52 protein-coding genes (1 of these 52 running past the window's edge) are annotated in these 57,671 nt (G+C 31.9%); 19 read left to right on the top strand and 33 right to left on the bottom strand.

From position 1 onward, the window contains the following. Window positions 1–958 carry the 5' portion of a S41 family peptidase gene (locus tag B8T70_RS10645; protein WP_086894832.1) on the bottom strand. The gene continues 491 nt to the left of window position 1, outside the view, so the window shows 958 of its 1,449 coding nt (coding positions 1–958); the start codon lies at window positions 956–958; its stop codon lies beyond the left edge, outside the window. A 195-nt stretch (window positions 959–1,153) separates the two neighbouring features. Here B8T70_RS10645 and B8T70_RS10640 point away from each other — a divergent pair, with 195 nt between their 5' ends. From B8T70_RS10640 to B8T70_RS10630, 3 genes are all read left to right on the top strand, one after another. Further along, complete coding sequence (locus tag B8T70_RS10640) at window positions 1,154–1,357, top strand: hypothetical protein (protein WP_123912100.1); 204 nt, start codon at window positions 1,154–1,156, stop codon at window positions 1,355–1,357. A gap of 168 nt (window positions 1,358–1,525) precedes the next feature. Next, complete coding sequence (locus tag B8T70_RS10635) at window positions 1,526–3,061, top strand: YifB family Mg chelatase-like AAA ATPase (protein ID WP_086894830.1); 1,536 nt, start codon at window positions 1,526–1,528, stop codon at window positions 3,059–3,061. 48 nt (window positions 3,062–3,109) lie between these two features. Continuing rightward, window positions 3,110–3,619 carry a hypothetical protein gene (locus B8T70_RS10630; protein ID WP_123912099.1) on the top strand — a complete coding sequence of 170 codons (510 nt, stop codon included), beginning with the start codon at window positions 3,110–3,112 and terminating at the stop codon, window positions 3,617–3,619. 62 nt (window positions 3,620–3,681) lie between these two features. Here B8T70_RS10630 and B8T70_RS10625 read toward each other — a convergent pair whose 3' ends face one another. The 3 genes from B8T70_RS10625 to B8T70_RS10615 all read right to left on the bottom strand — a co-directional run bounded on the left by B8T70_RS10625 (window position 3,682) and on the right by B8T70_RS10615 (window position 8,489). Continuing rightward, window positions 3,682–4,914 (bottom strand): RsmB/NOP family class I SAM-dependent RNA methyltransferase, encoded by a 1,233-nt coding sequence (locus B8T70_RS10625; RefSeq protein WP_039113916.1) that lies wholly within the window; start codon window positions 4,912–4,914, stop codon window positions 3,682–3,684. Window positions 4,915–5,055: 141 nt separating this feature from the next. Beyond that, entirely contained in the window at window positions 5,056–7,014 is a 1,959-nt protein-coding gene (locus B8T70_RS10620; RefSeq protein WP_086894828.1) for a KUP/HAK/KT family potassium transporter, read from the bottom strand. Between the two features lie 137 nt (window positions 7,015–7,151). Then, entirely contained in the window at window positions 7,152–8,489 is a 1,338-nt protein-coding gene (locus B8T70_RS10615) for a hypothetical protein (protein ID WP_086894827.1), read from the bottom strand. A 117-nt stretch (window positions 8,490–8,606) separates the two neighbouring features. Here B8T70_RS10615 and B8T70_RS10610 point away from each other — a divergent pair, with 117 nt between their 5' ends. Then, window positions 8,607–9,662, top strand: a complete 1,056-nt coding sequence (locus tag B8T70_RS10610; RefSeq protein WP_123912098.1) for an oxidoreductase — start codon at window positions 8,607–8,609, stop codon at window positions 9,660–9,662. 65 nt (window positions 9,663–9,727) lie between these two features. Here B8T70_RS10610 and B8T70_RS10605 read toward each other — a convergent pair whose 3' ends face one another. The 4 genes from B8T70_RS10605 to B8T70_RS10590 form a co-directional block, all read right to left on the bottom strand. Continuing rightward, window positions 9,728–10,186 carry a hypothetical protein gene (locus B8T70_RS10605; RefSeq protein WP_039113993.1) on the bottom strand — a complete coding sequence of 153 codons (459 nt, stop codon included), beginning with the start codon at window positions 10,184–10,186 and terminating at the stop codon, window positions 9,728–9,730. 27 nt (window positions 10,187–10,213) lie between these two features. Further along, on the bottom strand, window positions 10,214–10,627 hold the full coding sequence (locus tag B8T70_RS10600; RefSeq protein WP_039113920.1) for a hypothetical protein: 414 nt from the start codon (window positions 10,625–10,627) through the stop codon (window positions 10,214–10,216). A 33-nt stretch (window positions 10,628–10,660) separates the two neighbouring features. Next, window positions 10,661–11,203: an RNA polymerase sigma factor gene (locus tag B8T70_RS10595; protein WP_086894826.1), complete on the bottom strand. Its 543-nt coding sequence runs from the start codon at window positions 11,201–11,203 to the stop codon at window positions 10,661–10,663. A 64-nt stretch (window positions 11,204–11,267) separates the two neighbouring features. Beyond that, on the bottom strand, window positions 11,268–12,395 hold the full coding sequence (locus B8T70_RS10590) for a transcriptional regulator (RefSeq protein WP_086894825.1): 1,128 nt from the start codon (window positions 12,393–12,395) through the stop codon (window positions 11,268–11,270). A gap of 276 nt (window positions 12,396–12,671) precedes the next feature. Between B8T70_RS10590 and B8T70_RS10585 the strand changes: the two genes are divergently transcribed. Further along, window positions 12,672–14,708: a dihydrofolate reductase gene (locus B8T70_RS10585; protein ID WP_086894824.1), complete on the top strand. Its 2,037-nt coding sequence runs from the start codon at window positions 12,672–12,674 to the stop codon at window positions 14,706–14,708. A 63-nt stretch (window positions 14,709–14,771) separates the two neighbouring features. Here the strand turns inward: B8T70_RS10585 and B8T70_RS24210 are convergent, their stop codons facing one another. After that, entirely contained in the window at window positions 14,772–14,960 is a 189-nt protein-coding gene (locus tag B8T70_RS24210) for a hypothetical protein (RefSeq protein WP_035624553.1), read from the bottom strand. A gap of 82 nt (window positions 14,961–15,042) precedes the next feature. Between B8T70_RS24210 and B8T70_RS10575 the strand changes: the two genes are divergently transcribed. Beyond that, window positions 15,043–15,426 carry a nucleoside triphosphate pyrophosphohydrolase family protein gene (locus B8T70_RS10575; RefSeq protein WP_039113924.1) on the top strand — a complete coding sequence of 128 codons (384 nt, stop codon included), beginning with the start codon at window positions 15,043–15,045 and terminating at the stop codon, window positions 15,424–15,426. A gap of 94 nt (window positions 15,427–15,520) precedes the next feature. Here B8T70_RS10575 and B8T70_RS10570 read toward each other — a convergent pair whose 3' ends face one another. Continuing rightward, entirely contained in the window at window positions 15,521–16,591 is a 1,071-nt protein-coding gene (locus tag B8T70_RS10570) for a branched-chain amino acid aminotransferase (RefSeq protein ID WP_039113926.1), read from the bottom strand. A 305-nt stretch (window positions 16,592–16,896) separates the two neighbouring features. On the opposite strand from B8T70_RS10570, the gene mnmD reads away from it, so the two are divergent. Continuing rightward, a complete protein-coding gene (gene mnmD, locus B8T70_RS10565) occupies window positions 16,897–17,562 on the top strand; it encodes a tRNA (5-methylaminomethyl-2-thiouridine)(34)-methyltransferase MnmD (protein WP_086894823.1) in 666 nt (221 codons plus the stop codon). A gap of 167 nt (window positions 17,563–17,729) precedes the next feature. Then, window positions 17,730–17,927 carry a hypothetical protein gene (locus B8T70_RS10560; protein ID WP_039113928.1) on the top strand — a complete coding sequence of 66 codons (198 nt, stop codon included), beginning with the start codon at window positions 17,730–17,732 and terminating at the stop codon, window positions 17,925–17,927. Window positions 17,928–17,960: 33 nt separating this feature from the next. On the opposite strand, the gene B8T70_RS10555 is transcribed toward B8T70_RS10560, so the two are convergent. Continuing rightward, window positions 17,961–18,902: a LysR substrate-binding domain-containing protein gene (locus B8T70_RS10555; RefSeq protein WP_039113929.1), complete on the bottom strand. Its 942-nt coding sequence runs from the start codon at window positions 18,900–18,902 to the stop codon at window positions 17,961–17,963. Window positions 18,903–19,013: 111 nt separating this feature from the next. On the opposite strand from B8T70_RS10555, the gene B8T70_RS10550 reads away from it, so the two are divergent. The 4 genes from B8T70_RS10550 to can all read left to right on the top strand — a co-directional run bounded on the left by B8T70_RS10550 (window position 19,014) and on the right by can (window position 22,396). After that, window positions 19,014–19,499 (top strand): Dps family protein, encoded by a 486-nt coding sequence (locus tag B8T70_RS10550; protein ID WP_039113930.1) that lies wholly within the window; start codon window positions 19,014–19,016, stop codon window positions 19,497–19,499. A gap of 125 nt (window positions 19,500–19,624) precedes the next feature. Continuing rightward, on the top strand, window positions 19,625–19,909 hold the full coding sequence (locus tag B8T70_RS10545) for a hypothetical protein (protein WP_039113931.1): 285 nt from the start codon (window positions 19,625–19,627) through the stop codon (window positions 19,907–19,909). Between the two features lie 80 nt (window positions 19,910–19,989). Further along, window positions 19,990–21,636, top strand: a complete 1,647-nt coding sequence (locus B8T70_RS10540; RefSeq protein ID WP_039113932.1) for a SulP family inorganic anion transporter — start codon at window positions 19,990–19,992, stop codon at window positions 21,634–21,636. Between the two features lie 121 nt (window positions 21,637–21,757). Next, window positions 21,758–22,396: a carbonate dehydratase gene (gene can / locus B8T70_RS10535; RefSeq protein WP_039113994.1), complete on the top strand. Its 639-nt coding sequence runs from the start codon at window positions 21,758–21,760 to the stop codon at window positions 22,394–22,396. Between the two features lie 33 nt (window positions 22,397–22,429). Here can and B8T70_RS10530 read toward each other — a convergent pair whose 3' ends face one another. Together B8T70_RS10530 and B8T70_RS10525 are read right to left on the bottom strand one after the other, a co-directional pair. After that, entirely contained in the window at window positions 22,430–23,632 is a 1,203-nt protein-coding gene (locus B8T70_RS10530; RefSeq protein ID WP_086894822.1) for an LETM1-related biofilm-associated protein, read from the bottom strand. 110 nt (window positions 23,633–23,742) lie between these two features. Further along, window positions 23,743–24,270, bottom strand: a complete 528-nt coding sequence (locus B8T70_RS10525; protein ID WP_086894821.1) for a superoxide dismutase family protein — start codon at window positions 24,268–24,270, stop codon at window positions 23,743–23,745. A 218-nt stretch (window positions 24,271–24,488) separates the two neighbouring features. On the opposite strand from B8T70_RS10525, the gene B8T70_RS10520 reads away from it, so the two are divergent. Together B8T70_RS10520 and B8T70_RS10515 are read left to right on the top strand one after the other, a co-directional pair. Next, a complete protein-coding gene (locus B8T70_RS10520; RefSeq protein ID WP_039113936.1) occupies window positions 24,489–24,929 on the top strand; it encodes an META domain-containing protein in 441 nt (146 codons plus the stop codon). A gap of 115 nt (window positions 24,930–25,044) precedes the next feature. Continuing rightward, window positions 25,045–25,527, top strand: a complete 483-nt coding sequence (locus B8T70_RS10515) for a hypothetical protein (protein WP_086894820.1) — start codon at window positions 25,045–25,047, stop codon at window positions 25,525–25,527. A 76-nt stretch (window positions 25,528–25,603) separates the two neighbouring features. On the opposite strand, the gene B8T70_RS10510 is transcribed toward B8T70_RS10515, so the two are convergent. Further along, window positions 25,604–26,698, bottom strand: a complete 1,095-nt coding sequence (locus B8T70_RS10510; RefSeq protein ID WP_086894819.1) for a glycoside hydrolase family 18 protein — start codon at window positions 26,696–26,698, stop codon at window positions 25,604–25,606. Window positions 26,699–26,969: 271 nt separating this feature from the next. Between B8T70_RS10510 and B8T70_RS10505 the strand changes: the two genes are divergently transcribed. Beyond that, window positions 26,970–28,982 carry a BCCT family transporter gene (locus tag B8T70_RS10505; protein ID WP_086894818.1) on the top strand — a complete coding sequence of 671 codons (2,013 nt, stop codon included), beginning with the start codon at window positions 26,970–26,972 and terminating at the stop codon, window positions 28,980–28,982. 235 nt (window positions 28,983–29,217) lie between these two features. Here the strand turns inward: B8T70_RS10505 and B8T70_RS10500 are convergent, their stop codons facing one another. From B8T70_RS10500 to B8T70_RS10475, 6 genes are all read right to left on the bottom strand, one after another. After that, on the bottom strand, window positions 29,218–31,008 hold the full coding sequence (locus B8T70_RS10500) for an acyl-CoA dehydrogenase family protein (protein WP_086894817.1): 1,791 nt from the start codon (window positions 31,006–31,008) through the stop codon (window positions 29,218–29,220). A 44-nt stretch (window positions 31,009–31,052) separates the two neighbouring features. Further along, complete coding sequence (locus B8T70_RS10495; protein WP_039113942.1) at window positions 31,053–31,418, bottom strand: four helix bundle protein; 366 nt, start codon at window positions 31,416–31,418, stop codon at window positions 31,053–31,055. A 130-nt stretch (window positions 31,419–31,548) separates the two neighbouring features. Then, window positions 31,549–32,730 carry an acetyl-CoA C-acyltransferase gene (locus B8T70_RS10490; protein ID WP_039118976.1) on the bottom strand — a complete coding sequence of 394 codons (1,182 nt, stop codon included), beginning with the start codon at window positions 32,728–32,730 and terminating at the stop codon, window positions 31,549–31,551. A gap of 102 nt (window positions 32,731–32,832) precedes the next feature. Further along, on the bottom strand, window positions 32,833–35,223 hold the full coding sequence (locus B8T70_RS10485) for a 3-hydroxyacyl-CoA dehydrogenase/enoyl-CoA hydratase family protein (RefSeq protein WP_086894816.1): 2,391 nt from the start codon (window positions 35,221–35,223) through the stop codon (window positions 32,833–32,835). Continuing rightward, window positions 35,207–35,674: a MarR family winged helix-turn-helix transcriptional regulator gene (locus B8T70_RS10480; RefSeq protein WP_039113946.1), complete on the bottom strand. Its 468-nt coding sequence runs from the start codon at window positions 35,672–35,674 to the stop codon at window positions 35,207–35,209. Before B8T70_RS10480 ends, B8T70_RS10485 begins: the two co-directional genes overlap by 17 nt. A gap of 334 nt (window positions 35,675–36,008) precedes the next feature. After that, entirely contained in the window at window positions 36,009–37,022 is a 1,014-nt protein-coding gene (locus tag B8T70_RS10475; protein WP_086894815.1) for a YafY family protein, read from the bottom strand. 525 nt (window positions 37,023–37,547) lie between these two features. On the opposite strand from B8T70_RS10475, the gene B8T70_RS10470 reads away from it, so the two are divergent. Together B8T70_RS10470 and B8T70_RS10465 are read left to right on the top strand one after the other, a co-directional pair. Beyond that, window positions 37,548–41,948 (top strand): PKD domain-containing protein, encoded by a 4,401-nt coding sequence (locus B8T70_RS10470; RefSeq protein WP_086894814.1) that lies wholly within the window; start codon window positions 37,548–37,550, stop codon window positions 41,946–41,948. A 15-nt stretch (window positions 41,949–41,963) separates the two neighbouring features. Then, complete coding sequence (locus B8T70_RS10465; RefSeq protein WP_039113949.1) at window positions 41,964–42,968, top strand: PorP/SprF family type IX secretion system membrane protein; 1,005 nt, start codon at window positions 41,964–41,966, stop codon at window positions 42,966–42,968. A gap of 134 nt (window positions 42,969–43,102) precedes the next feature. Here the strand turns inward: B8T70_RS10465 and B8T70_RS10460 are convergent, their stop codons facing one another. Next, window positions 43,103–43,717: a hypothetical protein gene (locus tag B8T70_RS10460; protein WP_086894813.1), complete on the bottom strand. Its 615-nt coding sequence runs from the start codon at window positions 43,715–43,717 to the stop codon at window positions 43,103–43,105. Between the two features lie 99 nt (window positions 43,718–43,816). Between B8T70_RS10460 and B8T70_RS10455 the strand changes: the two genes are divergently transcribed. Further along, complete coding sequence (locus tag B8T70_RS10455; protein WP_086894812.1) at window positions 43,817–44,587, top strand: hypothetical protein; 771 nt, start codon at window positions 43,817–43,819, stop codon at window positions 44,585–44,587. A 109-nt stretch (window positions 44,588–44,696) separates the two neighbouring features. Further along, window positions 44,697–45,077: a hypothetical protein gene (locus tag B8T70_RS10450; protein WP_086894811.1), complete on the top strand. Its 381-nt coding sequence runs from the start codon at window positions 44,697–44,699 to the stop codon at window positions 45,075–45,077. A 631-nt stretch (window positions 45,078–45,708) separates the two neighbouring features. Here the strand turns inward: B8T70_RS10450 and B8T70_RS10445 are convergent. From B8T70_RS10445 to B8T70_RS23600, 12 genes are all read right to left on the bottom strand, one after another. Next, window positions 45,709–46,215 (bottom strand): hypothetical protein, encoded by a 507-nt coding sequence (locus B8T70_RS10445; protein ID WP_086894810.1) that lies wholly within the window; start codon window positions 46,213–46,215, stop codon window positions 45,709–45,711. A gap of 2 nt (window positions 46,216–46,217) precedes the next feature. After that, on the bottom strand, window positions 46,218–47,177 hold the full coding sequence (locus B8T70_RS10440) for a hypothetical protein (RefSeq protein ID WP_086894809.1): 960 nt from the start codon (window positions 47,175–47,177) through the stop codon (window positions 46,218–46,220). Beyond that, window positions 47,161–47,685, bottom strand: coding sequence for a hypothetical protein (locus tag B8T70_RS10435; protein WP_086894808.1), 525 nt, complete (start codon window positions 47,683–47,685; stop codon window positions 47,161–47,163). Before B8T70_RS10435 ends, B8T70_RS10440 begins: the two co-directional genes overlap by 17 nt. Beyond that, a complete protein-coding gene (locus tag B8T70_RS10430; RefSeq protein WP_086894807.1) occupies window positions 47,678–48,865 on the bottom strand; it encodes a hypothetical protein in 1,188 nt (395 codons plus the stop codon). Before B8T70_RS10430 ends, B8T70_RS10435 begins: the two co-directional genes overlap by 8 nt. Continuing rightward, window positions 48,865–50,769, bottom strand: coding sequence for a type II secretion system protein GspD (locus B8T70_RS10425; protein ID WP_086894806.1), 1,905 nt, complete (start codon window positions 50,767–50,769; stop codon window positions 48,865–48,867). The genes B8T70_RS10430 and B8T70_RS10425 overlap by 1 nt, the downstream gene beginning before the upstream one ends. A 5-nt stretch (window positions 50,770–50,774) precedes the next feature. Further along, window positions 50,775–52,181: a GspE/PulE family protein gene (locus tag B8T70_RS10420; protein WP_086894805.1), complete on the bottom strand. Its 1,407-nt coding sequence runs from the start codon at window positions 52,179–52,181 to the stop codon at window positions 50,775–50,777. A gap of 483 nt (window positions 52,182–52,664) precedes the next feature. Further along, on the bottom strand, window positions 52,665–53,099 hold the full coding sequence (locus B8T70_RS10405; RefSeq protein ID WP_086894802.1) for a type IV pilin protein: 435 nt from the start codon (window positions 53,097–53,099) through the stop codon (window positions 52,665–52,667). Between the two features lie 73 nt (window positions 53,100–53,172). Further along, window positions 53,173–54,294 (bottom strand): type II secretion system F family protein, encoded by a 1,122-nt coding sequence (locus tag B8T70_RS10400; protein WP_086894801.1) that lies wholly within the window; start codon window positions 54,292–54,294, stop codon window positions 53,173–53,175. Beyond that, the gene (locus B8T70_RS10395) at window positions 54,291–54,791 is read right to left on the bottom strand and encodes a type II secretion system protein J (protein WP_086894800.1); all 501 of its coding nucleotides are present in this window, start codon (window positions 54,789–54,791) and stop codon (window positions 54,291–54,293) included. The genes B8T70_RS10400 and B8T70_RS10395 overlap by 4 nt, the downstream gene beginning before the upstream one ends. Further along, the gene (locus tag B8T70_RS10390; RefSeq protein ID WP_242667451.1) at window positions 54,772–55,113 is read right to left on the bottom strand and encodes a hypothetical protein; all 342 of its coding nucleotides are present in this window, start codon (window positions 55,111–55,113) and stop codon (window positions 54,772–54,774) included. The genes B8T70_RS10395 and B8T70_RS10390 overlap by 20 nt, the downstream gene beginning before the upstream one ends. Next, window positions 55,091–56,302 carry a hypothetical protein gene (locus B8T70_RS10385; RefSeq protein ID WP_086894799.1) on the bottom strand — a complete coding sequence of 404 codons (1,212 nt, stop codon included), beginning with the start codon at window positions 56,300–56,302 and terminating at the stop codon, window positions 55,091–55,093. The genes B8T70_RS10390 and B8T70_RS10385 overlap by 23 nt, the downstream gene beginning before the upstream one ends. After that, window positions 56,302–57,132 (bottom strand): toxin-antitoxin system YwqK family antitoxin, encoded by an 831-nt coding sequence (locus B8T70_RS23600; protein WP_123912096.1) that lies wholly within the window; start codon window positions 57,130–57,132, stop codon window positions 56,302–56,304. The genes B8T70_RS10385 and B8T70_RS23600 overlap by 1 nt, the downstream gene beginning before the upstream one ends. Window positions 57,133–57,671 lie beyond the last annotated feature (539 nt).

The following is a 57,671-nucleotide window of genomic DNA, read 5'->3' as shown; positions in this document are numbered from 1 at the left end:
CAAATGGAGTATTTGTAAGGTAAGAATATAATAAAGAACCATAAGTATCTCTTCCTCCACCGTTTCCTCTTAAATCGATTATTAGGTTGTCTATTTTTTTATCTTTTATTTCTTTGAATGTTTGCTCTAAAAACGGAATGTAATTTTCTTTTGTCTGGTCGAATATTTCTCCATTAAAAGTTTTGATGGTGAGTAAAGCAATAGCATCTTTTTTATAATCGATTGATAAATATTTATCTGGATCAGGTTTCTGATTTTGACATTCGGTATTTTTATATAGTTCAGAACTGAGATTAATCGTTTTGATTTTGTTATCCTTAGATTTATATTCAATTTTAAAATCGGCTTGTTCGCCATAAACTAATCGGTAGTAAAACCAGAAATTATTATTTAGTATCACATATTTTTTGGTTTCGATTTTACCATCAGATACAATATATTGAAAAAGTTTTTCCTTGATTTCGTTTATTTGAATACCGTTTATGCTTAAAATTTCAGTTTCGGGTATTAGACTTCCTTTTTTGCTACAAACAACATAAGCATTATCGTTTATAAACCTGATTTGTAGCGGAAAGACTTTTGCGTTTTCATCAAAATATTGTTTCAACTCTGGCGATGCTCCTGCATAAAAGTGACCATCTTGCAAATAACTCAATACGAGTTTTATCTCTGCCAAAAAATCAATTTGAGTGGTATTTTTATTTATAGATAAAAAATAATTATCAAATAATCGATCTATATTTTTTTTGCTGTTAAAGCGATATAATGAAGGATATGATTTTTGTAATTGAGTCCTGAAAATTACAAAATCTTGTTTTAAAAGCGGACATTCAATGACTTTTGGTGTATTATGAGAAGCTTTTTCAATTGTTTGAGCAGAACATATATTTATGGAAGCAAGCAGTAGTAAAAGTATTTTATATAACCGATTCATCTTTTGTCTTTTTATAGTAGTCATACTAAAGTTGTTTATGTTACAAAGAAGTCGCTATTATAATTTTTGTAGGGTTTGATTTTTACAAGTTAAAGTTTTTTATCAACGGATTATTCAACAAATTATACTGTTAAAAAAAATTAAGTTGAATGCTACAAGAATAATTTCATTTTACATTTACGTAACCATAAATAAAAAATCAAGATGAATATAGTAAAAATGGAAGATTTAAGCATCGCAGATTTAAAAGCTGCTTATGATTTTAATGCGATGGAAAGAAAAGCTTTGAGGAAATTACTTAAAGCTAGTAGCCGTACGGTAGATTATAATAGTAATGCAGGTTACCAAGAGTTAATGGTAATTCAAGAAAACCTTTATGATGCATTAGAAAATAGGATTAATTCTATTGAGATGATATGGTAGAATTAGAATTCATAGAATTAAAATCTAAATAGCTTTTTCAAAAAGCTCAAATTATTTTGAATTAATTCATCTATTTATGCAATTAAATAAAAAGTAATTTTTTTACTACAAAATAACGCTTTTTCAATTTATATTTAAATACTTTTACTTTCATAAATAAAAGCAGATATGTTAGTTAAAGTATACGGAAGTGCAGTTTTTGGTGTAGAAGCTACAACTATTACTGTTGAGGTAAATATGGATGCAGGAATTGGGTATCATTTGGTTGGTTTGCCTGATAGCGCCATCAAAGAAAGTTGTTTCAGGATTGCAGCTGCGTTAAAAAATAACGGCTATAAAATGCCTGGAAAAAAAATAACTATAAATATGGCACCAGCCGATTTGCGTAAAGAAGGTTCGGCATACGACCTAACTTTGGCAATTGGCATTTTAGTGGCTTCAGATCAAATAAAAGCTCCCGAACTAGATAAGTATATTATTATGGGAGAACTTTCGCTTGACGGAAGCTTACAACCCATTCGTGGCGCTTTGCCTATTGCTATAAAAGCAAAGGAAGAAGGATATAAAGGATTTTTTCTGCCAAAGCAAAATGTAAAAGAAGCTGCAATTGTAGCAGGTCTAGATGTATATGGAGTTGAGAATGTACAGGAAGTAATCGATTTTCTAGAAGGTAAAGGAAGTTTAGAAACTACTGTTATAGATACTAGAGCAGAGTTTTATAAAACGTTAGATTTCCCTGAATTTGATTTCTCGGATGTAAGAGGGCAGGAGAGTATCAAGCGTTGTATGGAAATTGCTGCTGCAGGTGGACACAATATAATTCTGGTTGGACCTCCGGGAGCAGGAAAAACAATGCTTGCCAAACGATTACCAAGTATTTTGCCACCAATGACATTAAAAGAAGCATTAGAAACGACCAAAATTCATAGTGTTGCAGGAAAATTAAAAGAAGTAGGCTTAATGAATCAAAGGCCTTTTAGAAGTCCGCATCACACTATTTCGAATGTAGCATTAGTAGGAGGAGGGAGTTATCCGCAACCAGGAGAAATTTCGATGGCGCATAATGGGGTTTTATTTCTAGATGAATTACCTGAGTTTAAAAGAGATGTTCTCGAAGTAATGCGCCAACCTCTGGAAGATAGAGAAGTAACAATTTCGAGAGCAAAGTTTACCGTAACCTATCCGTCTTCTTTTATGCTTGTGGCGAGTATGAACCCGAGCCCAAGCGGATTCTTTAATGATCCAGATGCTCCACAAAAATCTTCCCCACATGAAATGCAACGATACTTAAGCAAGATTTCAGGGCCTTTATTAGACAGAATAGATATTCATATAGAAGTTACGCCAGTTCCTTTTGAAAAATTAGCGGATGATAATAAAGCCGAAAGTAGTGTGCATATTCGCGAACGTGTTACGGCTGGACGCGAAATTCAAGCTAAAAGATTTGAAACATTCGAGAATATAAATTATAATGCTCAAATGAATACGAAACAAATCCGTGAGTTTTGTGCGCTTGACGAACAATCAAAGTTATTATTAAAAACCGCAATGGAACGACTTAATCTTTCAGCTAGAGCTTATGATAGAATTTTGAAAGTAGCAAGAACTATAGCCGACTTAGAAGCAGCTCCAGATATTATTTCTTCTCATATTGCCGAAGCAATTCAGTATCGTAGTTTAGATCGTGATGGTTGGTTGGGGTAAGAGAAATAATAGTATATTTAAATAATTAATTCTCGACTTATTATAATTATGAAAGTACTATTTGTTTTTTTCTCACTATTTATGTTTATAGGAGTGCATTCACAAACGAATGAACCTGCCTTTTTTTTGGATGGAAATTTTGTGCACAAAAACGCCCTTGCAAATTTTGATGTAAACGAAATTAAAGATATTAATGTGATAAAAGATACAATCACGATTGAAGCAGTTAATTATACAGGAAGAATAATGATTACTTCAAAAAATCCAAAAGAGGTTAATTTGATGTCTCTGAATGATATTAAAAATAAATTCACGAAAAGTAAAAGTAAAAAGTTTCTGTTTGTATTAAATGGAGAAGTTATTCTTAAAGACGTAGGAACTTATAAAATTGACGAAAAATATATATTTAAAACAGATGTTGTTAGTTCTGATACAATTGAAAATTTGAAAGGCATAGATTTGGATATTATTAGTATTCTAACAAAAATCAAAGAGAATACTGAACCTAAAATGCTTATTAGAGGAAGTAATATTTTGGATTCTCTAAAACCAGAATAAAAAAAAGGTTTAACATTGAATTCAATGTTAAACCTTTTTTAATATATAAGTATAATGTAGTTTTATGAAGCTACAACTGGAGCATCTTTACGCTCTAATAATGCCATGTAAAAACCATCAAATCCAGATTCTGAAGCCAATATTTTTTGGTCTTTTACAAAAGTAAACTGTTTACCGATTTCTGTTTTTAAGAATTTCTCTACTTGCTCTTGATTTTCAGATGGTAATATAGAACACGTAGCGTAAACTAGTTTTCCTCCTGGTTTTACAATCTTAGAGTAGTTCTCTAAAACTTCGGCTTGAACTTTACGAATGTTATCGATAAATTCAGGCTTTAATTTCCATTTAGCATCAGGGTTTCTTTTTAAAACACCTAAACCACTACATGGAGCATCGATTAAAACTCTATCGGCTTTTTCGTGTAATTTCTTAATTACCTTAGTCGTGTCGATAATACGGTATTCGATATTAAAAGCACCATTACGTTTCGCTCTTAATTTTAATTGCTTTAATTTACTTTCGTATAAATCCATTGCAATTAATTGTCCTTTGTTTTCCATCAAAGAAGCAATATGCAATGTTTTTCCTCCAGCACCAGCACAAGTATCAACTACACGCATTCCTGGTTTTACATCAAGAAATGCAGCAACAAGTTGCGAGTTTGCATCTTGAACCTCAAAGAAACCTTGCTTAAACGCATCTGTTAAGAATACATTTGCTCTTTCTTTTAAGACCAAAGCATCTGGCTGGTTTTTTAAGAATTCAGTTTCAATATTCAAGTCCATTAAGATTGCTCTTAACTGTTCTTTGGTAGTTTTTAGCGTATTTACTCTAAGTATAACTTTAGCTGGTTGGTTTTGAGCAGCAATTTCTGTTGCCCAAAGTTTTTCGCCTAATTCTTTAACTCCTAATTCATCCATCCAGTCTGGAATAGATTCTTTAATAGCTCTAGTTTTAGAAAGCTCGTCAAAACGACCTTTTATTTTTCTTTCAGGAACTCCTTCCAGCTGGCGCCAATCAGGGATTGGGTAACCTCTTAAAACTGCCCATACTGAGAACATTCTCCAAAGGTTATCTCTGTCAAACGGTTCTTTAACTTCAGCAATTTCACTGTATAATCTTTTCCAACGAACTATTTCGTATATCGTTTCTGCGACAAATTTCCTGTCAGAACTTCCCCAACGTTTGTCTTTTTTTAATGCTCTTGCAACCACTTTATCAGCATATTCACCTTCATTGAATATGGCGTTTAAAGAATCGATGGTCGTATAAACTAAATTTCTGTGTAATCTCATTTTAAATAATTGAGCTGCAAAGGTACTATTAATTGGTTGAAAGTTAAATTTTTAATTTTGAATGTTCTTTTTATATTTTTCGACCAAAAAAAAACACTCTTTTAAGAATTAAAAGAGTGTTTTGTAAATGTTTATCAAGGTTTAATGAACTCTTGTTAAACCTATGTTTTCTGGAGCATGAAGCACCATTGGGAATTTTTCTATTTTCACAGAACTGCTGTCTAAACCAAAAGCGCGTTCTTCGGATAAACTTAGTTTTTTGATAAAGAAATAAGAATTCATGATAATATTTTCATGCCATCTTAAGTCATTATCGTTAGAAAGGAATTTCTCAGATAACACAAATTTGAAATCTCCAATAATATTATTTTTATTCAATGATTCGTATCGGCTCGTAATATCAACTTCCCCTTTTTTTACCATATCACGAATAACTTCTCTAAACATTAAGTTGATCTTGGTAGGTTCTCTAAATCCTAAATTAAAATCGACTCTATAAATATCGTCTTTTGCAATTTCGGTTACTTTATATTGCGTTTTATAAGGCTCAGTTAAAATATTTACGTGTACAAACCAATAGATATCGGCTCTTTTCGGGCGCTTTTGCAAAATGGAATAAATTACTTTTTCCTCCAATTCATCTACACGGCTAGCATTGGTCATATAAACCAAATGTGTTGCATATTTAGGAATAGATAAATCTTCGCTCAATTCCATCAATACCTTTTTATAATCTTCAATCTTGATAACCTTAGTATAGTTTTTATTAATTTTCTTAGCCAGGAACCAAATTGTCATAATAGAGATAAGAGCTGCTGCAATGATTAATGTTACATAACCACCTTCAGCAAACTTAGTTACATTGGCAATTAAAAAACTAATCTCGATTGCTAGATATATAGTGATTAACGGAACCATGAAATATAATTTTACTCGTTTCATAATCAAGTAGAAATTAAGTAAAATAGTGGTCATAATCATACACAAAATAATTGCAAGACCATAAGCATGTTCCATTTTTCCTGACTCTTCAAAGTGCAATACGATACCTACACAACCAAAGAACAATAACCAGTTTATAGACGGGATGTATAATTGACCTTTTACTTCAGTAGGGTATTTTATTTTTACTTTTGGCCAGAAATTTAATCGCATGGCTTCATTTATCAATGTAAATGAACCACTAATAAGTGCTTGCGAAGCAATTACTGCTGCAAGTGTTGCGATAACAATACCAATTGGTTGGAACCAACTTGCCATGATTAAATAAAAAGGATTTCCGTTACCTCCTAATTCTTGCAACGTTTTTCCTTCATGATGAATAAGAAATGCTGCTTGCCCAAAATAGTTTAAAACCAATGCAGATTTAACAAATATCCAGCTTATACGAATGTTTTTTCTTCCGCAGTGTCCCATGTCCGAGTACAAAGCTTCGGCTCCGGTTGTACATAAAAATACAAAACCTAATACGAAGAAACCATCAGGATGTATGGATAACAAATGATAAGCATAATAAGGGTTTATCGCTTTAAAAACTTCTGGATGGTGTACAATTTGTATAACACCCAAAGTACCTAGCATGGTAAACCAGATAAGCATCATTGGAGCAAAAAACTTACCTACTAGTTTTGTACCAAATTGCTGAATCGTAAATAAAACGAATAAGATTGCAATAACAATAGGAACAGTATTGATACTAGGATAATAGGTTTTAATACCTTCAATTGCCGAAGAAACGGATATTGGTGGTGTAATAATACCATCTGCGAGTAAGGCACTTCCCCCTATAATGGCGGGAACAATCAACCATTTAATCTTTGTTTTTTTAACCAGTGCGTATAAGGCAAAAATTCCTCCTTCGCCATGATTATCGGCACTGAGTGTAATAAGCACATATTTGATGGTTGTTTGGAGCGTTAATGTCCAGAAAACACATGAAATACCACCCAAAACAATATCAGCTTCGATTATATGTTTGCCAAGAATGGCTTTCATTACATATAAAGGAGAGGTTCCTATATCACCATAAATAATACCTAATGTGATTAACAAACCTCCTAACGTTAACTTACTATGTAAGTTCTTGTGTGATGCGCTCATTTAATTTTTTAATTTTATAAAAGTCGCGTCAAATTTACTGTTTTAAAACAAATTAACATCAAATTATGAAGAATAAAGATAAAAAAAACACGATCGTTAAATCGTGTTTTTATTTTTGTCTGATAAGTGTATAAAGATTAACCTCTTCTATTGCTGCTTCTTTCAGTAGAACCACTTTGTCTTGGGCTTGAATCGCCTCTAGAAACGGAACCTGATCTATCATTTCCTGAACTTTGAGGACTTGATTGCCTAGCTGAACTAGTTCTGCTTTCAGAATTCCCTCTTGATGATTCCGTTCTTTGAGAGGAGTAATCTCTTGTAGCACTTCCTCTATTTTGAGTATAATCTCTTGAAGATTCTGTTCTTTGCGTAGGCGTAACCGTAGTAGAACTTGGTCTGTTTTGAGTATAATCTCTCGTAGTTTGTGTTCTAGGGGTAGGCGTTACTGCAGTAGAACTTGTTCTGTTTTGAGAATAATCTCTTGTAGTCTCTGTTCTTGGAGTAGTGGTATTTCCTCTATTGTAATCTCTAGTAGTATTTGTTCTATCTACAGTTGTTCCTGTTGAGTTTGTTCTGTTTTGAGAATAATCACGACTTGGTCTTGCTGTAGTACTGTTGTCTCTAGATGTACTTGTTCTGTTTTGAGAATAATCTCTATTAGGTGTTGCAGTTCTATCAGTAGTTCTGTTAGTATTAGAATAGGTGTTTCCTCTTCTGTTTGTTTCTCTACTAGCAACACGTCTTTGATCTAGCTCGTATCTGTTGCTTACATTACTATTACGTTGAGCAAACCCATTGTTAGGATTACGTCTTTCGTATCCGTAAGTACGATTAGAGTTATATATTACAACAGCTGTATTACTTCTTCTAGAACTTACATAGTTGTAATGATTGTTTACATTAATGCAAATATTAACATTGTTTCTATATCTATAAACTGGGTAAGGTCTCCATGCAGTATAATAAGTTGGATAGTAGTTCCATGTCCAGCTTGAATAATAAGGACGATAGTTAGTTACCCAAAATGATGTATATATTACAGGAGCAATAGTATAAACTGGCTCATAGATGTAATTTGGACCGTAAATAAAATCGTTTCCAACAACTTGTATGTGAACTTTGTTAAAAGAATCTCTCTCTAAATCAATTGTTGCAACATCTTGGTAAACATCACGATCTAGTACAGCTTGTATGATAACTACGTGAGTTCTGTTTTCTACACTTTCGATTACACGCAAATAATCAACTTGATTATCATCGTTTAAATCTAGATTTGATATTTGATATTTTGGTTCATTTAATCTTCTTTCAAAATCCTGAAGATTTGCAGATTCCCCAAAAATAGAAGCTACGGCTCTTAAATCTAAATTATCACTAATATCAGAATTTTTAGCATATACTGTAGCTCCAGCTTGAGCTTGCATTGTAGCAAACCCTAAAGATAGTAGGCTTATTAAAAGTATTTTCGTTTTCATGACGTATCGTATTAATATTGTTATTTTGAATTATCCAATTACTGTGCCATAAAAAATATATTGCGTTTTGATTTTATGTAAATAATTGTATTTTAGCATAAAATAATTTAAAATACCATGAAAAAATTAGCACTCTTTTTAAGTTTTTTTAGTTTCGCTATGTATTGTCAAACAGTAGATTACAGAATAAATAGCAAAGGTTTTCAGTCTATTGAAATCGATACACTGTTTAAAGATAAAATAAGTATTAGAGCGCTGGTAATTGATAAAAATAAGATATGGTTTGGAGCTGATAATTCGCGATTTGGATATTACGATTTAAAGGATAAAGAAAAATATGTAGAGCATATTTATAAGGATACCTTAAAGTTAGAGTTTAGAAGTATTGCTGAAACTTCAAAAAATATTTATTTATTAAGTGTAGCAAATCCAGCTTTGCTTTATCAGGTTTCTAAAGCAACCAAAAAAACAAAATTGGTTTATAAAGAAATTAATGATAAAGTATTTTATGATAGTATACAATTCTGGAATGATAGCGAGGGAATTGCGGTAGGTGATCCTACCGAAGATAGTTTTTCGATATTAATAACTCGTGATGGAGGTAATACGTGGGTAAAATTACTTTCGGATCAATTGCCTACAATGGGCAAAGGAGAGGCAGCATTTGCAGCAAGCAATACTAATATTGTTATAAAAGGTAAAGATGCCTGGTTGGTTTCTGGCGGGAAAAGGGCAAGGGTTTTTCATTCATCTGATAAAGGGAAAACATGGAAAGTTTATGATACGCCTATTGTACAAGGAAAAACAATGACTGGAATTTTTACGGCTGACTTTTATGATTCTAAAAACGGAATTATTGCTGGTGGTGATTACGAATTTCCAGAACAAAATTCAGATAATAAAGCAATTACTACAGATGGTGGGAAAACTTGGAATTTAATAGCTCAGAATTCAGGTTTTGGTTATGCATCTTGTGTGCAATATGTACCTAAAAGCGGAGGGAAAGAAATAGTTGTAGTTGGGACTTTAGGATTGCATTATTCAGCTGATGGTGGCGCTACATGGAAACAATTATCGACAGATTCAAGCTTTTTTACGATTCGTTTCATGAATTCAACAACTGCAATTGCTGCAGGTCATAATAAAATGGTTCAGATTCGCTTTAAAAAATAAAAGAGCCCTAGATAATAAAGTAATTATTATAAGGGCTCTCGGCTGTTGTTATTTTTAAACAGGATTTAGTTTTTACCTGCTTTGTCTCGATATTGGTGTAATAGTTTGCGATTAAAATCATCTTCGGATTTTCGAAGGATTATGATTTTTTTCGCAGGCAGTATTTTCTTTAAACTTGCAATATATTTTTTGCGCAAAAGGTATAATTCTTCATCGGTACTTTCCATTTGAGAAAGAAGAGCTGCAGCTTCCTTTTCAGACATATTCTTTAGCGTTTCTTCACTTAATTTTCTGGTATATGATTTCATCTTCTGATGTCTTAATTCATATTGTTTATCATCATAAGTGTTATAGATAGGCCAGAATTTTTCTGATTCAGCCGAAGTTAATTCTAATTCGGTTGTTAGGAAAGAAACTTTATATGCTTTTATTTTCTCCCTTTTTTCGTCCATTTTCTCGCTTTGAGCGTAAAAAGGAAATGTAATCAGAAATAGTAATATCGGAAGTATGTTTTTGATTTTCATCTGCATCATTTTTATGTAATTGTTCTTTTATTCTAAAATAAGATGTTCGATATTAGGATTCGAAGCCAGAACATCTTCTATAGCATCATCACCTAAAGCAATATTTTTATCTAAATTGTTAATGTCGTTTGTATCTAACTCATGAATTAAATCGTACTGATTTAAATTTGATTGATAAGATAAGTACGTTTCTAGAGTAGCTTCATCAAGTTCCTTAGATTTTGTTGTGTACTTATATACTATAGGAACCGTTAATGCAATTACAAGTACGGCAGCTACAGCCATGAATGTTTTTCTATTTCTTGCAAATAAAGAAATTGTTTTAGGTTCATTTTGTGGCAACTTCTCCTGTAAACTTGCAGAGAAATTTTCAAAATAATCTTCTGGAGTTTTAAATCCAGTTTCAATTTTCGGTTCGTTATCTAATTTAAATGCTTTCATGATGTATGTAAGACTTTATTAGTTGTAAAAGGTTTAATTGGATGTAACATGAGCTTCGATTTTTTTTACGGCATGATGATACGATGCTTTTAATGCACCAACTGAAGTGCCTAATATCTCGGCTATTTCTTCATATTTTAATTCTTCAAAATATTTCATTTTAAAAACCAGTTGTTGTTTCTCCGGGAGCGTAACAATAGCTTTTTGTAGTTTTAACTGAATTTCGTTTCCGTCAAAAAAAGCATCGGCTTCAAGATTCTCAATGGTTTTATTTTGTAAAGCTTCAGAGGTTATTCCGCTTAGTTTTGCTTTCTGACTTAAAAAAGTCAAAGCTTCATTGGTTGCAATGCGATATATCCATGAAAATAGTTTGCTATCTCCTTTAAATTTATTGAGATATCGAAATACTTTCACAAATGTATTTTGCAAAACATCGTGTGCGTCATCATGATTCAAAACAATGTTTCGAACATGATTGTACAACGGTTTTTGGTAAGTAGATACAAGTTTTTGAAACGCAATATTTTGCGTCTTCGGGTTTAATAACTCTTGTATAAATACCTTTTCGTCTGTCAACTTTACTTTTTATATAAGTTAGAATAGCATTATCCGAAAAGGTTTAATCTGCATTTCAGATTTTTTAAAATTCTGATTCCTCTTCTTTTGCAGGAGGAGGGGTATGTACAGGAGTATGTGTTGGAGTTACTTCTGCTTTCGGAGTACGAATAACAGTTCTCTCTACAGGAACTACCTTTGGTTTTATAGGATAATAAAGCTCTGTTACCCACTTAGATGGATTTGCAATTTCAGCTTTACTTATCGTATAAATTTCAAGATGTGACCAAGTAAGATCAGGGAATATTTTTTGGCTATTAATATAAGCTGTCGATTTTTCTATCGCTTGTTTAGTATGTGAGTAGTCCCCTTTTAAAGTTGTTTTTACAGCTTCAAATGGTTCTAGTTTACCAGTTAAGATGTCACTTCCTGAGCTTGTAAAGATTTCTTTTTTGATAGGTACACAAATAGATATTTTTGCTAATCCGCTTGTGGTGTCATAAGTATGGTATATTACAAAAGGTTTTCCGTTGGTCTCTATGCCGTTGGCTTCACAAAAAGAAGTTAACTGAGGGACAACAACTCGAACATTTTTGGCGATTTTCCCTATTTCGCTAGTAAACGATTGGTTGATATAAAATGTCTCTAATTTTTTCACAACACCATCTACTTTTACGTCAAATGTGTTAGTTTCATAAACTAATATCTTATCTAAGTTAGCCAAACTTTTCTCGTACATAGTACCGATAACTTTGTCGGCTCCGCCATTAAGCGCCGAATATATTTTGAAAAGAAAACTCATTGTTCCTTTAGATTTCCAGGTAACTTTTGTTCCTCCAAGAGTATCTTTAAAAACCCATGAAACATCAGTCAGGGTTCCGTCAAAATTCATTTTCTGAGTAATATTTTGTGCATCAGTTACAGCAGTAGTTCTCACATCTCCATTGCCATCGTTTCCTGTCCAGGAAAAAGAAGCGTTTACACCAGATGTTTTTGCAGGGAAAACAACATGAATACTAGGGTCTTCAGTAACCCAAGAACTAAAATCTTCCCAGTTTCTATAATCGTTTACAAAGTTGAACAAAGAAACACGTTGTGTCTTTATAACCTTGCTTCTCTCTACCGTAAAATCACCTTTTTGAGTGGCAACAAATACAGTTAATGAGACAAAACTTAATAGTAATAAAAGGAATATATATTTTAAAATTCTCATAGTATCTCGGTTGTTTTCTGATGTAAAGTTATAAATTTTATTAATATCCGACAGGAGATAATAAAAAGTCAAAACTAGGCCTTTTTTGTTAATTTTTCCACTTTTCGTGTAGTTTTATAAAAAAAGTTTTGCAAGAAAAATGGTAAGAGCAAGATAAAGAAATTTGGCTTTTAAAAATAGCCCTGAGGTAATATTAACGTTGTTTTTTATGTTTTTTTTAAAGAAAACGTATCTTTGGTAGATAATAATTTTTTTATAAACTAAATATCATTAATAATGAAATTACTTAAAGCTGCAGGATTTTTTATGACTGTTGGAGTTTCAGTTATTTGCAACGCTCAGGTTGCTAACACAGCTGTATCGAAAACAAATAATGAGAAGCCTTTTGATTTTACAGTAGAGCAATTTGCTGACATTAAAGTATTGCGCTATCAAATACCTGGTTGGGAGAATTTAACGCTCAAAGAACAAGAATTAGTATATTATCTTACACAGGCAGGAACTGCTGGTCGTGATATAATGTGGGACCAGAACTACAAGAATAATTTAAAAATCAGAAAAGCTCTTGAGCAGATTTATGTAAGTTATAAAGGAGATAAAAAAAGCACAGATTGGAAAAATTTCGAAATTTACCTTAAACGTGTTTGGTTCTCTAATGGTATTCATCATCATTATTCTAATGAAAAAATTAAACCTGATTTCTCAAAAGAATATTTTGCAGGTTTGCTAAAAGCTACAAAAACTAAATTATCTCCAGAGATTACTGCTATTTTATTTAATAATGAAGATAGTAAAAAAGTAAACCTTGATGAGTCTAAAGGATTGTTAGCAGGTTCTGCAATCAATTTTTATGACAAAGGGATTACATTACAAGAGGCAGAAGATTTTTATAAAAAACAAACAAGCCCAGATCCTAAGAAACCTGTTTCTTATGGTTTAAATTCTAAGTTGGTTAAAAATGCCAAAGGACAATTAGATGAAAAAGTTTGGAAAAGCGGTGGAATGTATGGAGCTGCGATTGATAAAATTATCTTTTGGTTAGAAAAAGCCAAAACGGTTGCCGAAAATAAAAAACAAGGTGATGCAATAGGATTATTAATTGAGTATTATAGAACAGGAAGTTTAAAAACCTGGGATGATTATAATATTGCCTGGTTGCATGCTACCGAAGGAAATATTGATTACATAAGTGGTTTTATCGAAGTATACAATGATCCATTAGGATACAGAGGTTCTTATGAAGGTGTTGTGCAAATTAAAGATTTTGATATGTCGGCCAAAATGGAAGTAGTATCAAAAAGTGCACAATGGTTTGAAGATAATTCTCCGTTAATGCCAGAACACAAAAAGAAAAATGTTGTTGGGGTTTCATACAAAACTGTTATTGTAGCAGGTGAGTCTGGAGATGCTTCACCAAGCACACCAATCGGTGTGAATCTTCCTAATGCTGACTGGATTCGTGCAGAACACGGTTCTAAATCAGTTTCATTAGGTAATATTATAGATGCATATTCTAAATCGTCTGGAAGTGGTAAATTAAAAGAATTTGCTAATGACGAAGAAGAAATTGCTTTGGCAAAACAATATGGTGAAATAGGAGATAAATTACATACTGCTTTACACGAAGTAGTAGGTCATGCTTCAGGACAAATAAATGAAGGTGTTGGTACTCCAAAAGAAACTTTAAAAAGCTATGCTTCAACTCTGGAAGAAGGTAGAGCTGATTTAGTTGGTTTATACTATTTATACAATCCTAAATTACAAGAACTTGGATTGGTTGATGATTGGAAAAAAGTGGGAATGGAATCATACGATAGTTATATCCGTAACGGATTAATGACACAATTGGTTCGTTTAGATTTAGGAGCTAATATCGAAGAAGCTCACATGAGAAACCGTCAGTGGGTGAGTGCTTGGGTTTTTGAAAAAGGAAAGAAAGATAATGTAATCGAGAAAATTACTCGTAACGGTAAAACGTATTTTAATATTACTGATTATGATAAATTACATGATTTATTCGGACAGTTATTACGTGAAGTACAACGTATAAAATCTGAAGGAGATTACAATGCTGGAAAAGCTTTGGTAGAAAATTATGGTGTAAAAGTAGATCAGAAATTACATGCTGAGGTTTTAGAGCGTAACAAGCAATTTCCATCTGCGCCTTACAGCGGATTTGTAAATCCTATTCTTGAGCCAAAAGTAGATGCTAAAGGAAAAATTATTTCGATAGAAGTAAAACAACCTAAAACATTTGCAGAACAAATGCTGGATTATTCTAAAAACTTTGGTTTTTTACCTTTAGAAAACTAATAAGTAATAGATACTAATAATGAAAATGCCCGCTAGTTTAGCGGGCATTTTTTATGAAATAAATTATCGTTTGAAGAATATTTTTATCAGAAATAAAATGATTATAAAAGCTATAAAAACTAGCAAAACCTTATAATTTCCTTTGTAGAATATTTTGTGAAGTCCTACATCTTTTCTGTAGGCAAATATCATTGCGATAACAAAAGCGATAAAAAAACACAATGCAAATATTAATTGTCCCTGACTAAACATATGTTTAAATTTTTTGTGGCAAATTTAGGCAATAGTTTAAGAATAGTTGTTAATTTGGTATATCATTTAATCAAATATAATTATGCAAAAACAAATTGATGCAGTGAAAGAATTTCATACTGCTTTTAAAATTGGACATAGCGAATCGCCAATTGCCGATTTGGGAGAAATAAAAAATGTACTTCGTTACAACTTGATGAAAGAAGAAAATGAAGAATATCTTGAAGCAGTAAAAAATAATGATTTAGTAGAGATTGCTGATGCGCTGGGAGATATGATGTATATTTTATGCGGGACAATTATCGAGCACGGTTTGCAGGATAAAATTGAAGCAGTTTTTGATGAAATCCAGCAAAGTAATATGAGTAAACTTGGGGAAGATGGACAACCGATTTATCGTGAAGATGGAAAAGTGATGAAAGGTCCAAATTATTTTAAACCAGATTTCTCTAAGATTTTAAAATAGTTTTTAGTCTCAGTTTACAGGTGTTTAACAAAAAAAGATATAAAAAAGACGATTTTCGTTAAGAAAATCGCCTTTAATTATATAATGTAAGGAATTATTTTACTTGAACAGTCCAGCCAAAAGTATCTTCAGCTAGTTTGTTTTGTATACCAGTTAATTTTTCTTTTAAAAGAGAAGCGTAAGAATCATCTGCTTTAGGTAATTCGAAATATTCATCTTTGTATGAGAATCCTTTAATAACGCTTATTACTGCAGCAGTACCAGCACCAAAAATTTCTTTTAATGATCCGTCTTTAGCAGCTTCAACTAATTCAGAAGCTAATACAGAACGAACTTCAATTTTTAAGCCTTCTTTTTCTGCAATTGCTAATAAACTTTTACGAGTAATTCCGTCTAGAATTCTTTCACTTGTTGGTGCAGTTAATAAAGTATCGTTTATTCTGAAAAATACGTTCATTGTACCTGCTTCTTCAAGTTTGGTATGTGTTGCATCATCAGTCCAGATTACTTGTTGGAATCCGTCTTTATTTGCCAAATTTGTTGGGTAAAACTGTGCTCCGTAGTTACCAGCAGCTTTTGCAGCTCCGATACCACCATTTGCAGCTCTACTATAGTGCTCAGCAATAATAACTTTTACTTCTCCAGCATAGTATGATTTTGCAGGTGAAAGTAAAATCATGAATTTATATTCATCAGAAGGATTTGCAACAACTCCAGCGCCAGTTGCAATCATAAAAGGACGGATATACATACTGCTTCCGTTTCCTCTTTTAACCCATTCTGCGTCTAATTTTAATAATTCATTTAATCCATCTAGAAAAATAGCTTCAGGTATTTCTGGCATTGCCATTCTTACTGCAGAAGCATTAAAACGTTTGTGGTTTTCTTCAGGTCTAAAAAGCCAAATAGCGTCTTTATCATCTTTGTAAGCTTTCATTCCTTCAAAAATAGCTTGTCCGTAATGGAAGACTTTTGAAGATGGATCCATTAAAATTGGAGCGTAAGGCTTAATGACCGGTGTTTGCCATTCTCCATTTTTAAAATCACATTCGAATAAATGGTCTGTAAATACAGCACCAAAGCTTAAGTTATCAAAGTCTACATCGTTTATTTTTGACGAAGTTGCTTTGATGATTTCAATTTTGTTTGTTTGAGTTGTACTCATGATAAAGTATGGTTTTTATGAACTAAAATTCATTGTTTTAAGACTGTAATCTAAAACCCTGAATAGATGTGAAATAAATTTTAACAATTGCAAAATTAAGTAAAAATATATAATTTGGATGCTAAAAAGATATTAATTATAGGGTTTAGCTGTGATTTATTTATTTTATAAAAAAGTTAAATAAAGAGCTTCTTTTTATATAGAATTTATGAAAAAACTATGGTTTTTTAAGGCTTTACGCATTTGTTTTGATTAAATTTGACTTCTAAATAAGACAAAAACAGCATTAATCTGATTTATAAATTGTGAAAAGAGAAATAATTCAAACCCTAGATGGTTCAACTACAATTCGTTTGGAAGAATGGGATGAGTGTTATCATTCTAAACATGGAGCAATCCAGGAAGCTAAACATGTATTTATGCAAAATGGGTTTTCTTTATTTGAAGATAAGCCTATTTCGATATTAGAAATTGGTTTTGGAACTGGGCTGAATGCTTTTATTACTTTTTTAGAATCCAACGAAAAAAAGCAAAACATAAATTATGTTGGAGTTGAAGCTTATCCTGTTGCTGCAAATGAAGTGCTTATGATGAATTATGTTGCCGAATTGGGAGCGGATAATTATAAAGAGGTATTCAAAAAAATGCATGAAAGCAATTGGGATGAAATAATCGAACTTAGTGATGCGTTTACATTAACTAAGAGAAAACAGTTCTTTCAGGAAATTGATGATGTTGAAACTTTTGATTTAATTTATTTTGATGCTTTTGGATATCGGGTGCAACCAGAGCTTTGGAGTACCGAAATATTCAAAAGAATGCATGATTCTTTAAAACCTAATGGAGTTCTTGTAACTTATGCCGCCAGAGGAGTCGTTAAAAGGAGTATGATTGAGGTAGGATTTACTGTTGAAAAACTTGCTGGACCTCCAGGAAAAAGAGAGATGTTTAGAGCGCGTAAAGTGATGTAAATCACGCTATTTAGATTAATTTTAAATTGCTATATCTGTATTTAAAAAAACGTTTTCGTGCTAAATAAAACAAAAAAATAAGTTAAAAGCTGAGTAGTTGTATGTAAAATGCCTATTTTTACATCGAGTTAAAAAATAATGAGATAACCCCATAATCTTAATTTATTATGTCAAAAATGATGTTTGATTACACGAAATCAATACTTGAAAGAGTAAGTTTCGACCCGGTACTTTTCTTAAAAGAATTAGAGAAAGCTATCAAAACACTATTACCATACGAAATGGAACAATTGCAAGAGTGGTTATTGAATTTTACAATCGGAAAACCCGAATTAAAAGAATGTCTACTAATAGCTAAAGTATAGATAAACAAAAAAGGAACCAATTGGTTCCTTTTTTTATTTCTTTTGAATTGGACTTATTATCTGAACGTTTTGAAAAACAATAGCTCCTTTTACAACACCAGCAATTGTGTTTCGTAAGGCATCGATGATTTGAATTTTTAATTCGCTTTTTGGGTAAATTAAGCTTACCTCTCTGGCAGGTTTAGGTTCCTTAAAGTGACGAAGCTTTAATTTGTCTGTTTCTTTTAAATCTAATGTATGTAAATAAGGCAACAAAGTTGTGCCCAAGCCTTCGTCGGCTAATTTTATAAGTGTTTCAAAACTTCCGCTTTGTATCTGGAAAGCATTATTTTCTATATCACTACCATTTTTACAAAGGTTTAAAATACCATCTCTAAAACAATGTCCATCTTGCAAAAGCAAAATTTCATTAATGTTTAAATCTGATACTTCGATTTCTTCTTTCTGGAAAATAGAATGTTGTTCTGGTATATAAGCTACAAAAGGCTCAAAATATAAAACGATTTCTTTTATTTTTTCGTCTTCTAATGGTGTTACGGCAATTGCAGCATCAAGATGTCCGTTTTTTAATTTGGTAATAATTTCATCTGTATTAAGCTCCTCGATTAATAGTTTAACCTTTGGGTATTTCTTGATGAAGTTATTTAAGAACATAGGCAAAAGAGTAGGCATAACCGTTGGGATGATTCCTAGTTTGAATTCGCCACCAATAAACCCTTTTTGTTGTTCTACAATGTCTTTTATTCTATCTGCTTCGTTTACAATATTCTTTGCCTGATTTACAATTTTCTGACCAATTTCTGTTAGTTGTATTGGTTTCTTGCTTCTGTCGAATATCAAGATGCTAAGTTCTTCTTCTATCTTTTGTATTTGCATACTAAGAGTAGGCTGCGTTACAAAACATTTTTCGGCAGCAAGGGTAAAGTTTTTGTGTTCAGCTACAGCAAGAACATATTGGAGTTGAGTTATCGTCATTTTTTTAATAGTATTTTCTGATACAAAAATAATAAAATATAATTTTTTTTTATGGCTTTTTCGAAAAACTTATTTTAAATTTACAATTAATAGAATTAAAAATTAATAAGTATGAAAACTAATATTTTAGGATTACCAGTAAAAGAGTCAGAATTAATTGTAAAAGAATTGAATGTCTTACTATCAAATTTTCAGGTTTATTACCAAAACTTGCGAGGAATTCACTGGAACATTCGTGGAAAACGTTTTTTTGATTTGCATGTAAAATTTGAAGAATTATATACAGACGCTCAATTAAAAATAGATTTAATCGCCGAAAGAGTTCTCACAATAGGAGGTACACCACTACACACTTTCGAAGATTATATTAAAAATAATAAGATTGTAGTTGGAAAAAATATCTCGAATGATGAGAAAGCGGTTCATTTAATTGTAAGTTCATTAACTGATTTACTGAAGATTGAAAGAGAAATTTTAAAACAATCGGATGAAATTAGTGATGAAGGAACAAATTCTATGATGAGTGATTTTATCTCAGAACAAGAAAAAACGATTTGGATGATGAAAGCGTGGTTAGAAGAGGATTTAGAAAAATAGTATAACTATAAAAACCAGAGTAGCATTAAATAGCTAGTCTGGTTTTTTTTTGGTTAATGTTAAATTTGTTTAAAATTTTGGACTTACAGTTTTGATTTTATCAGTTTAGCTCTATTTTTGCACTAATGAAAAAAATTGCATACATATTATTAATTGTATTTATCGCTTTCTTATCGACGCCACCTATCGTGACGATGATCGAGAAAAAGAGCGATGTGTCTGCATTTTATAGCTTATCAGAAGAAGAGCATTCGCATAAAGAAATTAAGGTTTATGTATATCATCCTGTATTTCAAGGTGAGTTTGTTTTACCAATGTTTGATAAGTCAAATCCTATATTGTCAGAAAAATTATCTAAACATGATAAGATTTCTGCAAGCATTTTTGCCCCTCCACCTAACTTCGTATAGTACATCCGGTTAATTTTTTAAACGTTTGCTGTGTTTTAAGTAATGCAGTAGGCCTTTTATGAACTTTTTACTATTGTATTATGAAAAGAAAAGTAAATCTTTTTGCTAACCTTAAGTCAGATTTTGCTTCAGGTTTAGTAGTTTTTTTGGTGGCTCTCCCGTTGTGTTTAGGTATTGCAATGGCTTCAGGAGCACCATTGTTTTCTGGAATTATTTCTGGAATTATTGGAGGAATAGTTGTAGGATATTTGAGTCAGTCACACATTAGTGTATCTGGACCAGCTGCTGGTTTAACAGCAATTATCCTTACAGCAATTACCGATTTGGGAGCTTTTGATGTCTTCTTAACCGCCGTTTTTATTGCTGGATTAATCCAGTTAGGGTTAGGTTTCTTAAAAGCAGGAAGTATATCTAATTACTTTCCTACCAATGTTATTGAAGGTATGCTAGCAGGTATCGGAATTATTATTATTCTTAAACAATTGCCGCATGCATTTGGATATGATGCTGATTTTGAAGGAGATCAGGCGTTTGTTCAAAGTGATGGAAATAACTCAATTTCATCTTTGTTTGAAATCTTCAACCATATTCATATGGGTGCAGTTATTATTACACTAATCTCTTTTGTTATATTAATTGCTTGGGATAAAGTTCCTTTCTTGAAAAAACTTAAATTAATTCCTGGTGCGCTTATAGCTGTAATTTCGGGAATAATTATAAATGAAATTTTTGTTTCTACAGGAAGTTCATTGGCTATTGGTAGCGAACACTTAGTGTCATTGCCAATCCCAACTTCATTTGATGAATTTAAAGCAATTATTGTAACTCCTAATTTTGCAGGAATAACAAATCCTCAGGTTTGGGTTGTAGGTTTAACAATTGCAATCGTAGCTTCTATCGAGACATTATTGTGTATCGAAGCTGCAGACAGAATGGATGCACAAAAAAGATATACAAATACCAATGTTGAGCTTAAAGCACAAGGAATTGGAAACATTGTAAGTTCTCTTTTAGGAGGTTTACCAATGACATCTGTTGTTGTAAGATCTTCGGCAAATAATAATGCTGGAGCTAAATCAAAAATGTCTGCAATTATCCATGGTGTTTTATTATTGATAAGTGTATTGGCAATTCCGGTAATATTAAATAAAATTCCATTGGCTACTTTGGCTACTATATTAATATTAGTAGGTTATAAACTAGCTAAGCCTGCAACTTTTATTCATTTCTGGGAAAAAGGAAAATATCAATTCGTACCATTTGTTGCAACTTTAGTATTTGTTGTAGCGACAGATTTACTTAAAGGTGTTGCAATTGGAATTGTAATTAGTGTAATTTTCGTTTTAAGAGGAAACTTAAAAAGAGCTTACAGTTTCAAAAAAGAAGAATATGAAGATGGAGATGTAATCCATATCGATCTTGCTCAGGAAGTTTCTTTCTTGAATAAAGCGGCTATCAAGCTTACTTTAAACTCTGTTCCAGAAAATTCAAAAGTAATTATCAATGCGCATGACACTGTGTATATTGCTCATGATATTCTAGATCTGATAAAAGAGTTTAAAGAAACCAGAGCAGTTGATCAAAACATTAAGGTAAAACTTAAAGGATTTAAAAAAGCTTACGAGCTTGAGAATACTCCAGATTTACCGAACCATGTATCTATAGAACATTATTATGATGTTGCAAAAAGAGCTATGGTTAAAAGAACAGAAAAAGAAAAGTTTTAAATAAGTTGGTTAAATAAAGCTGTAGTGAAGTGTTTATTGAGGATTAAAAATAAGTAACTTTACGAGAGCCTTTTTGGAGTCCTCTAAACGCTTAATTACTCAGCAACAAAAATTAAAAAAAATGAAAGAGTTTTATAAACAAATATTAGATAATAATAAAAAGTGGGTTGAAGATTCGTTAGCTAAAGATCCTAATTTTTTCGCAGATTTAGCGAAAGGGCAAACTCCACCATTATTGTGGATAGGTTGTTCTGATAGTCGTGTTCCAGCAAACGAAATTATTGGTGCAAAACCAGGAGAAGTTTTTGTACACAGAAACATTGCCAACATGGTTGTTCACTCAGATATGAACATGTTAAGTGTTTTAGATTATGCAGTAAATGTTTTAAAAGTTAAGCACGTAATTGTTTGTGGACATTATGGTTGTGGTGGTGTAAAAGCTGCAATGGGTAACCAATCTGTGGGGATTATTGATAACTGGATTCGTCATATTAAAGATGAGTACCGTTTACATGACAAATACTTAAACTCAATTGAAAATGAAACGGAGCGTTTTAATGCTTTTGTTGAGGTAAATGCTAAAGAGCAAGTTTATAATTTAGCAAAAACTTCGATTGTACAAGGAGCTTGGAAAAATGGACAAGACTTAATGTTACACGGTTGGGTTTACGGTTTAAACTCAGGATTTGTAACAGATCTAAATGTGAATATTAGTTCAAATGATGAGCTTGATGAAGTTTATCAACTGAGTAATCTATAAAATAAAAAAATCGCCTCAAAAGGGCGATTTTTTTTATTCGTTTTCATCTAAGTTCTCATTAAATGCCGATGGCAATAGAGTAGGGATGAACTTAATTAATATTGGTAATAACAAACTTCCGCCCGGGAGTAAGAATATTGTTAGTGATGGAATCGTTTTACAAATATCCAATAATTGTTTCTTTACTTTCTTCTTTTCGCTAGCATCTAAATCTCTACGGGTAGAATAGGCCAGAAGAAGCATTAATTCTTTACTTTGGATAATTTCCTTAATTAATCTGTTTTTATTACGCTTTATAAGTGTAATAACTCCCATAGTCATTTGATCATAAAAATGTTTGACAGGATTGGAGTAATTAAAATATGGAATCTCTTTTTTATGTTCGTTGATAAAAGCATCGGTACTTTTGATACTTTCGGAAACAAATTCATCAGATACATTTAAAATATGGGCTAATGTATGTAAAAAATAAGCTTCTTCGTTTTCTACAACGCCATCGCTCCACAGAGCCATTCCGGCCATATCTATTAAATAATATCTTTCTAATTCGTTGGAAAAATGATGCAATTGTAATGTTTCTAAAGTTCCAACTGTAACCTTCGAAAATTTGCTGTAGCGTATTGACGCCTCAAAAAGTTTAATCAATAAATCATCGTATTGAGATTTATTGGTTTTGGTTTTTAAAGCCAATGCCACAATACTCATTACAGTTTCTTCTATTTTCTTGAGATATTTTTCTGGAATTGATCCATGAATTAAATATTGGCGAAATGCCAAAACATCTATAAATAGGAGTGCATTTGTAACTAAATGAGAGAAGTTTTTGCTAATAATACTATCGTTAGTCTGAACTCGTTCATCGATTATATTCTCTAATGTTAGAGAATCACTACTTTTTGGGAGTAATATCTTGAAGAGGTTAAAACCTTCAGGATTCATCTGATTATAAAAAGCTAATGCTTCTTTAATAAAACGTTCCGAATTATTGTCGTTTTTGGTAAGAGAATAAATCCCGTATAAAGTATTTAATAAAGCTACTTTGGAAATTTCGGTTTTAAACCAGCCTTTTATTTTAATAGGAACAGGAGTTTCTATTGTTATTATGTGTCCATAAATAAATCCTGTCGCTCTGACTTTTTGATAAAAGGAATTGCTAGTTTCAGTTACTACTTGTTCTGGGAACTTTTGTTCACTAAAAAATTTATCTATCCAACCTGTTGCCGAAGGGTTAATCATTACTTTAATTTGAAGCTACAAAGCTATCTTTTTTTTATGATTTGGTGATTGATTAAAATAAAAAAACCATTTTACTTTGTGAATAAAATGGTTTTTTAGAATCTATATAATTATTTTATAATTGCTGAGCAAGCTACTCTCGCTCCTGCATTTCCTGTAGGTTGAGTTGTAAAATCGTCTGGATCTTGGTGTACAATTAATCCTTTTCCTAAAATATCTTTACTTGGATCTCCACAACCAATGCACCATTCGTTTGTTGTTAGTGTAATTGTACCGTTTCCTTTATCATCTGCAGTAAAGTTTCCGATATCTCCTTTGTGATATTCTCCAACACCCCATTTTCCATGTTTTTTAAATGTTGGGTTCCAGTGTCCTCCAGCAGAAGTTCCATCGGCAGCCGAACAATCTGATTTTTCATGAATGTGTATTGCATGAACTCCTGGTTTTAAACCACTGATTTTTGCTACGAAAGTTACTTCTCCTTTTTTCTCTACGAAAGTTGCTGTACCAGATACCGAACTGTTACTTTTAGGTTCAAGTGCGATGGTTAATTTCTTAGAATCATCTGTATTATTTTTGGTTTTACATCCAATAATAACTGCAGCAATTACTACAAGAGATAGAATTATTTTTTTCATAATTATGTGTTTTTGTTTAAATCTAAAGTAAAGTTAGTTTAAAATTATTGAATGAAAATGATCTGAAAGTTAAAATACGTTTCTGTATTAAATGAAAAATAAGTTTAAATTTACAAAAGGAGATGAAATATTGCTTAAATTCGTGTATGTGTATTTAATAGTAAATAATGCTAAACTTATTCATTGATAATTGTTTATAAAACTTAAAACTTTAAATTATGATAAAAAAAATAGCAATGTTCGCTGCATTTGGGATTGTTTTATTTTCATGTAATTCTGCTCAAAATAAAACTACAACAACAGATTCTACATCAAAACTTAATGGTACTTGGGAGTTAAATTACGTAACAGGACCTAGAATTGCCTTTGATGGTTTATATCCTAATAAAAAACCAACGATAACTTTTGATACAAAAGAAAATAGAGTATCTGGAAATAATAGCTGCAACTCTTTTACAGGAAAATTAAATGTAGATGGTTATAGCATTAATTTTAGAGATGGATTAGCTACTACCAAAATGATGTGTCAGGATAATCAAGGAGAGCAGGTTTTTATGACCACTTTGCAAAAAATAACTTCTTACGATGTTACCGATGATGGTAAAACGTTGAATTTTATCTCAGGTGATATTGCAATGATGCGTTTCGTAAAAAAATAAATTAATCATGCTTTTATTTTTGCATTCAATATTTTTTTGAACCTAAAACCTTGTGATGTAATAAAGCTAATTCGCAATAAATCAAATAATTATTATAAATTTTAAATCTTAAATTATGAAAAAGTTCCTTATCGCATTGTTATTGGTAGTTTCAGCAAATTCTTTTGCTCAGTCTTTGGCAAAAGAAGATGTAGATGTTATTCAGAGTATTTACGGAAAATCAAAATCAGATCTTGTAAAGCAATATATGAATTTGTCAGATGAACAAACTGCAGCCTTTCAAAAAATATATGATGATTATGAAGTAGAACGTAAAGCTTTGGGGCAAAATATAATTAAGGTAGTTGATGATTATGCTACAAATTATGCTACTCTTACTGATGCAAAAGCGGATGAATTAGCAAAAGGAACATTAAAAAGTAATCTTGGGTATGAAAAATTATATGATAAAACATATACTAAGGCCAAAAAGGCAATAGGAGCTATTAATGCAGCTAAATTTATACAATTAGAGGTTTATTTACAAACTGCGATTCGTAGCCAAATTTTGGATTCTATTCCTTTCATTGGAGAAATTGAAAAATCTAAAGTGAACTAAAAAGGGTAATTTTAGTCCAAAAAAAGTGCGTTAACAATTCATGAAATTGTTAACGCATTTTTATTTTATAGTATTCTTACTTTTTAGTTTTTACTTCATAAATGGCATCAACCATTCCGTCTTTGAAAGTATCTAAAGGTAATTCCCAAAACATGATTCCGCCTAATTTCTTAGATACGGCATATTCTGTTTTTTCTTTTATTGAAGGAATATCATCTCCGGTTGCAAATTTTTGTTCTTTTTCATTATACCAATAACCTGCTTTTGCTTTATTGTCCCAGAAATATTTCCATCCATTAGCTTCTGTAAAAGTAGTTGCATAGTTTCTAAAAGGTACACCTTCGATATGTACTCCCGGTTGGTATAAACCATTATTTACATTAGCAACATCTTTCCATATTCTAGTATAAAAAGCACCACCAATTACTAATTTATTAGCTGGAATTCCTAGTTTTAATAAATAAGACACGGCTCTGTCTGTAGATTGAGCGTCTGGAGTTCCACCATATAAAGGAGCATGATGACCTGTTACAGTTGCATATCCGTTTACTAAATCATAACTCATTATGTTTACGCGATCTACTAATGGCATAACAATTTTCCACTCGATAGACTCGTCTAAGAATTTTTGAAAACCTCCGGCAGCAAAACTAAGTTCATGTTTTTTACCTAAACTTGTACGTAATGCTTTTACAAGTTCAGTAAAGTTTGGTTTGTCTGCAGCTTGATACAAATGTCCAGGAAGACCTTCAATCGCTGGGTATTCCCAATCTAAATCTAAACCATCAGTTTTAAAATAATCATTTACTTCTTTTACCGATTTAGCAAAAACATTTCTTGCTTGTGCAGTCGAGAAAACTTCAGAACAAGGCTCGCATCCTGCCCAACCTCCTAATGAAAGCATGACTTTAAGCTTAGGATGTGCTTTTTTTAATCCAACTAAGTGTTTTATTGAAAGAGAATCCTTAGGAGTATCTACGCTTAGTTTTCCGTCTTTTAGGTGACAGAAACTAAAGATAATGTGAGTTAGTTTGCTTACATCATATTGATCAATAAGTTTGTCATCACCAGTATAATAAGCAATAACGTCAATTTTTTTTCCTGATTGTGCAAAAGAGTTTGTGGTAAAACAGCACAAGAAAAAGAAAATAATCGGTTTTAATCTTTTCATTTTTTAAGAATTTTTAGTTTTTAAATGCTAAATATAGAACATTTCAAACAAAATATTAATCAAATAGATACACAGTATTAGGCTTATTTGTTACAGTTTTTGCTTTGCAAAGGAAGTTTTATAGTGTTTTAAGGGAGAAATTATTTCTTTTTCCTTAAATTTACAATTCTTCTGTATACAAATTATCAAAGTTATACTTATAAAAACTTCCTCAATCCGAATTTAAAATTTGGATTTACTTTAGATAATAACAGTGAAAAAAAAAATTACCATGAATAAATCTACAAGCTCAAGTGTCTTTAAAACCAATTTTACAAAATCAGTTGCATTACCAAGTTTAACCATAATTATTGCAATTTCATTGTTTTGCATTTTCTTTTCAAAAGATGCTGAGCAGGCACTTAATTTTGCAAAAGACATAATATTTAAAAACTTAAGTTGGCTTTATGTATTGTTGGTGACGATTTTTGTTTTGTTTTTAGTCACACTAGCCATTAGTAAATTTGGTAAAATCAAATTAGGAGCAGATGATTCTGAGCCTGAATATTCTTTCTTTTCCTGGATAGCAATGCTTTTTGCCGCCGGAATGGGAATTGGGTTAATGTATTTTGGAGTAGGTGAAACTATGGCACATTATGCAACGCCAGCCAATGCTAATTTGGCGGAAAATTTACGAGCGAAAGAAGCACAATTGTATACTTTTTTCCATTGGGGTTTTCACGCATGGTCTATATATGGAGTTGTAGGACTCTCATTAGCCTATTTTGCTTATAGACACAATTTACCACTTGCAATCCGAAGTGGATTTTATCCGATTTTAAAAAGTAGAATTCACGGAAGGTTTGGGAATATTGTAGATGTTTTTGGTCTGTGCAGTACTTTTTTCGGGATTGCGACAACTCTAGGTTTCGGTGTAGTGCAGTTAAGTGCTGGATTAGTAAGTCTTCATATAATTCCAGAATCTAGTTTTAATTATCAAATCATTATTGTTTTGGTTGTGATGATAATTGCTGTTTCTTCGGCTATTTCAGGTTTAGGAAAAGGCGTTAAAAAACTTAGTGAGCTAAATATTCTTATGGCTGTTTTATTAATGTTGTTTATACTTGTTTTCGGGCCAACTATTTATATTCTAAGTACGTTTACTGAAGGTTTAGGACATTATATAAGTCATTTTATATCGCTAACTTTTAATACTTATGCTTACGAGAAAGGAAGTCAGGAATGGTTTTCAAAGTGGACAATTTTGTATTGGGCATGGTGGATTTCCTGGGCACCTTATGTAGGATTGTTTATTGCTAAAATTTCTAAAGGAAGAACTATACGAGAGTTTATTTTGGCAGTATTATTTATTCCTGCCTTTTTTAATTTTCTGTGGATGACTGTTTTCGGAAGCAGTGCCGTATGGATAGATGAGCATATAGCACATGGGGCTTTAAGTGTATTTGCTAAAAATCCAGACACGCTTTTGTTTAGTTTCTTTACTTATTTCCCGTTCACTACCTTTTTGAATATTTTATCAATTCTGATTATTTGTGTGTTTTTTATCACATCAGCAGATTCGGGGATTTTTATAATGAATGGTATAGCATCAAAAGGAGCTGTAAGTTCACCAAAATGGCAAAGTATCTTTTGGGGTGTTTTATTGTCACTACTGTCTTTGAGTTTGTTACATTCTGGTGGTTTGGCTTCTCTTCAGACAATGACATTAATTACCGCTTTACCTTTCGGAATTATTATGTTGCTGTTATGTTATAATTTGTGGAAAGCATTGGTTGTAGATAGTGAATATAGTGCGAAAAAATATTCGCATGGAAGTTTAAATTGGAATAACACTAATTGGAAGGAACATTTAGAAAAGATTGTGACGGTCTCTAAAAAGAAAGATATTCATGAATTTTTGAATGGAACTGTAAAAAAAGCTTTTGAAGAATTAGTGGTTGAATTGGATAAAAATAATATCGAAGCACATATAAATTATTTTTCCTCCCCGCAACAAGCTATCGAGTTAGAAATAGAATATGATGAGTTGCGAAACTTTAAATATGGTGTAATGGTTCAGGGACAAACTGTTTCTGAAACATTACTAAAGGAAAAAAATACTCCAGATATGGATTTGGAAACCATTTTTCAACCAATTACTTATTTTGGAGATCATCGTAAAGGATACGATATTCAATATTTAACTAAAGATGGAATCATCTCAGATGTTTTGAGGGAATATGAACGCTTTTTAAATTTAAGTTCAGAAGGTGATCATGATTTGATTATGAAACCAAATAGTTAATTAATAATTCAAGATCAAATCCTATCTAACTCTTTGCGAATGGAACGCGGATGAAACGGATTCGCTAAGGCGAAAACACTGATGAAACGGATTTTATCTTTGATTATTTTTAAATCAGTTTTGAATCCACGGCTTTACTTTTGTAAGTCTGTAGTAACATTATAAAAAAAACCGCACTGTTTTCGGGACAGGTGCGGTTTAAACAAATTAAAATTGACTAAAAACTATTTTGATTTTAGAAGCAGTATTCGTTTTCTGCAACTAATTTTGAAGTAATCGTTTCTCTAAGTGCCACTACATTTGGCATATTAGTGTATTTTGTAAAACGACGTAATCCCATTAACATCATACGTTGCTCATCTCCTTCTGCAAAAGAGATAATACCTTCTTTTCCTTTTTGATTTACAATATCTACAGCTTTATACAAGTATAATTTTGCCATAGCAATTTGCTCTTGTACTTTAGCTTCTCCTTCTTTTTTGGCTAATTTCTCAGTTCTAAGAATAGTACTTTCTGCCATATAGATTTCGATTAAGATATCAGATGCAGCCATTAATAATTGTTGGTGAGCATCTAAGTCTGGGCCATATTTTTGTACAGCACTTCCGGCAACCATTAAGAAAACTTTTTTCAGGTTTGCAACGATTCCTTTTTCTTCAGCAAATAATTCAGAGAAATCAGGAGTGTCAAAAGATGGAATACCCATTAATTCTTCAGATACCTTCATTGCAGGCCCTAATAAATCAACATGACCTTTCATCGCTTTTTTGATCAACATACCTACAGAAAGCATTCTGTTGATTTCGTTTGTTCCTTCGTAAATTCTAGCAATACGAGCATCTCTCCAAGCACTTTCCATTGGAGTGTCTTCAGAGAATCCCATTCCACCAAAAATCTGAATTCCTTCGTCAGCACAATTCTGAACATCTTCAGAAACAGCAACTTTAAGGATAGAACACTCAATAGCGTATTCTTCAACACCTTTTAATTCAGCTTCTTGATGTGTAGAACCTTCTGCTTCACGAGCAATAATTCTATCTTCGATATCTTTTGCTGCACGGTAAGAAGCACTTTCACCAGCGTAAGCGCTAGTTGCCATTTCAGCTAGTTTATAACGAATAGCTCCAAAACTTGAAATCGCAGTGTTAAATTGGATTCTTTCGTTAGCGTATTTTACAGCTCCAGTAGTTACTCTTCTTTGAGCATCAAGACAAGCAGCAGCCAATTTGATACGACCAACGTTTAATGCGTTCATTGCTATCTTGAAACCGTTTCCTCTTTCAGACAACATGTTTTCAACAGGAACTTTTGTATCGTTGAAGAAAACCTGGCGTGTAGAAGAAGCACGGATTCCTAATTTATGCTCTTCTTCATTCATAGAAATTCCATTAGATGGATCATTTTCTACGATGAAACCTGTAATATTTTTGTCATCACCAATACGAGCAAAAACGATGAAAACGCTACAGAAACCTGCATTCGAAATCCACATTTTTTGTCCAGTAATTTTGTAATGCGTTCCGTCTTCAGATAAAACTGCTTTAGTTTTTCCTGAGTTTGCATCAGATCCAGCTCCTGGCTCAGTTAAGCAATAAGCCCCAAACCATTCGCCTGACGCTAATTTAGGAACGTATTTTTTCTTTTGTTCTTCAGTACCATATAAAGTAATTGGCATAGTTCCGATACCTGTATGAGCACCAAAAGCAGTCGAGAATGAACCTGTAGCTCCCGAGATGTAATCACAAACTAACATAGTCGATACGAATCCCATTCCTAATCCACCGTATTCTTCAGGAACTGCAACTCCTAAAAGTCCAAGTTCACCAGCTTTACGCATACTTTCTTCTGTAAATGCGTAATCTTTTTTCTCGAAACGATTTTTGTTAGGCCAAATTTCTTTGTCTACAAACTCTTTTACAGAGTCACGCATCATTAATTGCTCTTCCGAAAAATCTTCTGGTGTAAAGATATCTTCGCACTTTGTTTCTTTTACTAGGAATTGACCTCCTCTTGTTTTGTCTGACATGGCTATATTTTTTTTTTTTTTTTTTTTAAATTAAGATGCAAGAGTCAAGAAGAAAGATTGTTGTCTAACTTATTGATGAAACCTGTGGTCATCTTTTGAAATTCAATTATTTTGTTTTCTATTTCTTCAGTTTTTTCTTTTGATAAATAGTCGTTTTGACATGCTATCAATAATTGTGTTTGTAATTCAAATGAAGATCCTAAACTAATATTCAAATAATGTTGAAAATGTTTATTCCCTCTGTTTGAGCCTTCTGCAATATTAGATGGCATTGAAACGGAGCATCTATTCATCTGACTTGTCAAGCTATAGATCTCGAATTTTGGAAAAGTTAATGTTAGTTTATAAATATCATTTGTAATATTCATTGCTAAAATCCAAATTTTCAAATTCTTAAAATTATGTCTCATGTTTTTTGAGCCAAGATAAGAAACTACGAATTTAAAAAGTAGGTTTTTTATTACTTTAAAGAGTCTTCACTCTTACTTCTTACTTCTCAAAAAAACTTCTTTCCTCTTGCTTCTTTGCTCTATTCTCTTCTTAAAGAACCTCGTAAATCCCAGCGCTACCTTGTCCAGTTCCTACACACATAGAAACGATTCCGTATTTACTACCTCTGCGTTTCATTTCGTCGAATAATTGAACAGAAAGTTTTGCACCAGTACAACCCAGAGGGTGACCTAAAGCGATTGCTCCACCATTTACGTTTACGATATCAGGGTTTAAACCTAATTCGCGAACAACTGCTAATGATTGAGAAGCAAAAGCCTCGTTTAACTCTACTAAATCAATATCTTTTAATTGTAAGCCTGCTTGTTTTAAGGCTTTCGGAATTGCTTTTACAGGTCCGATACCCATAATTCTTGGTTCAACACCAGATGAAGCAAAGTTTACTAATCTTGCAATTGGCTCAAGGTTTAATTCTTTTACCATGTCTTCGCTCATGATTAAAACAAAAGCAGCACCATCACTCATTTGAGAAGAGTTACCTGCAGTTACACTTCCGTCAGCAGCAAAAACAGGTCTTAAACCAGCTAAAGCTTCTTTAGACGTTCCAGCACGAGGACCTTCATCTTTATTTACAACGTATGATTTAGTTTCTTTTTTACCATTTTCATTGATAAAAGTTTGCTCAACAGTAATCGGAACGATTTGTTTGTCAAATTTACCTTCAGCTTGCGCTTTCAAGGCTTTAATGTGAGAGTTATAAGCAAACTCATCTTGATCTTCTCTAGAGATTTTGTATTGGTTAGCAACCGCTTCAGCAGTTAAACCCATTCCCCAGTAATAATCTTCATGACCTTCGGCAGCAAGTTTATAATCCGGAGTTGGTTTGTAACCTCCCATCGGAATAAAACTCATACTTTCGGCACCACCAGCGATGATACAATCTGCCATTCCCGATTGGATTTTAGCAGTTGCCATTCCGATAGTTTCAAGTCCAGATGCACAGTAACGGTTTACGGTTACACCAGGAACGTCTTCTACTTTTAATCCCATAAGAGAAATTAAACGACCAACGTTCAAACCTTGTTCAGCTTCTGGCATGGCATTACCTACCATAACATCATCAATACGTTTTTTGTCAAAATCAGGTAGTTCAGCCATCATATACTGAATGGTTTCTGCTGCTAATTCATCAGGTCTTTTAAATCTAAAAACCCCTTTTGGTGCTTTTCCTACCGCAGTACGGTATGCTTTTACTATATATGCTGTTTTCATTTGTTTTTGTTTTTTTAAGAGTATAGAAGAAAGAGGCTAGAGGCAAGAAAAAAGACAAAACTCTGTTTTGAAATCTTGCTTCTTGTTTCTTGTATCTATTCTCTAATTACGAAGTGGTTTTCCTTTAGTTAACATATATTGAATTCTTTCTAATGTTTTTCTCTCAGTACAAAGAGATAAGAAAGCTTCACGTTCGATATCTAATAAATATTGCTCAGATACTAAAGTAGCTTCAGATAAATCACCACCAGCCATAACGTAAGCAAGTTTGTTAGCGATTTTCTTATCGTGCTCAGAAATGTATTTACCAGCTTCCATTTGATCTGTTCCTACTAAGAACATTCCTAATGCTTGTTTACCAAGAACCTTAACATCAGTTCTTCTGATAGGTTGAGTATAACCAGCTTCAGCCATTAACAATGCATGTTTTTTAGCTTCGGCAATCTGACGGTCTTTGTTTACCACAATAATATCTTTACCATGTTGTAAAAGTCCAGTGTCAAAAGCTTCGTAACCAGAAGTAGACACTTTTGCCATAGCAATAGTTAAGAAATACTCTTGAAGAACATTCAATTCCACATCATTTTTACGGAATAAATCAGAAGCTCTTAAAGCCATTTCTTTAGATCCACCACCACCAGGAAGTACACCAACACCAAACTCAACTAATCCCATATACGTTTCAGCAGCAGCTACAACTTTATCAGCATGTAAGCTCATTTCGCATCCACCACCAAAAGTCATTCCGTGAGGTGCTACAACAACGGGAATTCCTGAGTAACGAACACGCATCATAGTATCCTGGAACATTTTGATAGCCATGTTTAACTCATCATATTCTTGCTCAACAGCCATCATGAAAATCATTCCGATATTAGCTCCTACAGAGAAATTTGCTGCTTGGTTACCAATAACTAAACCTTGATATTCTTTTTCGGATAAGTCGATTGCTTTATTGATAGCCTGAAGTACATCGCCACCAATAGTATTCATTTTAGATTGGAATTCTAAGTTTAAAATTCCATCTCCAAGGTCTTGGATAATTGCTCCACTATTGCTCCAAACTTTTTTGCTTTCGCGAATGTTGTTCAGGATAATAAATGAATCTTGACCAGGAACTTTAGTTTGTGATTTTGTTGGAATGTTGTAAAAATAAGTAGCACCTTCTTTTACAGAGTAGAAGCTTTTGCTTCCAGAAGCTAACATATCGTTTACCCATGCAGCAGGAGCTAAACCTTCTGCTTTCATGATTTCGATTCCATTTTCGACACCAATAGCATCCCAAATTTCGAAAGGACCATTTTCCCATCCGAAACCAGCTTTCATGGCATCGTCAATTTTATATAATTCGTCTGAGATTTCAGGAATTCTGTTTGATACATAAGCAAACATTCCAGCGAAACTCTTACGGTAAAATTCTCCAGCTTTATCTTTTCCTTTTACAAGAACTTTAAAACGGTTGATAGGTTTATCGATAGTTTTAGTTAGCTCAAGCGTAGCAAAATTTGCTTTTTTAGCAGCACGATATTCTAATGTATCTAAGTCAAGAGTAAGGATATCTCTACCTTCTTTTTTGTAGAAACCTTGTCCTGTTTTGCTTCCTAACCAATTATTCTCCATCATTTTTGTGATGAAATCAGGAAGTTTAAACAATTCGTGTTGCTCATCTGTTGGGCAGTTTTCATAAATACCGTTGGCAACGTGCACCAAAGTATCCAAACCAACTACATCGACAGTACGGAAAGTAGCCGATTTTGGACGACCAATTACTGGACCAGTCAATTTATCAACTTCTTCGATAGTTAATCCCATTTCTTTAACTAAGTGGAATAAACTTTGGATACCGTAAATACCAATTCTGTTTCCTATAAATGCTGGAGTATCTTTAGCAACAACCGAAGTTTTTCCTAAAAATTTAGATCCGTATTCGTTTAAGAAATCCAATACTTCAGTTGAGGTTTTTGGACCAGGAATAATTTCAAATAATTTTAAGTAACGCGCAGGGTTAAAAAAGTGAGTTCCGCAGAAGTGTTGTTGGAAATCTTCGCTTCTTCCTTCGCTCATAAAATGAATCGGAATACCAGAAGTGTTAGATGCTACTAAAGTTCCTGGTTTACGGAATTTCTCGATTTGTTCAAAAACTAGTTTTTTAATATCAAGACGTTCTACAACAACTTCTATAATCCAATCAACATTGGCAATTTTTGCCATATCATCAGTCGTATTTCCAGTCGTAATTCTGTTTGCGAATTTCTGACTGTAAATAGGAGAGGGTTTAGATTTTAATGAGTTAGCAAGATGTTCGTTTACAACTCTATTTCTTACTACTTTGCTTTCCAGAGTTAAGCCTTTTTTAGTTTCGGCCTCTGTTAACTCACGGGGAATGATGTCTAGGAGTAAAACTTCCACACCAATGTTAGCAAAATGACAAGCTATTCCTGAACCCATAATTCCGGATCCAATTACGGCAACTTTTTTAATTGTGCGTTTCATTTTCTATTTTTTCTGTTTGATTAAATATATTTTTATCTTGTATTAATTCATTTATGATTTCTGCCACCTCAATAAAATGTTTTAATTTTTCTTCAGAAACGTGATTTCTAACTGTTTCATTAAACTTCAAGACAGTATTTTTAGATAAGTCTCTTTTTTCTTTTCCAAAATCAGTTAGATAAATCAAAACCCCTCGTCCATCGGTTGGATTTTTCTTGCGAACAATCAATCCTTTGTCTTCCATAGATTTAAGCGTTCTGGTTAAGCTAGTAGCTTCCATTCCCATTCTGGGACCCAATGCCGTCGATGGAGTGCCTTCCTCTTTATCGATACTCAATAACGCAAAACCAGTTGCCATTGTCGCATCATATTTTGCAGCCTCCTCATTGTACATCCTTGATACAGCTTGCCATGTTGCTCGTAAAATATAATCTATAGTTTTTTCTTTCATTTGGTAGATTGTATTTGATTATTTAATTTTAATGTGAAATACTTAGATAATATCTTATACATTAATTAAAATCGAATTCGTCTTGTTGGCAACTATATCGATTTCAAATATAATAAAAAAATATTATGCACGCATAGTATTTCTAAAAATATTTTTTTGTTAATTAAAAATTTGCTCTGAAATAGAGTCTGTTAAGTTCTTTTTTGAATGAAATATAATGTTTTTTTTGAAATTTTTATTATTCCAATATTCTAAAAACCACATCAGGCCAGTAAATTAGGAATTTAGATTATTGCTATTGAAAGATAATTCTTCGATTTAAAAACAAGAATAATCAATCCTCATATTTAAGTAAAGCTTTCCTAAGTTTATCTTTTATTCTCAATCGCAATCCATTGGGGCTAATAACTTCCAATCCGTCACCAAAACCTAAAAGCAAACGCTCAAATTCATAATTAGTTTTAAGTTTTAGCGTAATAATAATACTTCCGTCTTCATTTTCTTTTTCTAGTTTTTGCGAAGCATGAAAAGGCTTTGTCAAAACATAAGGCGCATTTTCTTTATCAATCCAAAGTTCTATTTTTCTTGCATTCATACCTTGGTTTACAGTAACCCCAACCACATCTTTATAAAATTCTTCGGCATCAAAATTTTCCTCTATATAAGGTAGGTTAAAATCAAAATCGATATTGGTGATTCTGTCAAGAGCCAAATTGGTAATAGGCTGAGAATCTTTTTTCTTCCCAATTAAAAACCAACGATTATTAAACTCCTTTAAAATAAAAGGATGGAAATTGAATTTTTGTTCCTCTTTCGATTTAAAAGATTTATAAGTAATAACCAGAACAATCTTCTTGACAATAGCCTGATAAATTTCGTCCAGATAATGCAAACCTTTAAGGTTCTCGTTTTTATCCAGATAAATAACCGAATTAGTATGCGATTTCTCCGAATAGATTTTATCTTCCAAACGCTGCAAAATATCCGAGACATCGCTAAACAAAGAAAAATCCTTAAACTGTTTTAGCATCGATACCGTTTCAGTCAAAACATTCATATCCGTTTCCGTTAGCGGAATATCAGTAATCGAGAAATCTTCCTCATCATACTTATAAAACTTCTTATCATAAACGACAATAGGAGCATTGTATCCCAATTTCTCACTTCGCATAAGCTGAATATCCATTTGTATCGTACGCTTACTTATACGGTTTTCGCGGCCTTCATATTCAAATAAAGCATCCGAACATGCTTCGATTAAATCATCAAGAGTCCAGGTTCTGTATTGATTCTGCAGACACTTATCGATTGTTTTATAGCGAATTAATGCATTTTTGTTTTGTGACATACTATGTGTTTTGCTGCAAAGACCCGAAAGCACTAAGTTTTTTTCTCGCTGATTTTGCAGATTTTGCAGATTTTTTTTGAATCATTTTAATCCTTTAATCTGTTGCTTAAAAAACTTTGCGACTTCGCTCCTGATATTGCGTGATTAATTTGTTTAATAATTATTTGGGCGTGTCCCGCTGAAAAAGCGGGTCGGGCTTTCGGCTTTATCTTTTGTTCCGTTCCACTTCACAAAAGGATATCGCCTCTATCCCTCACGCAAATCAACTTTTGTGATAAAAATAAGCTTAATGATTTTACTGCGCAAGTGGTTTGCGTACAAAAAAGATAGTTTTTATAATAAAATGAAATTATACTTAAAAAAAAAGAAATCCTATTGATGTTCAGAATTATAAGAAATAATGCTAATATTTTGAATATTTTTCATTTTAAAAATTAAAAAAAGAAGAGATTATTACTAGTGTTAATTTTGATTCCAAGAAAAACGCACCTACTTTTGCGACCTTAAAAATTTGATTTACACCATATGGGGAAACTTTACTTATTACACCTACATTTTTTTTTTATAATCACAAGTTCAGTTTATGGTTTTAGTACAACCGATAAAAGTAATTTTTCCACCAATAAAGATTACAAAAGTCTAATTTTACCACCCAATGTCGATTTTAATTTTACCAATGACGGAACTTGTTCTGGAACTCCAGTAACATTTAATCCAGTTGTAAGCGGTAATACTCCTTTTACCTATAAATGGGATTTTGGAGACGGAAGCACTTCTACCAATAGTAATCCAAGTCATTTATTTAATGCAGTTGGTTGCGGATTTCAGAACTTTAGCGTAAGCTTAACCGTTACAGATGTTAATGGAGACTCTAATACAGTAACAAAAGTTATTTCGGTAAAGCAAAAACCAGATTTAAAATTTGGGAATGCAAATGCTCCAGGTTCACTAAAACCTTTTGAGCGATGTGGAGACAATAACTCAAATCCTAAATACAGTATTAGTGTTGCTAATAATTCTGCTTCTATAGGATGTATTACATCTTATAATGTAGATTGGGGCGATGGTAACTCCGAAACTAACGTTGTTTTTCCTAAAACACATGAGTATCAGAAATTAGGTTCTTTTAATATGGTAATAACTGCAATAGGTAATAATAGTTGTAGCAATTCTATTACCTATGTTGTTAAAAATTCCAATAACCCAATAGGAGCACTTATAGCTCCGGGTAATACAATCAATTTATGTATTCCTGTTGACCCAATGCAATTTGCTATTGGTTCATGGGGGCTTAATCCTTCAGATACTCAGTATTATGTTAACTATGGCGATGGAACAAGCGATACTTATTCACAAGCACAATTAGAAAGTTCTATTTATTATAATGCTGCAAATCCAAAAGCTTCGTTAAATTTTCCTATTCCCCATAAGTTCATAAGAGCTAATTGTGATACTGGAGGAAGTTTGGTTGTACTAACAATTAACAATGTCTCTTGTGGGACATCTACATCTCTTACAGCTGGGCCTATTATAATATTAGATGTACCCAAGCCGAGCTTTAACGTACAAAGCATCGCATGTGTTAATGCAGCTGTTCATTTTTCTAATACAACTTATGCAGGATATACCAATAATTGTAGCACAGTTAATGTTTACACATGGGATTTTGGAGACGGAAGTACCTCTAAGGATGTTAATCCTTATCATGTATATTCAGCACCAGGAACCTACACAATCAAGCTGAATGCAACAACGCCTTGTGGAGTTGGTATCGAGACAACAAGAACAATATGTGTAGAACCAGTTTTACAACCCAACTTTACTTTTGATAATGCATGTGCTTCAACTAATCTTCAAATAAACAATACTACAGACACAAGTTTTAGTTGTGGAACCGAAAGTTATTATTGGGATGTTACTAGTTATTACGAAGGATATTGTGGTAAAGAGTCAGTGCCAGGATTAGGAAGAGGACAATGGAATTTTGCAAATGGTACAAATTCATGGTCAAAAGATCCTATTTTTAATTTTACAATGCCTGGAACTTATTATGTAAGATTAACAACCAGAAATTCATGCGGATTAGAGCGAGAGATTATAAAAGCAATTCCAGTAAAAAAGCCGCCAGTTACGACCCTAAAACCAATTTCAGATTTTTGTAATTCAGCAACAATTAACCCTGTTGGAACAGTAGAAGAAACTTGCTCACCAAGTTCCGAAATTACGTATCTATGGAGCTTTCCAGGAGGAACACCTTCTACATCTACATTACTCAATCCAGGGCCAATAAATTATACAGTTAGTGGTAACTATGTAGCTACTTTTAGTGTTAGCAATAGTTGTGGAACTACAACAAAAACAGCCCCTTTTTCTGTAGATCTAGTTCTTTCTCCAGTTATAAAAGATAAAACATTAAAAATATGTAGTGGTAATAGTTTTCAGGTTACACCGGTTACCAACGGAATAGATAATGTGCCAGCACGAACAACTTATGTTTGGTCAACGCCAGTAGTTTCTCCTGCAGGAGCAGTAACAGGAGCAAGTGCAGAATTTTCTCCAAGAACAAATATTAGTCAGTATTTAATAAATAATACCGCCAATCCTGCTACAGTAACCTACACTGTATCGCCAATATCCAAGGTGTGTCCCGGACCTAATTTTACAATTACAGTAACAGTAGATCCATTAATAAAGGTAATCGAAACAACAAAAAACAGTACTTGTTTTGGAGCAAACGATGCTTCTATTACAATAAATGTAACAGGAGGAATTCCTTTTGTAACAGCAACCCCTTATACTTTTTCATGGACAGGTCCTAACGGATTTATAAGTACCGATAAAGATATTGCTAATTTAAAACCCGGAGGGTATACTTTAAGAGTTATTGATAATGGTAATTGCCCATTTACAAAGACGTATTATTTTAGTGAGCCAGGATTATTTCAATTTTCAGGAAGTAAAAACGACATAACTTGTTTCGGATCTAATAACGGAAGTATTTATTTATCAACATCAGGAGGAACACAGCCATATACATATGTATGGACAAAAGACGGAAATCCTTACACAGCAACTACAGGAAGCCCTAATAATCTAGGACCTGGAGTTTATGGAGTTACAATAACCGAAGTTAATAATTGTAATATACTTACAGGAAGTTATGAAATCATCGAACCGCCATTGTTAAAGGTAAAATTGGAGAGTCAAGTTGATATTTTATGTTACGGATATTATACAGGTGAAATTAATGTAAGTACAACAGGAGGTCGATTTACCGAAACATCTCCAGGAGTTTTTAATTACCGATATAGCTGGACAGGACCAAACGGATTTAGAAGTAATCTTCAAAATTTAAAAAATCTTGCAGCAGGTACTTATGATTTGACCGTTACAGATAATTCTAATTGTACCGATAAATTGCAAGTTGTATTACTTCAGAATGATGAAATACGTTTAAATTACAGTAAAACTGAAATAGCATGTTATAATTATGCCAATGCATCTATAACCATTAATAGTATTACAGGAGGAGTTCCGTTTGCAACAGGAGATCCATATATTATAAAATGGAGCAATTTAGGAACAGGTTTAGTCCAAAATAACTTGTCAGCAGGAACCTATATCATTACAATTACAGATGCATTAGGTTGTCCAAAAGTGTTTCCTATAGTTATAGATAATGCACCAGTATTTACAATAAACCCAGATGTAAAGAACGTTTCTTGTTTTGGTGCAAATGATGGTCATATCCGACTAAACCTTGTAGGAGGAAAAGCGCCAGTTTCTTTAGTTTGGGATGATAACTCTACAGCAGGAATTGAACGTAATAACATAGGCCCAGGAAAATATAGCGTAACAATTACCGATGGTAAAGCCTGTGTAATAAAAGAAACCTTTATTATAATAGAACCTTTGTTGTTAGAAATAAGAGCCGATGTTTTAAATCCATTAGATTGTGTTGATGCAAACACGGGAGAAATCAACTTAGTTGTTACCGGGGGACTACCACCATTTACCTACACTTGGTCTAATGGAGCAAAAACGGAAGATTTGACTAAAATTCCACCAGGTACTTATGCAGTTACTGTTACAGATGCCAATGGTTGTAAAAAATCAGAAGAATGGAAAATTACCCGATTCGACCAACTTACACCAACAATAGAAGTCCTAACAGATTTTGATTGTAATACTAAATATGTACATCAAACTTATGTAGGACACGTAAAAGGAGGGATTCCACCTTATACTTTAAGCTGGTCCGATGGAGTTGTTTCAGGTCCTAATAACGAGATTATGAATACCGAGAATAATGGTTTAATTATATTTAGTGTTACCGATAGTTTTGGTTGTACAGCAAATTTCCCGTATAATGTTAATAAACCAGTTTTAGGAATAGCTAATTATTCTACAGGTTCATTTGCTAAAGATGTTTATGATTTGTATTCTATTTACGATCCAATTTTATTTACAAACTTAGCAACAGGCGATTTTACAAACATATCTTGGGATTTTGGTGATGGAAATTTTTCAAACGAAGAAAGTCCTAAACATATCTATACCAGAGAAGGAACTTATACCATAAAACAAACTGTAACATATCCGTTTGGTTGCCAATATAGTTATACATCTACAATAGTAGTCGAAAAAGGATATAGTTTAGTAATGCCAAATGCTTTTACACCAAATAATGACGGTTATAACGACACGTTTGCCCCCGTATTTTTAGGTCTGGAAAACATCACTCTCGATGTTTATGATACCTGGGGAGGAATTGTATATTCCGAAACAGGAAAAAATATTAGTGGATGGAACGGACAAATTAAAAATCATCCAGCCGAAAACGGAAACTATTATTTTAAAATCACGGCAAAAACCTTTTACAATCATACCGTAACCGAAAAAGGAGCATTCACATTACTTAAATAAAAGCAACAGATTACAATGAGATTAAAACTATATATTACAATAATTATTACCTGTTGCTTTTTTTCAGAAACAAGAGCGCAAGACCCAATTTTTACACAATACTTTTTAATTCCCGAAACATTAAATCCAGGTTTTTCTGGATTTATGGAAACAACATATGCAGGTATCGTTCACCGCGAACAATGGCCAGATCTGGATTTAAAAATAGATACCGATTATGCGTTTGTAAATACTTGGAACGAAAATATTAATAGCGGTTATGGTATAAGTGTTTTAAACCAAAGAGAGAATCTAACCAAGTATAACTACACGCAAATAAATGCCAATTATGCTTATAGAGTAAAGCTAAATGATACTTGGTATTTTAGACCAGCCATTGAAGCTGGTTTCGGATTAAAGTCATTTGCATTTCAAAACTTATTGCTCGAAGATCAAATTAATATAAGAACAGGAGTTATAAATTCAAGTTCGATAGATCCGATGTTAAAAAATGACAAAGTCAGTTTTTTCGATTTCTCGGCAGGAATGGTCTTTAATACCGAAAGCCTTTGGATTGGTTTATCGATGAAACACCTTAACAGACCTAATATTTCCTTTGCAGCAAACGGAAATGTGCCTTTGGATACCTTTTTCTCACTAAGTTCAGGTTACGAATTCCTTCTGGCAGATTATGTAGATGTGTTATTCCTACCGTATGAAACCAAATTGCTTATAACCTCAAATTATATGCAACAAGGACACTACAATCGATTTGATTTAGGAACATCAATCCAGTTCGAAAAAATATTTTTTGGAGCAACAGCAGTTACCAATCCATCAAAAAACGGAATAAACAGAGAGTTACTTACCTCAATAAACCTTTTTACTGGATTGCAATATCAAAACCTAAAATTAGGACTTTCATACGATTTAAATACATCGAGTATGGGGAGAACAGGAGGCGTTTACGAAGTTTTATTAACGTACCAATTTAACTTAAGCGTAAAATGCTTTGGCTGTCCTAATTATACAGGAAGATAAACAGAAGTTATTATCTAATCAACAGTTTTAGCCTAATATGGGCGTGTCCCGCCGAAAAAGGCGGGTCGGGCTGTACGCTGTATCTTTTTTGGGCGAAAAGCCCAAAAAAGGATGCCGCTCCCATCCCTCACGCATTACAATAATAATGCAATTTCTTTCTCTATATTCATTCTCGCTTTCACTTCATATAGATTCCTGAATTCCTCCGTTTGAAAAATAAAATCATTCTCAAGAAAATGTTTCAACGCTTTCGCACGCCCCGGTTTATAGAGAAAATCAGGATAAATGCGATATTCTTTTCTGATTTGTTCAAAGTAAATTTGATACTCATTCCAATCTCGGGCAAGAATTTTCAAATCAAAATCAATTAACCAATTAATATCTTCGATTTCATTAAGCTGATGAAGCTGCGTCGCGCAAATAGTATCAAAAACCAATTGACTATCAAAAACGATATTTTCAGGTAAAATTGATAATGCATATTTGGCACTTTTAAGTTCATTATCTTTTTTAGAACTCTTATAGACATAATCATGGTAAAAGATAGCGTACAAAACTTCATTAGGGAATTCTAGTTTTTGCAAGTAAGTATCATAACATTTAACCATATCAGCAATATGAGTAAGATTATGGTAATATCTGGATTTATTGGAATATGCCTTTTCTAAATCCAACCAATTACGCTGAATCTCTTTTTCTTCAAAACCAATATTTATAAGCAGTTCAGTATATTTTTCTTTTAGATTCATAGCATTAGTTTACCCAAAAATAGGATTCTTTTTTAACTACGCAAAATAATTGCGTACTACTGTTGAAATCTTTGTATCATCAAATTAACACAACTAACAATGAAAAATACTTTTCCATATCCGTATTATATTTATGGTTCTGATGATTCTACAGACAAGGATGTGATTATCGTTGTTACAAAAGAAGAAATGCCTAAAACGCAAGAAGAAAGAAAAAACAAAGTACTTTTTCTTTCTAAAGAATATAATTTGAATTGGAATGCAACCTTAGCAGTTATTGAAGATGGAAAAATTTCGGATACTATTTTTACAAAATCATGGATTGATTCACTCAATAATGCATTGTTAGAAACATATAGTTTTCATCAGCAAGATTATCCTTTATTGATAACCAGAAAGCATATAAGAAATAAAACCCTGGTAATCTATAAAGCAGTTCGTACGGTTTTGACAATGTTAACACGAACTGAATACAGAACTCAGATTCGCCCCATTATAAAAGGAATCCATAATTTTAATTTGAAATTGGATGCACTTAGCAAAATAGATTTTGTTTCACTTTCAGAATTCAATCAGAAGAATACAAGTGATACCGATATTTGGAAAATTATTGCTTTTTATGTTGGACAAAATATAGCTTTAATTGAAAATGACATTGAAATATATACCAAGAAGAAGCTAGTAGACCATTATAATGATTTGAAAGTGTTTATCTATAGAAAAATAATTACTGTAGATGATAAAGCAGTGCTACAGGAATATATTAAGTATTGGCTAAAAGTACTTCATAATTTTGGAGAATTTAAATCTGTAAATGGTTTCTTGACTTGTAATGATGAATGTATTGATATGGTAAATGAGAAATTTTAATTCTTCAGTTGTCAAAAAATCTTTGTCAAAGTTTTAAAACTTTGACAAAGATGCCGATAAAGATTTAAATATATTGAATTGCCTCCTGCTTCAGCTGGAGGTATTCATAATGGAATTAGAAAAGGCTTTAGCCAAAACTTATATTTTAGCTAAAGTCCCTTGTTCACCCAAAATCAAAATTTTAATTATGGATATTAATAAACACTTACCGTATATAATAAGAGCTTTACTTTATCATATTACCAAAAACATGAGAATTATTTATATAACCAAAAATAAGCACGAAGAATTTTGTCTAAATATTATATTTGAAGAAATTCCAACTCAAGATGAAATTGAATTGTTGATTGATACAACAGGAGAAATGGACTGTGATTTGATTTTTAAAAATACTACTTATAATTATTTAGTAACAAAAGAAAGTATTGGTGAAATACTTAAATCAATTAATAATGATTTTTATTTAGTTTACGCAAGAAATGAAGACTAGACGAAGTGTTCTTGCTAATGAAATTATCGTATGCACTGGCAATTGCCTACTAACTTCGTACCCACTTTAATTAGTTAGATGTATAATTAAATAACAAAAGCAACCTATCTAAAGGTTGCTTTTGTTATTATTAAGATAAGTAAAAACTAAATAATAAAAAAGAGAACTAACCTCTATGAATCTTATTATGTCAACAAAATGTATTTCTTTTATATTTCTTACTACGCAAAATAACTGCGCACCAACTACAAACCTTTGTATCATCAAAAAGAAAGGCCTTGTAGCTTAAAAGGAAAAGCCTACAGAAAAATTACTAGCTGTAGAGTTTGCGGATATTCCGGTTAGACTCGCGCGGACTAATGGGTAGAATTTACAGAAGCACCGAAATCGTTAGGGAAAGTAGGGAAGCGTATTTAGAGCCGCAATGCCCGAGAGGGAATATGAGTTCGAATCTCATCAGGGCCACAAAAATGAATCTCATTTTGAGTAATTTGAATTATTCAAAATGAGATTTTTCTTTTTCTGTGCAGAATAAATATGTAGTAATGTGGGATATTTATGATATTAAATTAATAGAGTTAAAATAAAAATAGTTTTTCCTAATATCTATTTGTTTTATCACAATTGTAAATTATTTTGCTCGAACAATTCTAGTTTCAGAGTTAAAATAAACTTCTACAGAATCTTTATATCTTTTTTTAACGATTAAACCATTTATAGGATAGTTAAGTTTGAGTTTGCATAATTTTGAATCTATTTTTAATAAGACCACTTCCTCATTTCTTTCTTTAGATCCAATATAACCAAAATAAACAAGAGCTGGCCAGCGAAGGTTTGGATTTACTTTTGAAGTTGCTGGGACAACTATTTTCTTTACTGGTGTATAATTCGAGATTGTTCTTTTAGTAGTTGCTACTACAGTTTGAAATTGCTTATTTAAAAACGGATCCCGGTTTATTTTCTCCAATTCAAAAGTATCTTTGTTAATTTGATTGATACTTATGTCACCTTGTTGATCTTGCTTTTCAAAAAATGTTTCATTGGCCGAAAATTGACGATTCAATGCTTTATATCCAACGGTACCCCAAAGAGCAAGAACCAGAATAATTAGAATTATATTTATTTTCTTTTTTGCCATTTTTAATTCACTGTGAGCTTGAATTTTGTACTATTTACTCCAATGTTTCCAGCACCATCAATTGCCCTCACTCTCCAATAGTATATGCCTTTGGTAGGAATTGTTTGTTGTAAGGTTGGTGTATTACTATTTTTAGTTTCATATATGGAATTAAAATCGACATCATTAGAAAATTCAATTATATAAGAAATAGGTGATTTTGCACTACCTACATCCGTGGGAATGCTCCATGTATATGAAACATTAGTATTCGCGATTTGAGTAGAGTTATCAGCAGGTAAGGTGTTCTTGGGTTGATTAGGAGCAGTAGTGTCAACGTTAAATTTACGGGCGGAATATTGTTTTGTTTCCGTATCGGCATTTTTGGCTTTCAATCTCCATTCATAAGTTCCATCAGCTAAAGTTGTCAGGGCCAGAGTTAACGAGGTAGTGGTCAGGTTCGGTTTGGAATCCACTTCCTGGCCGGTGGCTACATTGACAAGTTTAACACTATAACTGGTTGCATTCTTTAGGGCTTCCCAATTCAGGGAAACGTTTATAAAATTCACAAATTTATCATTTTCAGGACTTATCAGAATTACTTGCTGATTGGTCAGGTCATCGGGAATTGTAGTGGAGAAATTTGATGGAAAGGAATAGATTGATTCATAAGCATAATTTTCTCCCCTTACTCTCCATATATAATTTCCCGTAGCCAAGGGCAAAGTAATACTGGTTTTATTAGTCGTTATTAAGGAATCCAGTATTAAGACCTGATCTGATTGATAGATCTGAACGCGGTATTTATCAGCACCATTGAGGTTATTCCATTTAAAACTAACCACATTGCTTTCAATTTTAGAATTGTTTACAGGTGAGATAACCTGAACCGTATCATTGCTAATATCCTCTTCAAGAATGTCATCACAAGAATAAGTAAGGATGGCCAAGGCAATAATTATTATTTTATTTATTGTTTTCATAGTTTTGGAAAATCATTTTTAAATGTAAAACTTCAGATTTATTATTCTTTTTTATAGTGTAAAACTTCATGCTTACTATTCTTGAAAGATTAAAATTTTTCTCAAAATTATAAGCGAGGTTTAAAAGTTGATTGCTATTTCCTGTTACGTCTAACTGATTTGTAATAATGTGATAATCTTCTTCAGGAAAGTCATGAATAGGTTTTAAATCACTAATTGAAACTTCGGGAGAATTTTCAGACGCAAAACCCACAATTCCTTGCTGTACCATTTCTTTTGTAACCCCTTCCTTTCCAATAATTTTATCTAGATAAGCAATGTCTTTGGCTAAAGTATTTGTGTTTTTTGCTTTTTTGTTAATATCATCTGCTTTTTTTGATAGTGTTCTATACTCTGTAATCACATCAAATAAAGAATGAAAAGATCTTTTGTACGCTGTGATCGACAGTATAAAAAAGAGACCAATTAAGGCATAAAATTTTTGTTTATACGAATAATTTTCAAACATTTTTCAGCGTTATTTTTATTTCAAATATTGATTTGTTTTTTTTATCCTTTTTTAGACTAATGATCTCAAAACGTTGCAGCCAATCCATTTTTTTTAAACTCTCTAACCAATTGTTAAAGGAAGATTCCTGAAAAGTTTCTCCTTTAATCACGATTGTTTTAGAATCAAAAAAAGCTTTTTTATTTTCTTTATACTCTTCTTTTAAGGGAATAATATTCACTTCATTTAAGGAAATATTACCTGGAATCGTTTTAATGATTTCATAACCATAATAAGAAAGAAACTTAGAAGACAAAACTCCCGACTCCTTTAATATGTTTAGTTTTTTCTCTTTTTGTGCTTCCAGATCGAGTATTAATTGATAAGATTGATTTGAATATACTGTTTGCAGATTCAATTCTGAATTTTTAGTACCATAGTATTGTATCAGAAAATAACTTATAATTAATGAAGTTAAAAATCCAACAAGTATTGTTATTCCTAAAAATCCAAAAGCTTTCTTATAAATTAATTCTTCACTGCTTAAAGAAGTGTTGATAGTTTTTGATACATCTTTTGATTTGACAAAAAAATGAATTATTACACCATATAGAGGCAGGAACGTACTTGAAACTATTTCTTCTCCTATTTTATAATCTGATATTTTAAGGCTTTCATTTTGCTTAGCAAAACTTATTAGCTTATCATCTTTAAATTCTAAACGTAAATCGTTTGAAATTAATACTTCTTTCTTCAGGACATTATTCAACAAAGCAGCTAAAAAAGAACCGATATAAACATCTACAATTTGAAAACCATTTTTTCGAAACTTTGAAATTGTTTCTTCCACAATATTTTTTCTGCAAAAGCTGATAAAGTTCGATTTTAAACCCTTAAAATCTGTATAATAAATTGCATTGTGATCTATGTTTTTCTGCCAATTTACATCGGTTTCATTTTCGAAATTAATTTCTTTATTTAAAATTCCCTTTCCTTCTATGACTATTAAAAGAGGAGTTTTTTTATCGGTTATTTTAACTAATGCTTCAAAGTTTTCAAAAGTTTGTTTTGACACAATAGAAATCTTATTTGCTTTCTTTTTAATAGTGAGCAAATTATAGATTTCGTAATCTTCTTTTTTGATTACACCAACGACATTTATGTCATTCAGTTTTATAAATTTAGATAAAGTTGCTAACATTAATATAGAACTGTTGGTTTAATAAAAATGTGAAGTTTAGAATCACTTTTTCCTTTTTTTCTACTACTAAAAAACCATTTTATAATTGGTATTCTTGAGATTATCGGAGTTCCTGTTCCGGAATTTTCTTTCTTAAGTTCATCTAAACCACCAAGCAAAATCATCTCTCCATTTTTGACTCTTACTAAAGATTCAAATTTTTGAGTAGCTTTCCCTGGAGGAGCATCTTCACCAACTCTGGCTAAGAAAGAACTTTTTTCTACAGCAATTGTTAATGTTACATTTTCGTCTGTAGAAACGTAAGGTTTAATGGATACACTTAAATTTGCATCAGTAGATTTCCATGTACCTGAATTCAAAATGTCATTTCCTATATTACTGTTAATTAATCGGTTATTTTGTTCAAAATAGTAACTAGTTTCCCCAATTGATAATTTTGCTTCATGTCCGCTTATTGTTGCAATTTTAGGTGTAGATTCTATTTTTAATACGGAATTATTTTCAAGAAGTTTCAAGTTTAAGTAAAACGATTCAGTTACTTTTCCAAGTTTAAAAAGGCCAAAACCATTGAAGGCATCGATTAGACTATTTACCGAAGATCCGTTTAAAGTTACATCTGAATTAGGGAACAATACGCCGCTCGTTTTTGGTGTGTTTATTTTATCTAAACCTGCTTTCATTCCAGTTTGTATATCGTATGATTTGTTATATTGTACAATAATTACTTCAATTTGTACCATAGGTACAACTTTGTCGATTTGTTTGATATAAACTTTTAACTCTTCAAGAATAGATCTTGATCCAGAAACGATTAAGCCGTTTAATTCTATAAATTCTTTAATTTCTAATTTTTCAGAGAAAACTTTAGGTAATGAAGTAATAATTGATTCTATTGACCTGTTTTCTAACTGAATCATCTCGGTTATTCTTAGACCTTCTGTAGCTTCTTCTCCAATCAAATAAAAGTTATCTTGTTTTTTATAAGTATATTTTTTTCCCTTAAAAATATTAGCAAGTAAATCATCAAAAGTAATATTGTCAGCAGAAAGTGTTGTTTTTTCGTTTTCAGGCTTATTGTATAAAAAATAATTTATATGCAATTTTTCAGCAGCTTCAGTAAGCAAGTCAGATGCATCTGCGATGTAAGCATTCACTTGTAGAAAACCATTTTTGTTAACGTTGATTTCATAAAATCCGGGAACACCCAGACTAACTTTTGGTTGTTTAGATTTTGCAGTATTTGCTTGTAAACTAGCATTTGCTACTGTATTTTTTTGTAGGAAATAGAATCCGTTATCATCTTTGGTAGCTGATAAATCATTTGATTTGGACATCATTTCGATTACCTGATCGAACGGACGATTTAAAATATAAGCTGAAATTCTAATGTTTTTTACATCTGGAGCTAGTATTAAATTTTTACCAGATTTATCAATAATTGCTTTTGCAACAGCAGATAAAGTATCGTTTTCTAGCTTTACCGATAAGAAGTCATTTTGAGGATTGTACGTAATATCAATGATTTTTGGCTGTTTTTTTTCGACAATTGCTATTACTTTTCTTTTTTTGAAAATAATGATGTTGTTCATGAAAGAGACTTCCAGATCGTATTTTTGTACCAAATGAATGAAAACATTTTTGACAGTAACGTCAAAAAAATTATTGGCTACTGGCTGGTTTAAATCAGTGTCAATGTCGACATTTAATTGATGTTCCTCGGCAATAGAAGAAATAAAATCATGCAATGTAAGTCCAGAAACGTCAATTTTTATAGTTTCGTTCAGTCCTTTTTTTTGTATGGATAATTCGTCAAATTTTTGATTTAGTTCAACAATATTTTGCTGTGCTACAATAATATTTGTGAAAAGTAACGCAGCTAGTACGTAAACAATCTGTTTAAGCATTTTATTTATATGTTTATTAAAATTGAATATATTTCTTCAAGAGAAGTTTCTCCTATGGCTAAAATATCAAATGCTTTTTGTGGTAAGGATTTATAATTTTCATCATTACTGTATAATTTAGTAATGGTATTATTTTTAATCGCTTCCGTAATCGTATTGTCGATATTTAAAATTTCATAAATAGCTGTTCTTCCTTTATAGCCTGTATGAAAACAATTGTTACAACCAACAGGTTTATAATAATAGGTAATTTCATAAGGAAATTTAAAATTCAGAGGAAAATCTTTTGGATTGCATGTCGTTTCTTTTTTACAGTTCTTACATAGTTTTCTAACCAACCTTTGAGCGACTGATAGATTTAAGGTTTCAGCAATTAAATAGGAGGGGACTCCCATATCAATTAATCTCGAAATAGTTCCTATTGCTGAATTAGTATGTATGGTTGATAAAACCAAATGTCCAGTTAATGAAGCACGAATAGCCATTAATGCTGTTTCTGAATCACGAATTTCTCCTAGCATAATAACATCAGGATCCTGACGTAAAAATGATTTTAAAGCTGATGAAAATGTTAATCCGATATCTTCTTTTAATTGTACCTGATTGATTCCTTTTAAAGTATATTCAATTGGATCTTCAACTGTTACTATATTTCGTCGACTATCATTTAGTAACCTTAAAGTAGCGTAAAGCGTAGTTGTTTTTCCTGAACCGGTTGGACCGCTTATCAATATAATTCCGTTTGGTTTTTTTACTGCTTCAAGGTAGCTTTCAAGTTCTTCTTTTTGCAGGCCTAAAGTATTCAAATCAATATTAGAGGCGTCCTGACCTAAAAGACGCATTACTATTTTTTCTCCAAATAAAGTTGGTAAAATAGAGACTCTGATGTCAAAAGATTCATTGGTAATCCTTCCGTCCTGAGGAAGTCTTTTTTCGGTAATATTTAATTTGGCTTTAATCTTGACTTTATTAACTAATTCAAGATAATTTTCGCGTTCTATTTTGTAACGTTCAATCAATTGTCCGTCAATTCTAAATCTAATACGAGAAGAATCTTCGTAAACTTCAAAATGAATATCACTACATTTTAATGATTTTGCCTCTGTCAATAAATTTTCCAGAAAATCACCTTTATCTACATTTAGAGATTTATTTGAGCTTAATGCTCTTTCTTTTCTATAATAAATTGATAATGCTTTTTCAATTTCAGAAGCAATGATCGGGTAAAAAATAATATTTTTTCCCAAGAAAAGTTCTAATTCCTCCTTTGCTTCTTCATTATTATTAGAATCATCAACATATAATTCTAAAGTATCTTTAGAAGAAGATTTAGGTAATATTCGATACTGATTGGCAAGGTCATTAGATACCATGTGCTGGACTTCAGATTGGATTTCGATATCTTGTGTCATTATAATAAAGTGATTTTTTGAAAAAACATGAAGTTGTCTTTCAGGATCATAATAATTAGAAACAAAGCTGAAAATCCGGCCAAAGGAACAGTCTCTTCTTTAATGAATTTCTTCAGTCCAAATTGCATTAGAATAGCAAATAAGAGTGAAAGTATAAAAAATAAGATATAATTTCTTAATAAAAATAAGGGGGTAATAGCAGTATAAAATAATAAATCACCTAATCCAAAATAATGTTGGAAAGGGTTTAGGAATTTTTTAGATTTCATACTCATATAAGCCGTTAAAATGCTTAATGTAATTAAAAAGAAACCTAAATTAAAACCAATGATTTTAAATAAGTTAATGCTTTTAATGGAGATTAAAAAGATGGATAAAACGAAAATTATTAAGGGTAAGATAATATGTATTCTCCTGTATTTCAAATCCTGTATAAAAATTGCAATTAAACATAATAACAAAATTACTGGGGCTATTTTCAATTTATTCTTTTGTTACTTCAGTTAATATTTTTTTGCTGTCAATTTCCCAGGTATTAAAACTTCCATCACCATCTAAGTCAGATGTTGCAGTAGCTCTTGCAGAAAAAGAATCATTCGAAGCTTCTAAGATTTCAATTTTGTAGACTGCTTGCCCACCTTCATCAACGGTTTTCTCCTGTTCAAAACCAATTTCTTCTAAACTACCTGAATATTTTGAGTGTCTGTAGAAATAACTTTTCTCTAGGCCATAAACCTGATTAAGCATCGCTTGGGCTTCAATAGCTTTAGCTTGACCAATTACAGATGTTTGGTTTGGTAATACCATTAGTAAAAGAATACCAATTATACACAATACAATTAAAATTTCTGTTAAGGAATATGCTTTAACAGTTAATTTTTGGTTTAATTTTTGGTATTTTTTAATCGTATTTAACATTTATGTGTTTTTTTCTTTGTTAAAATTTGTTAATTAATTGCGGGCAAAAATACAAATAGAATTGTAATAAAAACTATTTATTTATAATTTTACTTAAGTCAAACATTGGAGCATACATTGAGACCATAATTACACCTACAATTGCTCCAATTACTATAATAATCATGGGCTCTAGAATAACGCCAATCATCTTGGTCTGATGGCTAATTTCTTCATTATATTGCTCAGTTAATCGCTCAAACATAGTCTCGAGCTGATTAACCTGTTCAGCGACTTCAACCATAGAAACCATTTTGTTTTCAAATACACTGTGTCTTTTTAGACTTTCATGTAAAGAGGCTCCTCTTGTGATATCTTCTTTTATTTGCTCGATTGCTATTTCGATAGGATAAAAACCAATCATTTTTGCCGTGAGTGACAATGAATTTATTAAGGTTGTTTTAGATGTAATCAACAAGTTCATAGCCTGACAAAAACGAGAGATATAAATTTTGCGAATCAAATTTCCAAAATAGGGAATTTTTAAAAGCATTTTTGTAGTGAATGATCTGTAGCTGTCCTTACCTTTTAACAACATATGTATTGCTATTAAGCTAACAATAATTCCAATTAAAACTGAAAAAATTAGCCCTGAATGATTTGATATTTTTAGGATAATCTGAGTGCTTTTTGGCAGTTCGCTTCCAAATTGCTTGAAGACAGAACTAAACATCGGAACAACTTTATTGAGCATAAAATACAAAACTAAAATCGTGACTAACATGACAATTGTCGGGTAAGTCATAACAGATATAATCTGTCTTTTCATTTGAATTTTCCGATTAAAATATTTTTGTAATTCTAGCAGAACTTCTTCGAGTTTTCGTGTTTCTTCACCAATTTGGATACTGTAATATTCGTAAGCTGAAAACTGATTAGTTTCTCGCATTGATTCATAAATACTTCTTCCTTCGACTACTTTTTCTTTGATTTGAAGAATCAGTTCTTTTTCAAATTTACTGGCTGACTGATTACTCAGAATCTCCAATGCTTTTTTAAAGTCTACGCCTGATCTTAAAAGCATACCTAGTTCTCTGTAAAATATCTCCTTTTTTTTATCAGAAAGTTTTTTAGAGAATTCAAAAGAACCGGTTTCAATTCTGAAATCCTTTTTCTCAGCTTTTGGCGCTTTATATGTACTTAAATCAAAACTCATTGTTTTTTTAGTTTTTCTAATAATTCATTAGGATAAATTCTTTTATAAAATCGCAGATCTATTTCTTTTTTATTTGTTTCAATATTCAGTTTTACTTTCTGAAACATAAATTGCTCTGATTTACTTTTGACTGTATCTACGATCATTCGATTTAACTTGATCCTGAAAGTATCGATAAACGTTTCACTATTTCTCAAAATGTAATCATCTGAAAATTGATAAGATACTCTTTCTCCTGTGTATCCGTTAAAGTAAATTTCATTTTCTAGAACGATCATTTTTTCTTTCTCAAAAATATCTTTATTTAGACTATATGTTAATCTATTCAGGTCGTTGACTAATTGGTTTTGGCTTTTAAAATCGAGCATTCTTCCAGTAATAATCGAAAATATAACAAACAAAACCCCCATGATAATAGCCGTTATTGCCATACCAACGACTGCCTCAATTATAGAGAAAGCAGGTATTGATTGTGAGCTATTGCGGATTTTGAACATAAAAACTTTTTTTAAACTTAAATTGCGTACTGTCTTTATATTCTATTGAAATTTTTTTTAAATTATCATTTATCCTTTCTTCTTCTATAAGTAAGTTATCGTCTTGATTTTCGTTTGAAATTGAATCGCTTTTTAACTCAGATAAATAAAATAGCTCGTTGACTTTATTTTGAGTACCATAAAATTTAGCAGATGTTTTTGGCGTATAAACTGATGCAAAAATCATTATGGCAAAATACAAACAAATTGAAATTATTGTAAGCGCGATAACTGATTCTAATATTGAATTGGCAGGAAGTTTATAATACTTTTTTGATAACACTATAAGTTGTTTTTTGAGTGTTAAACAATGGAATCGAAACAAAATAAGCTGGACGTTTTTCTGTATTGATTTCAATCTCGCTAATCATATTTTCGTAGCTGGATGATGCTGTTTTTAGGAAAAATCTATTGGTATAAACCGATCCATAAACATTGCTTTTGAGCATTAACCTTCCCGAACAATACAAATCCCCAAAGAGTAATCCTTTTTCATCAATTTCAATTATGTTTTTATCAATAAGAGTATTCGTATTGCCAAATAAAACGACTGCGCCCGTTATCTGACATTCTTTTTTTATTTTTATTTTAGACTCATCTGCGCTTTCATTATATACACAGATTACTGATGGATAATTTAGTACTACTTTTTCTTCTAGTTCAATTCCTTTAGTTGCAAATGCCTGAACGGTTCCCTTAAATCCTTCTTCAAAAGTTATTTTAGGAGCTATTAAAATCACATCCTCGAGAACTGTATTTTTTTTGACCCGAATAGAATCTTCTGAGCGTAAAATAAAGTTGCCCTTGAAGATTATATTGCCAAGAATCGATTTTACCTGAATCTCTTTTGTTGTATTAAAAAATGAATTGAAATACAAAGAATCTTTAGGTTTGTCTATATCGGCAAGTTTTGATTTTTCTGATTTTATGCCTTGAAATATCTTTTTGAAATCAGGATTTATTTCAGGTAATTGAGGTTCAGAAAGTGTTGTTTTGCCTTCTGTAGTAAGTTGATTTAAACTATTGTTGATATAAGAGGTTTCGATAAAAGTACTTGGTAATTGGTTGTTGCCAATAAGTTTTACTTTTCCAGAATAGAAAAGTGATTTGGATAAATTAGTTAAATAAACGGCATTTTTATCCAGATTTTGTGCGCCAACAAAGTGTACCGAAGAGACAGTGTCATTTGAAATATAGGATTGTGCTAAAACCAGTGAGAGTAATCCGTATTGTTTTGTTTCGTAGCTGCCTTCAATGTTTGAGTTTTCGTCTTTTTCAATTTCTGAAACAACGGTTTTATTACCTAGAGCAAAATTTAAAACCGATTGATTTTGGATATAAAGTTCTTCCTGCAGGTTATAAAACAAATTAAGCTGATTGTATAAATTAGAAAAATACAACAGTGCTCCACAAATAATAGATACAATTAAGCAAACATAAATGGCATACAACAAACTATGTGCTTTAATCATTATTTAGGTGCTTTATCTTTCTTCTTGAAAAGGCTTTTAAAGAAAATTTCTATTTTTGTATCTTTTTTAGGTTCTTTTTTAGCTTGTTTTCTAGCTTCTTTTTTCGCAGCTCTTTCTGTTTTTTTAGTGGTAGCTTCAGTTTCTTTTTCTTTTTTAGCTTTTTCTTTTGCGATTGCTTTCTGTTCTTTGGCTATGGCTTTATAATTAGCAAGTTTAACAGCGTCAGAAGTTAGTTCTAAATCTTTTTTAGCTTCTAGGTCATTTTCTAACTTGGTGTTTTCCTGCTTGATTCTGTATTTCTCAGATTTAGTAAAGGTTTCTTTTTGTTTAACGATTATGCCCTTTTTATAAGTTGTTATTTCTTTCGTTTCTGAATTTGTCCATTGCCCAGTTTTGATGTTCGAACTGAATTTTCCGTTCTCTACCAAATTTCCACTTTCATTATATCTGTAATATTCTCCTGAACGTAATCCTTTGCTATAGGAAATTGTAGTGGCTAAAACACCATTTTGATGCCAGGTTTTCCATAATCCAACACGTAGGCCGTTTTTAAAATAACCTTGTTCTGCCAATTGATTACTATGGTACATTTTGACAAACTTGTCGTCAAGTACATCGCCTGCAATACCGCCTTGGGCTTCATGTATAAGTCCTCCTTTGAACCAATAATAAGTCTTGTTTTTTTTAGGATTTACTTTTTTCTCTGAAGTGTAGAATTCATACCTAAATTCTTTGTCAGAAATTCTTTTGAGCGCATAGGGATCTCCAAATGAAACTAATGTGAAAGCAAAAAAGACTAAGATAAAACGTGTTATTATGTATGTTTTCAAGGGGCAGCTGTTTTGTTTAAAAATGTGCGCAATTTACTTTTTTTTTCTTAATTTACAAGGAATGCATAAGCTTGTTAGTACTATTTTTTTTATTAAAAGAAACTGGTAACTTTTGTTTTCTTAAAATTTAGCTTTAAATATTGAGTTTATTTTTTTAAGGGATGGTTATTATTGTTTAGAAATAAATTGAAGTTCTTATACAGAAGTAATAATCCTTATATCTTTTTACTTTGTTTATAAAACCAGAGAATATCACCTGAAATTTATTTTTAAACAGATTAAAACTGAATTATGAAAATTTTCAACATTGTTTTTTTGTATTTAAGAGATAAAGTATATCTCTTTAAAATCTTTCTGCTTTTATTCTCTTTTTGAAATTTTAATAAATTAAGAGATATGGCAATGATAGTTGAACTCTGTTTAAATCGTTTTTTTTGATTCATAGAGGTTATATTTATAAGTCTTATCCATTTTGTTTTGCTCAAATACATAGTTAAAAACCATAATCAACTGTATTTTTTACCAAATGGAGTATGTTT

The sequence above is a fragment of the Flavobacterium sp. AJR genome (assembly GCF_002156885.1).
GTDB lineage: Bacteria > Bacteroidota > Bacteroidia > Flavobacteriales > Flavobacteriaceae > Flavobacterium.
This window is presented reverse-complemented; position numbering and strand designations above follow the sequence as displayed.

Bases quoted from the DNA above. Each gene is read 5' to 3' on its own strand.
- B8T70_RS10640 (WP_123912100.1), top strand. From the start codon at position 1,154: ATGGAAGATTTAAGCATCGCAGATTTAAAAGCTGCTTATGATTTTAAT.
- B8T70_RS10635 (WP_086894830.1), top strand. From the start codon at position 1,526: ATGTTAGTTAAAGTATACGGAAGTGCAGTTTTTGGTGTAGAAGCTACA.
- B8T70_RS10630 (WP_123912099.1), top strand. From the start codon at position 3,110: ATGAAAGTACTATTTGTTTTTTTCTCACTATTTATGTTTATAGGAGTG.
- B8T70_RS10625 (WP_039113916.1), bottom strand. From the start codon at position 4,914: ATGAGATTACACAGAAATTTAGTTTATACGACCATCGATTCTTTAAAC.
- B8T70_RS10620 (WP_086894828.1), bottom strand. From the start codon at position 7,014: ATGAGCGCATCACACAAGAACTTACATAGTAAGTTAACGTTAGGAGGT.
- B8T70_RS10615 (WP_086894827.1), bottom strand. From the start codon at position 8,489: ATGAAAACGAAAATACTTTTAATAAGCCTACTATCTTTAGGGTTTGCT.
- B8T70_RS10610 (WP_123912098.1), top strand. From the start codon at position 8,607: ATGAAAAAATTAGCACTCTTTTTAAGTTTTTTTAGTTTCGCTATGTAT.
- B8T70_RS10605 (WP_039113993.1), bottom strand. From the start codon at position 10,186: ATGAAAATCAAAAACATACTTCCGATATTACTATTTCTGATTACATTT.
- B8T70_RS10600 (WP_039113920.1), bottom strand. From the start codon at position 10,627: ATGAAAGCATTTAAATTAGATAACGAACCGAAAATTGAAACTGGATTT.
- B8T70_RS10590 (WP_086894825.1), bottom strand. From the start codon at position 12,395: ATGAGAATTTTAAAATATATATTCCTTTTATTACTATTAAGTTTTGTC.
- B8T70_RS10585 (WP_086894824.1), top strand. From the start codon at position 12,672: ATGAAATTACTTAAAGCTGCAGGATTTTTTATGACTGTTGGAGTTTCA.
- B8T70_RS24210 (WP_035624553.1), bottom strand. From the start codon at position 14,960: ATGTTTAGTCAGGGACAATTAATATTTGCATTGTGTTTTTTTATCGCT.
- B8T70_RS10575 (WP_039113924.1), top strand. From the start codon at position 15,043: ATGCAAAAACAAATTGATGCAGTGAAAGAATTTCATACTGCTTTTAAA.
- B8T70_RS10570 (WP_039113926.1), bottom strand. From the start codon at position 16,591: ATGAGTACAACTCAAACAAACAAAATTGAAATCATCAAAGCAACTTCG.
- B8T70_RS10560 (WP_039113928.1), top strand. From the start codon at position 17,730: ATGTCAAAAATGATGTTTGATTACACGAAATCAATACTTGAAAGAGTA.
- B8T70_RS10555 (WP_039113929.1), bottom strand. From the start codon at position 18,902: ATGACGATAACTCAACTCCAATATGTTCTTGCTGTAGCTGAACACAAA.
- B8T70_RS10550 (WP_039113930.1), top strand. From the start codon at position 19,014: ATGAAAACTAATATTTTAGGATTACCAGTAAAAGAGTCAGAATTAATT.
- B8T70_RS10545 (WP_039113931.1), top strand. From the start codon at position 19,625: ATGAAAAAAATTGCATACATATTATTAATTGTATTTATCGCTTTCTTA.
- B8T70_RS10540 (WP_039113932.1), top strand. From the start codon at position 19,990: ATGAAAAGAAAAGTAAATCTTTTTGCTAACCTTAAGTCAGATTTTGCT.
- can (WP_039113994.1), top strand. From the start codon at position 21,758: ATGAAAGAGTTTTATAAACAAATATTAGATAATAATAAAAAGTGGGTT.
- B8T70_RS10530 (WP_086894822.1), bottom strand. From the start codon at position 23,632: ATGATTAACCCTTCGGCAACAGGTTGGATAGATAAATTTTTTAGTGAA.
- B8T70_RS10525 (WP_086894821.1), bottom strand. From the start codon at position 24,270: ATGAAAAAAATAATTCTATCTCTTGTAGTAATTGCTGCAGTTATTATT.
- B8T70_RS10520 (WP_039113936.1), top strand. From the start codon at position 24,489: ATGATAAAAAAAATAGCAATGTTCGCTGCATTTGGGATTGTTTTATTT.
- B8T70_RS10515 (WP_086894820.1), top strand. From the start codon at position 25,045: ATGAAAAAGTTCCTTATCGCATTGTTATTGGTAGTTTCAGCAAATTCT.
- B8T70_RS10510 (WP_086894819.1), bottom strand. From the start codon at position 26,698: ATGAAAAGATTAAAACCGATTATTTTCTTTTTCTTGTGCTGTTTTACC.
- B8T70_RS10505 (WP_086894818.1), top strand. From the start codon at position 26,970: ATGAATAAATCTACAAGCTCAAGTGTCTTTAAAACCAATTTTACAAAA.
- B8T70_RS10500 (WP_086894817.1), bottom strand. From the start codon at position 31,008: ATGTCAGACAAAACAAGAGGAGGTCAATTCCTAGTAAAAGAAACAAAG.
- B8T70_RS10495 (WP_039113942.1), bottom strand. From the start codon at position 31,418: ATGAGACATAATTTTAAGAATTTGAAAATTTGGATTTTAGCAATGAAT.
- B8T70_RS10490 (WP_039118976.1), bottom strand. From the start codon at position 32,730: ATGAAAACAGCATATATAGTAAAAGCATACCGTACTGCGGTAGGAAAA.
- B8T70_RS10485 (WP_086894816.1), bottom strand. From the start codon at position 35,223: ATGAAACGCACAATTAAAAAAGTTGCCGTAATTGGATCCGGAATTATG.
- B8T70_RS10480 (WP_039113946.1), bottom strand. From the start codon at position 35,674: ATGAAAGAAAAAACTATAGATTATATTTTACGAGCAACATGGCAAGCT.
- B8T70_RS10475 (WP_086894815.1), bottom strand. From the start codon at position 37,022: ATGTCACAAAACAAAAATGCATTAATTCGCTATAAAACAATCGATAAG.
- B8T70_RS10470 (WP_086894814.1), top strand. From the start codon at position 37,548: ATGGGGAAACTTTACTTATTACACCTACATTTTTTTTTTATAATCACA.
- B8T70_RS10465 (WP_039113949.1), top strand. From the start codon at position 41,964: ATGAGATTAAAACTATATATTACAATAATTATTACCTGTTGCTTTTTT.
- B8T70_RS10460 (WP_086894813.1), bottom strand. From the start codon at position 43,717: ATGAATCTAAAAGAAAAATATACTGAACTGCTTATAAATATTGGTTTT.
- B8T70_RS10455 (WP_086894812.1), top strand. From the start codon at position 43,817: ATGAAAAATACTTTTCCATATCCGTATTATATTTATGGTTCTGATGAT.
- B8T70_RS10450 (WP_086894811.1), top strand. From the start codon at position 44,697: ATGGAATTAGAAAAGGCTTTAGCCAAAACTTATATTTTAGCTAAAGTC.
- B8T70_RS10445 (WP_086894810.1), bottom strand. From the start codon at position 46,215: ATGGCAAAAAAGAAAATAAATATAATTCTAATTATTCTGGTTCTTGCT.
- B8T70_RS10440 (WP_086894809.1), bottom strand. From the start codon at position 47,177: ATGAAAACAATAAATAAAATAATAATTATTGCCTTGGCCATCCTTACT.
- B8T70_RS10435 (WP_086894808.1), bottom strand. From the start codon at position 47,685: ATGTTTGAAAATTATTCGTATAAACAAAAATTTTATGCCTTAATTGGT.
- B8T70_RS10430 (WP_086894807.1), bottom strand. From the start codon at position 48,865: ATGTTAGCAACTTTATCTAAATTTATAAAACTGAATGACATAAATGTC.
- B8T70_RS10425 (WP_086894806.1), bottom strand. From the start codon at position 50,769: ATGCTTAAACAGATTGTTTACGTACTAGCTGCGTTACTTTTCACAAAT.
- B8T70_RS10420 (WP_086894805.1), bottom strand. From the start codon at position 52,181: ATGACACAAGATATCGAAATCCAATCTGAAGTCCAGCACATGGTATCT.
- B8T70_RS10405 (WP_086894802.1), bottom strand. From the start codon at position 53,099: ATGTTAAATACGATTAAAAAATACCAAAAATTAAACCAAAAATTAACT.
- B8T70_RS10400 (WP_086894801.1), bottom strand. From the start codon at position 54,294: ATGAGTTTTGATTTAAGTACATATAAAGCGCCAAAAGCTGAGAAAAAG.
- B8T70_RS10395 (WP_086894800.1), bottom strand. From the start codon at position 54,791: ATGTTCAAAATCCGCAATAGCTCACAATCAATACCTGCTTTCTCTATA.
- B8T70_RS10385 (WP_086894799.1), bottom strand. From the start codon at position 56,302: ATGATTAAAGCACATAGTTTGTTGTATGCCATTTATGTTTGCTTAATT.